The 53,649-nt window shown below is 73.2% G+C and carries 62 protein-coding genes, 1 tRNA gene and 1 pseudogene (1 of these 64 only partly in view); 27 read left to right on the forward strand and 37 right to left on the reverse strand.

Annotated elements, in window-relative coordinates:
* The coding region (locus HCN51_RS15895) for an FAD-dependent oxidoreductase (RefSeq protein WP_168010395.1) at window positions 1-1,582 on the reverse strand (1,582 nt) is incomplete at its 3' end.
* Between the two features lie 395 nt (window positions 1,583-1,977).
* Here HCN51_RS15895 and HCN51_RS15900 point away from each other — a divergent pair.
* Both HCN51_RS15900 and HCN51_RS15905 read left to right on the forward strand, forming a co-directional pair.
* On the forward strand, window positions 1,978-2,535 hold the full coding sequence (locus HCN51_RS15900; RefSeq protein WP_168010396.1) for a TetR family transcriptional regulator: 558 nt from the start codon (window positions 1,978-1,980) through the stop codon (window positions 2,533-2,535).
* Window positions 2,532-3,578: an NADPH:quinone reductase gene (locus HCN51_RS15905; RefSeq protein ID WP_240972894.1), complete on the forward strand. Its 1,047-nt coding sequence runs from the start codon at window positions 2,532-2,534 to the stop codon at window positions 3,576-3,578. The genes HCN51_RS15900 and HCN51_RS15905 overlap by 4 nt, the downstream gene beginning before the upstream one ends.
* A gap of 14 nt (window positions 3,579-3,592) precedes the next feature.
* Here HCN51_RS15905 and HCN51_RS15910 read toward each other — a convergent pair whose 3' ends face one another.
* From HCN51_RS15910 to HCN51_RS15920, 3 genes are all read right to left on the reverse strand, one after another.
* A complete protein-coding gene (locus HCN51_RS15910) occupies window positions 3,593-4,234 on the reverse strand; it encodes an NAD(P)-dependent oxidoreductase (RefSeq protein ID WP_168010397.1) in 642 nt (213 codons plus the stop codon).
* A 173-nt stretch (window positions 4,235-4,407) separates the two neighbouring features.
* Entirely contained in the window at window positions 4,408-4,632 is a 225-nt protein-coding gene (locus HCN51_RS15915; RefSeq protein ID WP_168010398.1) for a P-loop NTPase family protein, read from the reverse strand.
* 28 nt (window positions 4,633-4,660) lie between these two features.
* Window positions 4,661-5,239: a TetR/AcrR family transcriptional regulator gene (locus HCN51_RS15920; RefSeq protein ID WP_168010399.1), complete on the reverse strand. Its 579-nt coding sequence runs from the start codon at window positions 5,237-5,239 to the stop codon at window positions 4,661-4,663.
* Between the two features lie 108 nt (window positions 5,240-5,347).
* Here HCN51_RS15920 and HCN51_RS15925 point away from each other — a divergent pair, with 108 nt between their 5' ends.
* Window positions 5,348-6,127: an SDR family oxidoreductase gene (locus tag HCN51_RS15925; protein WP_168010400.1), complete on the forward strand. Its 780-nt coding sequence runs from the start codon at window positions 5,348-5,350 to the stop codon at window positions 6,125-6,127.
* A gap of 15 nt (window positions 6,128-6,142) precedes the next feature.
* Here the strand turns inward: HCN51_RS15925 and HCN51_RS15930 are convergent, their stop codons facing one another.
* The 10 genes from HCN51_RS15930 to thrC all read right to left on the reverse strand — a co-directional run bounded on the left by HCN51_RS15930 (window position 6,143) and on the right by thrC (window position 13,946).
* Window positions 6,143-6,535 (reverse strand): VOC family protein, encoded by a 393-nt coding sequence (locus HCN51_RS15930; protein WP_080038802.1) that lies wholly within the window; start codon window positions 6,533-6,535, stop codon window positions 6,143-6,145.
* Window positions 6,535-7,152, reverse strand: coding sequence for an SRPBCC family protein (locus HCN51_RS15935; RefSeq protein WP_240972895.1), 618 nt, complete (start codon window positions 7,150-7,152; stop codon window positions 6,535-6,537). Before HCN51_RS15935 ends, HCN51_RS15930 begins: the two co-directional genes overlap by 1 nt.
* Window positions 7,149-7,502 carry an ArsR/SmtB family transcription factor gene (locus HCN51_RS15940; RefSeq protein ID WP_080038799.1) on the reverse strand — a complete coding sequence of 118 codons (354 nt, stop codon included), beginning with the start codon at window positions 7,500-7,502 and terminating at the stop codon, window positions 7,149-7,151. The genes HCN51_RS15935 and HCN51_RS15940 overlap by 4 nt, the downstream gene beginning before the upstream one ends.
* Before the next feature lie 48 nt (window positions 7,503-7,550).
* Window positions 7,551-8,159 (reverse strand): CbiQ family ECF transporter T component, encoded by a 609-nt coding sequence (locus HCN51_RS15945; protein WP_168010401.1) that lies wholly within the window; start codon window positions 8,157-8,159, stop codon window positions 7,551-7,553.
* On the reverse strand, window positions 8,156-8,833 hold the full coding sequence (locus HCN51_RS15950; RefSeq protein WP_168010402.1) for an energy-coupling factor ABC transporter ATP-binding protein: 678 nt from the start codon (window positions 8,831-8,833) through the stop codon (window positions 8,156-8,158). Before HCN51_RS15950 ends, HCN51_RS15945 begins: the two co-directional genes overlap by 4 nt.
* Complete coding sequence (locus HCN51_RS15955; RefSeq protein ID WP_168010403.1) at window positions 8,833-9,966, reverse strand: thiolase family protein; 1,134 nt, start codon at window positions 9,964-9,966, stop codon at window positions 8,833-8,835. Before HCN51_RS15955 ends, HCN51_RS15950 begins: the two co-directional genes overlap by 1 nt.
* Window position 9,967: 1 nt before the next feature.
* Window positions 9,968-11,377, reverse strand: a complete 1,410-nt coding sequence (locus HCN51_RS15960) for a class I adenylate-forming enzyme family protein (protein ID WP_168010404.1) — start codon at window positions 11,375-11,377, stop codon at window positions 9,968-9,970.
* Between the two features lie 7 nt (window positions 11,378-11,384).
* Window positions 11,385-11,984: a biotin transporter BioY gene (locus tag HCN51_RS15965; RefSeq protein ID WP_168010405.1), complete on the reverse strand. Its 600-nt coding sequence runs from the start codon at window positions 11,982-11,984 to the stop codon at window positions 11,385-11,387.
* 93 nt (window positions 11,985-12,077) lie between these two features.
* Window positions 12,078-12,725, reverse strand: a complete 648-nt coding sequence (locus HCN51_RS15970) for a DNA/RNA non-specific endonuclease (protein WP_168010406.1) — start codon at window positions 12,723-12,725, stop codon at window positions 12,078-12,080.
* A gap of 156 nt (window positions 12,726-12,881) precedes the next feature.
* The gene (gene thrC, locus HCN51_RS15975; protein WP_168010407.1) at window positions 12,882-13,946 is read right to left on the reverse strand and encodes a threonine synthase; all 1,065 of its coding nucleotides are present in this window, start codon (window positions 13,944-13,946) and stop codon (window positions 12,882-12,884) included.
* 64 nt (window positions 13,947-14,010) lie between these two features.
* Between thrC and HCN51_RS62265 the strand changes: the two genes are divergently transcribed.
* Window positions 14,011-14,826, forward strand: a complete 816-nt coding sequence (locus HCN51_RS62265; RefSeq protein WP_168010408.1) for an SIS domain-containing protein — start codon at window positions 14,011-14,013, stop codon at window positions 14,824-14,826.
* On the opposite strand, the gene HCN51_RS15985 is transcribed toward HCN51_RS62265, so the two are convergent.
* The 10 genes from HCN51_RS15985 to HCN51_RS16030 all read right to left on the reverse strand — a co-directional run bounded on the left by HCN51_RS15985 (window position 14,807) and on the right by HCN51_RS16030 (window position 23,097).
* Entirely contained in the window at window positions 14,807-16,369 is a 1,563-nt protein-coding gene (locus tag HCN51_RS15985) for a carboxylesterase family protein (RefSeq protein ID WP_206067084.1), read from the reverse strand. The genes HCN51_RS62265 and HCN51_RS15985 overlap by 20 nt on opposite strands.
* Before the next feature lie 99 nt (window positions 16,370-16,468).
* The gene (locus HCN51_RS15990; protein WP_168010409.1) at window positions 16,469-16,996 is read right to left on the reverse strand and encodes a GNAT family N-acetyltransferase; all 528 of its coding nucleotides are present in this window, start codon (window positions 16,994-16,996) and stop codon (window positions 16,469-16,471) included.
* 41 nt (window positions 16,997-17,037) lie between these two features.
* On the reverse strand, window positions 17,038-17,604 hold the full coding sequence (locus HCN51_RS15995; RefSeq protein WP_346433663.1) for a helix-turn-helix domain-containing protein: 567 nt from the start codon (window positions 17,602-17,604) through the stop codon (window positions 17,038-17,040).
* Complete coding sequence (locus HCN51_RS16000) at window positions 17,601-18,974, reverse strand: hypothetical protein (RefSeq protein ID WP_346433664.1); 1,374 nt, start codon at window positions 18,972-18,974, stop codon at window positions 17,601-17,603. The genes HCN51_RS15995 and HCN51_RS16000 overlap by 4 nt, the downstream gene beginning before the upstream one ends.
* Before the next feature lie 289 nt (window positions 18,975-19,263).
* Window positions 19,264-20,094 carry a hypothetical protein gene (locus tag HCN51_RS16005; protein ID WP_168010411.1) on the reverse strand — a complete coding sequence of 277 codons (831 nt, stop codon included), beginning with the start codon at window positions 20,092-20,094 and terminating at the stop codon, window positions 19,264-19,266.
* Window positions 20,094-20,648: an RNA polymerase sigma factor gene (locus HCN51_RS16010; RefSeq protein ID WP_080038785.1), complete on the reverse strand. Its 555-nt coding sequence runs from the start codon at window positions 20,646-20,648 to the stop codon at window positions 20,094-20,096. The genes HCN51_RS16005 and HCN51_RS16010 overlap by 1 nt, the downstream gene beginning before the upstream one ends.
* Window positions 20,649-20,709: 61 nt before the next feature.
* Window positions 20,710-21,003: a DUF6204 family protein gene (locus HCN51_RS16015; protein ID WP_168010412.1), complete on the reverse strand. Its 294-nt coding sequence runs from the start codon at window positions 21,001-21,003 to the stop codon at window positions 20,710-20,712.
* 2 nt (window positions 21,004-21,005) lie between these two features.
* A complete protein-coding gene (locus tag HCN51_RS16020; RefSeq protein WP_168010413.1) occupies window positions 21,006-21,644 on the reverse strand; it encodes a TetR/AcrR family transcriptional regulator in 639 nt (212 codons plus the stop codon).
* Window positions 21,645-21,683: 39 nt separating this feature from the next.
* Complete coding sequence (locus HCN51_RS16025; protein ID WP_168010414.1) at window positions 21,684-22,451, reverse strand: MerR family transcriptional regulator; 768 nt, start codon at window positions 22,449-22,451, stop codon at window positions 21,684-21,686.
* A 34-nt stretch (window positions 22,452-22,485) separates the two neighbouring features.
* Window positions 22,486-23,097, reverse strand: coding sequence for a TetR/AcrR family transcriptional regulator (locus tag HCN51_RS16030; protein WP_168010415.1), 612 nt, complete (start codon window positions 23,095-23,097; stop codon window positions 22,486-22,488).
* 126 nt (window positions 23,098-23,223) lie between these two features.
* On the opposite strand from HCN51_RS16030, the gene HCN51_RS16035 reads away from it, so the two are divergent.
* The 5 genes from HCN51_RS16035 to HCN51_RS16055 all read left to right on the forward strand — a co-directional run bounded on the left by HCN51_RS16035 (window position 23,224) and on the right by HCN51_RS16055 (window position 26,625).
* Window positions 23,224-24,039: an SDR family NAD(P)-dependent oxidoreductase gene (locus HCN51_RS16035; protein ID WP_168010416.1), complete on the forward strand. Its 816-nt coding sequence runs from the start codon at window positions 23,224-23,226 to the stop codon at window positions 24,037-24,039.
* A gap of 104 nt (window positions 24,040-24,143) precedes the next feature.
* A tRNA-Leu gene (locus HCN51_RS16040) sits at window positions 24,144-24,216 on the forward strand.
* 304 nt (window positions 24,217-24,520) lie between these two features.
* Entirely contained in the window at window positions 24,521-25,339 is an 819-nt protein-coding gene (locus tag HCN51_RS16045; protein ID WP_168010417.1) for a nitroreductase/quinone reductase family protein, read from the forward strand.
* 44 nt (window positions 25,340-25,383) lie between these two features.
* A complete protein-coding gene (locus tag HCN51_RS16050) occupies window positions 25,384-25,992 on the forward strand; it encodes a TetR/AcrR family transcriptional regulator (RefSeq protein ID WP_168010418.1) in 609 nt (202 codons plus the stop codon).
* 90 nt (window positions 25,993-26,082) lie between these two features.
* Window positions 26,083-26,625 carry a GyrI-like domain-containing protein gene (locus tag HCN51_RS16055; RefSeq protein WP_168010419.1) on the forward strand — a complete coding sequence of 181 codons (543 nt, stop codon included), beginning with the start codon at window positions 26,083-26,085 and terminating at the stop codon, window positions 26,623-26,625.
* A 129-nt stretch (window positions 26,626-26,754) separates the two neighbouring features.
* On the opposite strand, the gene HCN51_RS16060 is transcribed toward HCN51_RS16055, so the two are convergent.
* Window positions 26,755-27,582 (reverse strand): alpha/beta fold hydrolase, encoded by an 828-nt coding sequence (locus HCN51_RS16060; RefSeq protein ID WP_168010420.1) that lies wholly within the window; start codon window positions 27,580-27,582, stop codon window positions 26,755-26,757.
* Window positions 27,583-27,839: 257 nt separating this feature from the next.
* Between HCN51_RS16060 and HCN51_RS16065 the strand changes: the two genes are divergently transcribed.
* Window positions 27,840-28,436, forward strand: coding sequence for a TetR/AcrR family transcriptional regulator (locus tag HCN51_RS16065; protein ID WP_168010421.1), 597 nt, complete (start codon window positions 27,840-27,842; stop codon window positions 28,434-28,436).
* Between the two features lie 15 nt (window positions 28,437-28,451).
* Window positions 28,452-28,826, forward strand: coding sequence for a VOC family protein (locus HCN51_RS16070; RefSeq protein ID WP_168010422.1), 375 nt, complete (start codon window positions 28,452-28,454; stop codon window positions 28,824-28,826).
* A gap of 275 nt (window positions 28,827-29,101) precedes the next feature.
* Here HCN51_RS16070 and HCN51_RS16075 read toward each other — a convergent pair whose 3' ends face one another.
* Window positions 29,102-29,620, reverse strand: coding sequence for a MarR family winged helix-turn-helix transcriptional regulator (locus tag HCN51_RS16075; protein WP_206067086.1), 519 nt, complete (start codon window positions 29,618-29,620; stop codon window positions 29,102-29,104).
* Window positions 29,621-29,763: 143 nt separating this feature from the next.
* On the opposite strand from HCN51_RS16075, the gene HCN51_RS16080 reads away from it, so the two are divergent.
* Both HCN51_RS16080 and HCN51_RS16085 read left to right on the forward strand, forming a co-directional pair.
* On the forward strand, window positions 29,764-30,252 hold the full coding sequence (locus tag HCN51_RS16080) for a GNAT family N-acetyltransferase (protein ID WP_240972916.1): 489 nt from the start codon (window positions 29,764-29,766) through the stop codon (window positions 30,250-30,252).
* Window positions 30,253-30,683: 431 nt separating this feature from the next.
* A complete protein-coding gene (locus tag HCN51_RS16085) occupies window positions 30,684-31,340 on the forward strand; it encodes a DsbA family oxidoreductase (RefSeq protein WP_168010424.1) in 657 nt (218 codons plus the stop codon).
* A gap of 181 nt (window positions 31,341-31,521) precedes the next feature.
* Here HCN51_RS16085 and HCN51_RS16090 read toward each other — a convergent pair whose 3' ends face one another.
* Window positions 31,522-32,112 (reverse strand): TetR/AcrR family transcriptional regulator, encoded by a 591-nt coding sequence (locus tag HCN51_RS16090; RefSeq protein WP_168010425.1) that lies wholly within the window; start codon window positions 32,110-32,112, stop codon window positions 31,522-31,524.
* 67 nt (window positions 32,113-32,179) lie between these two features.
* Here HCN51_RS16090 and HCN51_RS16095 point away from each other — a divergent pair, with 67 nt between their 5' ends.
* Window positions 32,180-32,875 carry an SDR family oxidoreductase gene (locus tag HCN51_RS16095; RefSeq protein ID WP_168010426.1) on the forward strand — a complete coding sequence of 232 codons (696 nt, stop codon included), beginning with the start codon at window positions 32,180-32,182 and terminating at the stop codon, window positions 32,873-32,875.
* A 35-nt stretch (window positions 32,876-32,910) separates the two neighbouring features.
* Window positions 32,911-33,336, forward strand: a complete 426-nt coding sequence (locus HCN51_RS16100) for a tautomerase family protein (RefSeq protein WP_168010427.1) — start codon at window positions 32,911-32,913, stop codon at window positions 33,334-33,336.
* A 64-nt stretch (window positions 33,337-33,400) separates the two neighbouring features.
* Here HCN51_RS16100 and HCN51_RS16105 read toward each other — a convergent pair whose 3' ends face one another.
* Complete coding sequence (locus HCN51_RS16105; RefSeq protein WP_168010428.1) at window positions 33,401-34,045, reverse strand: class I SAM-dependent DNA methyltransferase; 645 nt, start codon at window positions 34,043-34,045, stop codon at window positions 33,401-33,403.
* A gap of 171 nt (window positions 34,046-34,216) precedes the next feature.
* Between HCN51_RS16105 and HCN51_RS16110 the strand changes: the two genes are divergently transcribed.
* Window positions 34,217-35,383, forward strand: coding sequence for a DUF5685 family protein (locus tag HCN51_RS16110; RefSeq protein WP_168010429.1), 1,167 nt, complete (start codon window positions 34,217-34,219; stop codon window positions 35,381-35,383).
* Between the two features lie 289 nt (window positions 35,384-35,672).
* Window positions 35,673-35,807, forward strand: a pseudogene (locus HCN51_RS62965) (IMP dehydrogenase); the annotation flags it as partial.
* Between the two features lie 175 nt (window positions 35,808-35,982).
* Here the strand turns inward: HCN51_RS62965 and HCN51_RS16120 are convergent.
* A complete protein-coding gene (locus tag HCN51_RS16120) occupies window positions 35,983-36,486 on the reverse strand; it encodes a cupin domain-containing protein (RefSeq protein WP_240972896.1) in 504 nt (167 codons plus the stop codon).
* 101 nt (window positions 36,487-36,587) lie between these two features.
* The gene (locus HCN51_RS16125; protein ID WP_168010430.1) at window positions 36,588-37,487 is read right to left on the reverse strand and encodes a LysR family transcriptional regulator; all 900 of its coding nucleotides are present in this window, start codon (window positions 37,485-37,487) and stop codon (window positions 36,588-36,590) included.
* Window positions 37,488-37,617: 130 nt separating this feature from the next.
* Between HCN51_RS16125 and HCN51_RS16130 the strand changes: the two genes are divergently transcribed.
* From HCN51_RS16130 to HCN51_RS16140, 3 genes are read left to right on the forward strand one after another with little or no spacing between them, the layout of a single operon-like run.
* The gene (locus HCN51_RS16130) at window positions 37,618-38,298 is read left to right on the forward strand and encodes an SDR family oxidoreductase (RefSeq protein WP_168010431.1); all 681 of its coding nucleotides are present in this window, start codon (window positions 37,618-37,620) and stop codon (window positions 38,296-38,298) included.
* A gap of 33 nt (window positions 38,299-38,331) precedes the next feature.
* Window positions 38,332-39,684: an MBL fold metallo-hydrolase gene (locus HCN51_RS16135; protein WP_168010432.1), complete on the forward strand. Its 1,353-nt coding sequence runs from the start codon at window positions 38,332-38,334 to the stop codon at window positions 39,682-39,684.
* A 1-nt stretch (window position 39,685) separates the two neighbouring features.
* The gene (locus tag HCN51_RS16140) at window positions 39,686-40,783 is read left to right on the forward strand and encodes a Gfo/Idh/MocA family protein (protein ID WP_168010433.1); all 1,098 of its coding nucleotides are present in this window, start codon (window positions 39,686-39,688) and stop codon (window positions 40,781-40,783) included.
* Here the strand turns inward: HCN51_RS16140 and HCN51_RS16145 are convergent.
* On the reverse strand, window positions 40,773-41,987 hold the full coding sequence (locus HCN51_RS16145) for an MFS transporter (protein WP_168010434.1): 1,215 nt from the start codon (window positions 41,985-41,987) through the stop codon (window positions 40,773-40,775). The genes HCN51_RS16140 and HCN51_RS16145 overlap by 11 nt on opposite strands.
* Before the next feature lie 122 nt (window positions 41,988-42,109).
* On the opposite strand from HCN51_RS16145, the gene HCN51_RS16150 reads away from it, so the two are divergent.
* Entirely contained in the window at window positions 42,110-42,610 is a 501-nt protein-coding gene (locus HCN51_RS16150) for a MarR family winged helix-turn-helix transcriptional regulator (RefSeq protein ID WP_168010435.1), read from the forward strand.
* Window positions 42,611-42,636: 26 nt separating this feature from the next.
* Here the strand turns inward: HCN51_RS16150 and HCN51_RS16155 are convergent, their stop codons facing one another.
* Together HCN51_RS16155 and HCN51_RS61350 are read right to left on the reverse strand one after the other, a co-directional pair.
* Entirely contained in the window at window positions 42,637-43,533 is an 897-nt protein-coding gene (locus HCN51_RS16155; protein WP_168010436.1) for an aldo/keto reductase, read from the reverse strand.
* Window positions 43,534-43,904: 371 nt separating this feature from the next.
* Entirely contained in the window at window positions 43,905-44,030 is a 126-nt protein-coding gene (locus HCN51_RS61350; RefSeq protein ID WP_277349997.1) for a hypothetical protein, read from the reverse strand.
* A 24-nt stretch (window positions 44,031-44,054) separates the two neighbouring features.
* Between HCN51_RS61350 and HCN51_RS16160 the strand changes: the two genes are divergently transcribed.
* Entirely contained in the window at window positions 44,055-44,294 is a 240-nt protein-coding gene (locus HCN51_RS16160) for a hypothetical protein (protein WP_168010437.1), read from the forward strand.
* A gap of 81 nt (window positions 44,295-44,375) precedes the next feature.
* Here HCN51_RS16160 and HCN51_RS16165 read toward each other — a convergent pair whose 3' ends face one another.
* The 3 genes from HCN51_RS16165 to HCN51_RS16175 all read right to left on the reverse strand — a co-directional run bounded on the left by HCN51_RS16165 (window position 44,376) and on the right by HCN51_RS16175 (window position 49,457).
* Window positions 44,376-47,519: a BTAD domain-containing putative transcriptional regulator gene (locus HCN51_RS16165; RefSeq protein ID WP_168010438.1), complete on the reverse strand. Its 3,144-nt coding sequence runs from the start codon at window positions 47,517-47,519 to the stop codon at window positions 44,376-44,378.
* 93 nt (window positions 47,520-47,612) lie between these two features.
* Window positions 47,613-48,764, reverse strand: a complete 1,152-nt coding sequence (locus tag HCN51_RS16170; RefSeq protein ID WP_168010439.1) for an FAD-dependent oxidoreductase — start codon at window positions 48,762-48,764, stop codon at window positions 47,613-47,615.
* A gap of 78 nt (window positions 48,765-48,842) precedes the next feature.
* Entirely contained in the window at window positions 48,843-49,457 is a 615-nt protein-coding gene (locus HCN51_RS16175) for a TetR/AcrR family transcriptional regulator (protein WP_168010440.1), read from the reverse strand.
* Between the two features lie 74 nt (window positions 49,458-49,531).
* Here HCN51_RS16175 and HCN51_RS16180 point away from each other — a divergent pair, with 74 nt between their 5' ends.
* A complete protein-coding gene (locus HCN51_RS16180; protein WP_168010441.1) occupies window positions 49,532-50,173 on the forward strand; it encodes a maleylpyruvate isomerase family mycothiol-dependent enzyme in 642 nt (213 codons plus the stop codon).
* Here the strand turns inward: HCN51_RS16180 and HCN51_RS16185 are convergent.
* The gene (locus tag HCN51_RS16185; protein WP_168010442.1) at window positions 50,142-50,912 is read right to left on the reverse strand and encodes a MerR family transcriptional regulator; all 771 of its coding nucleotides are present in this window, start codon (window positions 50,910-50,912) and stop codon (window positions 50,142-50,144) included. The genes HCN51_RS16180 and HCN51_RS16185 overlap by 32 nt on opposite strands.
* A gap of 26 nt (window positions 50,913-50,938) precedes the next feature.
* On the opposite strand from HCN51_RS16185, the gene HCN51_RS16190 reads away from it, so the two are divergent.
* The 4 genes from HCN51_RS16190 to HCN51_RS16205 form a co-directional block, all read left to right on the forward strand.
* A complete protein-coding gene (locus tag HCN51_RS16190; protein ID WP_168010443.1) occupies window positions 50,939-51,139 on the forward strand; it encodes a hypothetical protein in 201 nt (66 codons plus the stop codon).
* A 298-nt stretch (window positions 51,140-51,437) separates the two neighbouring features.
* Window positions 51,438-51,848, forward strand: coding sequence for a transposase (locus HCN51_RS16195; RefSeq protein ID WP_168010444.1), 411 nt, complete (start codon window positions 51,438-51,440; stop codon window positions 51,846-51,848).
* Between the two features lie 345 nt (window positions 51,849-52,193).
* Window positions 52,194-53,414, forward strand: coding sequence for an NF041680 family putative transposase (locus HCN51_RS16200; RefSeq protein ID WP_206067089.1), 1,221 nt, complete (start codon window positions 52,194-52,196; stop codon window positions 53,412-53,414).
* Window positions 53,369-53,649 carry the start of a transposase gene (locus tag HCN51_RS16205; RefSeq protein ID WP_206067090.1) on the forward strand. Its footprint extends 655 nt past the window's final position, so the window shows 281 of its 936 coding nt (coding positions 1-281); the start codon lies at window positions 53,369-53,371; its stop codon lies beyond the right edge, outside the window. Before HCN51_RS16200 ends, HCN51_RS16205 begins: the two co-directional genes overlap by 46 nt.

Consider the following 53,649-nt stretch of genomic DNA (forward strand, 5'->3'; position numbering starts at 1 on the left):
TGGCCCGGACACCGCCGCCCGCAAGGAGCTGCCGGGCCACGATGTGGCCCGAGCCGCCTCCGAGGCCGGCGCCGGGATGGGTGAACGCGCCGATGTGCCAGAGCCCGGCGATGCCCGTCCGGTGGCCGGTCCCGGTGCCGGGCCGCCACACGAAGCTCTGGTCGAGCTCGGCGGCGCCGCCGTACGGGTCACCGGCGACCGCGTTCGGGTTCGCGGCGAGCAGGGCGGGCGGCGGCAGGGCGACGGTGCCGCGGATGCTGTCGCGAAGACCGCGGGCGAAGGCCGCGATGCGATCGATCACCCGGTCCGTGTATGCCGCCACGACCTCCTCGCTCCACCCGCCGGCCACGTCGATCTCGCCCGCGGCGTCGCCACGGGGAGCGAACGGCAGCTCCTGGAGCTGGATCCACAACGTGCCGGCGCCCTCCGGCGCGCGGCTGGGGTCGAGCACCGTCTGCTGCCCGACGACGACCGTGGGCGCGGCGGGCAGCAGCCCGGCCTCGGCCTGGGCGCAGGCGATGCCGGTGCTGTCGGCGCCGTTCGAGATGTGCACCAGCGGCACCGGGTCCAGGCCGGCATCGCTCCAGCGCAGCCGGTCGCCGAGGGCGAGGTGGATCTGCATGGCGGCCCGGCCCGGCCGGTGCAACCGCGCCGCACGCCGCCCCTTGTCGGTCACGGCGTCACGGTCCAGCAGCCGCTCGTACAGATCGCCGGTCGAGGTCGAGGCCAGCACCGCCCTGCGGGCCGCGACCCGCCGGCCGCCGGCATGGACGGCGACCGCGCGCCCGCCGGCGACCTCGATCCGCTCGGCGCGGACACCCAGACGCACCTCGACGCCACGGTCGGCGAGCAGGCGCTCGAAGGCCGCGACGAACCGCCGCGCGCCGCCCTTCACCACCGGAAGGCCGATGCCGTGCAGGGTGGCCGCCATCACCGGCAGCATCAGGCCGCCGCCGGCGTGGTCAGGGCCCAGCCCGGCATGCAGCAGCCACGGTGTCCAGAGCTGGTCGGCCTCCCATCCGGTGAAACGCTCGCGGACGAAGCCGCGGCCGCTCTGCGCGGCGACCCGGGCCAGCTCCAACGCGCCGCTGACGCCCACGCCCCGCAGCGCGGTCGCGCCGATCCGCGCGAGGTCCGGGGCGCGCAGCTCCGAGCCGAGCACGCCGAACACGACGCCCGCACGCCGCTCGAACTCGCCGAGCATGGTGCGGTACGCCGCCCGGTCGTCGGCGTGGGCCAGCCGGGCGGCGGTCGCCGCCGGGTCCCGGTCGGCGATGACGACGCCGCGCTCGGAGATCGACGCGGTCACGGCGCCATCGGTGTTGGCGTACTCCAGGCCGCGCTCGTGCAGCGCCGCGCCGAGCTCGGCGTACGCGCCGCCCCCGACGAACAGCGGATGCCACGAGGAGAACGTGTCGTGGACGTGCCCGGGGATGGTCAGCTCCGCAGAGTCCATGAACCCGCCGAGCCGGTCGCGCGTGTCGAGCAGCACCACCGTCCATCCCGCGCCCGCGAGCTCGGCCGCGGCCACCAGGCCGTTGATGCCCGCTCCGATCACCACGGCATCGGCTTCGTCGTTCACCGTTCACCCCCGAGTCGTCATCGTCCGGCGCGGGTCCAGGTCTTCGACCTCCGGCCCCTGCTCCATCTGGACCCGCCGCACCGGCGCGCGGCATGCTCCAGCCGCTCCAGCGTGATCAACGGGACGGCACCGCCCTGGGACAGGCGGGAGCGGGAGGTGGTCCCTGCTCGCACCACTCTGGCACCCCAGTCAATCGCGCTGAATGCAGATCCAGTCCCATGATGGCGGCACCTTTGGCCCTTCTTCGCGCAATGTCCTGATGTCGTCCGTCACGTGAGGGTTTCGGGTTCGCCCCCTTCGCACCCGGGCGTGGCTCCTGGGCCCCATCAGCGTGCCGATCGCGTTCTGCTAGATTGCCCACAAACAGAAGGGCCATTCTTTTTGTGGGAGGTGTGGTGCCGCGACTCACCGACGCGCGCAAGGAGCTCCGGCGGGCCCAGATCGCCGACGCCGCCGTGCGCTGCTTCGGCCGCAACGGCCTGGCGCAGACCTCGATCGCCGACATCACCGCCGAGTCCGGCCTGTCGGCCGGCTCGATCTACGCGCACTACCGCAACAAGGCCGAGCTGGTCCGGGCCGCCGCCCGCGAGGTGCTCGCCAAGCGCGCCGGCGTCCTGGGCGAGTACGCGGCCGCCGACACCCCGCCCGGCCCCGACGACCTGCTCGCGCTCCTGGTCGCCGCGATCGACCCGGCCGAGGCCCGGGTCGGCGTGCAGACCTGGGGCGAGGCCACCACGAACCCTGACATCCGCGACATCGTCGTCGACATGACCGGACGGATGCGCGCGATGCTGCACGACTGCGTCACGGCCTGGCTCGTCAAGGTCGAGCACCACGACCCGGACGCGGCCCGGGAGCGCGCCGCCCCCATCGCCCACCGGCTCATGGCCCTCTACCAGGCCGAGCTGCTGTACGTCGCTATGAGAACACCGGACCAGGAGGAAGAGGCATGACCGTCGCCACGAGGCAGGCGCGCATGAAGGCCGTCGTCTATGAGGACACCGGCGGCCCCGAGGTGCTGCGGTTCGTCGAGCGTGACCTGCCCGAGCCGGGCCCCGGCGAGGTACGCGTCCGCGTCGCCGTGTCCGGGGTCAACCCGACCGACTGGCAGGCGCGTTCGGGCTCCGGCCACGCCAAGCAGTTCGCCGAGATCACGCCGCACCTCGACGGCGCCGGCACGATCGACGCGGTCGGCGAGGGGGTCGACGGGAGCCGGGCCGGCCAGCGGGTCTGGGTGTTCATGGCCGCCGCGGGGCGGCCCACCGGCACCGCCGCCGAGTTCGCCGTCGTGCCCGCCGACCGGGCCGTGCCCCTGCCCGAGCAGGCCGGCTTCGATGTCGGCGCCGCGCTCGGCGTCCCCGCGCTCACCGCGCACCGCGCGCTCACCGTCGCCGAGGACGGGCCGCGGCGGCTGCGGCCGGGGGCGCTCGACGGCGCCGTGGTGCTCGCCGCGGGCGGGGCCGGCGCGGTCGGGCACGCGGTGATCCAGCTCGCCCGCTGGGCGGGCGCCACCGTGATCAGCACGGTCAGCGGCCCGGAGAAGGCGCGGCTGGCCACCGCCGCCGGGGCGCACCACGTGGTCAACTACCGTGAGGGCGACCCGGCCGCCGAGATCCGCGCGATCGCCCCGCACGGCGTGGACCTGGTCGCCGAGGTGGCGCTGGGCGCGAACCTCGCGCTGGACCTCGCCGTCCTGCGTGCGCGCGGCACGATCGCGACCTACGCCAACGACGGCGGCCGGCCGGTCGAGCTGGACGTGCTGCGCAACATGGTGCTGAACACGCGCCTGCAGTTCCTGGTGCTCTACACGGCCGGCCCGCAGGTGATCGCCGCGGCCGTCGAGGACGTCTCCGCCGCCCTGGCCGACGGCGCGCTCCCGGTCGGCGAGGAGCACGGCCTGCCGCTGACCCGCTTCCCCCTCGACCGCACCGCCGACGCCCACCGCGCGGTGGAGGCCGGCGCTGTCGGCAAGGTCCTGGTCGACATCGCCCCCTGAACGCCCGCGCCGCTTCAGGAGGCGACCGAGACGACGTGGCCGACCGACGTACGATCGCCGATCAGCTCCAGCATGCAGTCGGCCACGTCGGCGCGGGTGGTGGACAGCCCGCCCCGGACGCTCAGGTCTCTGGCCGTGCGGTAGGCGCCGGTACGGCCGGCGTCGGTCAGGCGGGCGGGCCGCACGATCGTCCAGTCCACCCCGGTGCTGCCGCGCAGCAGCTGTTCGGCCCTGGCCAGGTCGGCGTAGGAGTGACGGAACAACCGCTGGACGATCAGCGGCTTGAGCACGTACCGCGTGAACGGCCCGTCGCCGGCGTCGGCCTCCAGCCCGGCGGCGCTGACCATCAGCAGCCGCCGCGCGCCCTCCCGCCGCATCGCGGCGAGGATGGAGGTGATGCTGCCGGTCTGGACGGTGGTGGGGCCGCGTTCACGCGAGCCCATCGCGCTCAGCACGGCGTCCCGGCCCGCGACGGCGGGGGCGATGGCGTCGGGGTTCATGATGTCGGCCTCGAGCACGTCGAGGCGGTCACGCAGACCGGCGGGCAGGCGGCCGGCGTCGCGGACGACGGCGGTGACGTCGTGGGCCCGCTCCAGCCCCTGGCGCAGCAGCTCCAGCCCGGTGCCGCCGGTGGCTCCGAAGACGGTGATCTTCATGCGCGTCGCCTCTCAGACAGGTTGGTAAGTGCTCACTCACCACCTTAACGCCCTCCTCTGTCGGCTGGCCCACGGATACACCTGGCATGAGAGCGTCGAACAATGGCAGGTGTCGCGTTCGCGTAGTTACGGAGATCTGTGTGGCATCGCCCGGGCCTTGGATGCCGGCCGCCTCAAGGCCCTCGCCGGCTCCTGCCGGGCGCCACGACTCCGAGCTCCAGCTCCAGCAGCCCCCGGATGGCCGTCAGGGTCGTGGTCTTGGCGGCGTCGTTCGGGCCGGCGATGCCGCAGGACGTGCCCGGCGGGACGCTGAGGCTCAGCCGGTCGACAGCGGGCACGGGTCCGGATCGCTGGGTGAGGTCGGCGACCTCGATGGCGGGGGCGAGGAGGTCGTGCACGTCCTTCTTTCCTGAGGTTCTCGCGAGGTCAGGCGGGCGCCTGCTCGGCCAGCGCACGGGCCAGCCCCACCACGATCTCGCGCCGCCGGGCCACGGCCCGCTCGGGGTCGGGCTCGTCGAGGATGAGGCGGCGCAGCTGCGGCACCGCGAAGTTCCACGCCACCAGGCCGAGGATGGTGAACAGCCAGTCCTGGGCCGTGGCCCGGTCGGGCAGGCCGGCGGTCAGGAGGCCGTCGACGTGACCGCGGTAGGAGTCCTTGCGCTCCTGCTCGCCCTCGACCGGGCCGCCGCCGGCCTCCAGCGCCTCCCACAGCAGCAGGCGGATCAGCTCGGGGTGCTCGTGGTACCAGTCGTAGAGCTGCCCGACCGCCTCGGGCAGGGTGCGGGGGTCGAGGCTGACCGCGTGGCAGATCTCGTCCAGCTTGGCGCGGACGACGGCGCCGAACAGCTTCTCCTTGCCGCCGTAGTACAGGTAGATGGCCTGCTTGTTGGCGCAGGCGGCGGCGGCGATGCGGTCGACCCTGCCGCCGGCCAGGCCGTGCTCGGCGAACTCGGCCGTGGCGGCCTCGAAGATCCGCTGCCGGGTGGCCTCCGCGTCGTAGGTCATGCCGCCAATTAAACCATCCAGTTGACTTATTGACCGCCTCTGCGCCATGGTGGTGCCCATCGGCTAAACCAACTAGATGGTTTATTTCGCTTCAGAAGGAGAACCGCCATGTCCACGACCCTTGCTCCCATTCCCGTCACCACCCCCATGCCCGCCGCCCTGGAGGGCCGCACGGTGGTCGTGGTCGGGGGCAGCTCCGGTATCGGGCTGGCCGCCGGCGCCCTGCTGACCTCCGTGGGCGCCCGCGTCGTGCTCATGGCCCGCGACGCCGGCCGCCTGGCGTCCGCCGTGGACCGGCTGCGCACGGCGGACGGCGCCTCCGTGACCGGCGTCGCGGGCGACGGGACGGATGAGAGCGTCCTGGAGCAGGCGCTCGACCAGGCGGGCAGCGTGGACCACGTCCTGGTGACGGCGGGCGGCTTCGCGGGCGGGGCGCTGCTGGACACGCCGCGCGAGCAGGTGCGCGAGACGGTGGAGGGGCGCATCTGGGGCGCGTACGACGTCGCCAGGGCCGCCGCCCGCCGCCTGCCCGCCGGTGGCTCCCTCACCTTCAGCTCCGGCCTCTACCTGACCCGCCCGATCCCCGGCGCGTCGGCGGCCATCGCGAGCATCGGCGCCGTCGAGGGCCTGACCCGCGCCCTGGCGGTGGAGCTGGCGCCGCGGCGGCTGCGCGTCAACGCGATCAGGTACGGGGTCGTGGACACGCCGCTGTCGCGCGGCGCGCTGGGCCTGGCCGACGACGCGGCTGTGGCGGCGGCCGGGCAGAGCGCGCCCCTGGGACGGTTCGCGACGGCGGAGGAGGCCGCCTCGGCGGCGTTGTTCCTCATGGCGAACAACTTCGTGACCGGCACGGTGGTCACGGTGGACGGCGGCCAGAGCCTCATCTGACCGGAAACGGCCCGGTCAGGGCAGGTTGAGCTGCCAGGAGACGCCGAAACGGTCGTTGACCCAGCCGAACTTCCTGCTGAACCCGTACGAGCCGAGCGGCATCAGCGCCTGCCGGTCCTCCAGCAGCGCGTCGTAGAGGCGCTGGAGCTGCTCCTCGCTGTCGCAGTCGACGAACAGCGACATCGACGGCGTGAAGGTGAAGCCGTGGACCGGGGGGCTGTCGATGCACATGTACTCCCGGCCCGCCAGCGAGAACGTGGCGTGCTGGATCGTGCCCTCGGGCCCGTCCTCGCCGGGGCCGTAGCGCTTGACGGAGACCACCTTGCCGTCGTCGAACAGCGACACGTAGAAGTTCATCGCCTCCTCGGCGTCGCGGTTCTGGAACATCAGGAACGTGGTGATCCTCATCAGGACTCCTCCTTCTCCGGGGCGTAGAACGCGTTGATCCTGGCGACGGTCTCGTCCACCACGTCGTCGGGGGCGCCGGCGGCGCGGTGGGCCTCGCCCCAGGAGCGGGCGCTGCCCAGGATGTAGGCGCGGCCGTCCTCGGTGAGGTGGAAGGTGGCCTCGTCGACCTTCTCGCCGCCCTCCAGGTGCAGGGCCAGGCCGAGCAGGGCCAGGTCCCAGCCGACACCGGTCGCGCCGGGGCCGTACTGCGACCAGAACTCCTCGGGCGGCTCGGCGGTGTGGACGAGCTCGAAGCGCGTGCCGCCGTCCTCGGCGGCCAGGCGCACCTCGACCTCGGAGAAGCCGGGGTCGGGGCCGAACAGCCAGGAGACCTTGAGCAGGCTCGGCGGCTCGCAGCGCAGGATCTCGCCGCCGGCGTTGCCTTCGAGCTGGTACGTGCCGCCCAGCCGCAGGTCTCCACTGATGGGCATGAACCAGCGGCTGAGCCGGTCGGGGTCGGTGATGGCCTGCCAGACGTCGGAGACCTCGGCGTCGTAGTGGCGGCGCAGCACGACGCTCTTGCGCTTGCCGTCGATCAGCTCACGATGTGCCCGCGTGAGATGGTCGATCATGTTCATGGTTCGTCCTTCGTCTCGTTGGTGATGCGGCGTTCGCGCTTGCCCCGGGCCAGCTCCGTGGCCAGGGCGTCCAGGCGCTGCTCCCAGAAACCCCGGAAGCGGTCCAGCCAGAGGTCGACCTCCCGCAGCGGCCCCGGCTCGACGGCGTACAGCCGCCGGGTGCCCTCGGCCCGCACGCTGGCGAACCCGTTGTCGCGCAGCACCCGCAGGTGCTGGGAGACGGCCGGCTGGGAGATGCCGAACTCCTGCTGGATGACGGCGGTGACCTCGCCGGAGCTGCGCTCGCCGCCGGCGAGCAGCTCCAGGATCCGGCGGCGGACCGGATCACCGAGGACGTCGAATGCGTGCACGACCAGCAGTGTTTCAACCACTGCTTATATAAGTCAAGCCTGGGATAACTATAAGTCGTCGAAGCCGCGCGCGCTCAACGCCTCGCCGAGCGCGTCCGCGTGCCGCAGCGCGCCGACCACCAGCGGCACCGCGAACGCCCGCACGCTGCGCTCCACTCCCCTGGCCCGCTGCGCCTCCCTGACGCGGGCCGCCAGCGCGGCCACCACCGGCACACTGCGTACGGTCAGCGACAGCAGCAACGACAGCCGGAACGGGTCCAGCCCCACGAACCTGGCCGGCGACAGGCACCGCTCCAGCGCCCGCATCATCGCCGCGGTGCGGGTGGTGAGCGTCACCAGCCCCGCCAGCGCCACGGCCAGCACCACCCGCAGCGTCGTGGAGACCGCTCCGTCCAGGCCGGCGAAGACGAGTTGCATCACGAACAGCGCCGCCGCGAACCAGCGCACCGGCCGCACCTGCGCCCACGCCGCCGCCACGCCCACCCGCGACAGCGCGTACAGGACCACGACCACCACTCCCGCCCCGGCCAGGGCCAGGGGGGAGCCCAGCAGCACCAGCACGGTGCACGCCACGGCCAGGCCGGCCAGCTTGGCGCCGGCGGGCAGGCGGTGCAGCGGGGAGGAGCCGGGCACGTACGCGCCGGTCAGGGCGTTCACGCCATGAGCTTCCTGTAGTGGCCGATGGCCTCCTCCGGGGAGCCGTCGGCGACGACGCGGCCCTCGTCGAGCACCAGCACCCGATCGAAGCCGGCCAGCAGCGGCAGGTCGTGGGTGACCACCAGCACCTGCTGCGGCATCTCGCCGAGCAGGCCGGCGACCTGGCGCGAGTGGCGCAGGTCCAGCAGTGTGGTGGGCTCGTCCATGACCAGGATCTCGGGCTCCAGCACCATGACCGAGCACAATGCCAGGAGCTGCTTCTGCCCGCCCGACAGGTGATGGGCGGGATGGTCGGCGTGATCGGCCAGCCCGTAGCGGGCCAGGACGTCGGCCACGCGCCGCTCGACCTCCTCGCGTGCCAGGCCCTTGCGGCGCAGGGAGAAGGCGACGTCCTCGGCCACGGTGGGCATGACGATCTGCGCGTCGGGGTCGGTGAACAGGAAGCCGACGCCGCGCCTGATCTTCGCGGCGTGGCGTCGGGTGTCCAGGCCGAGCACGGTGACGCTGCCGGAGGTGGGCAGCGCCAGGCCGTTGACCAGGCGGGCCAGGGTGCTCTTGCCCGAGCCGTTGGCGCCGACCACGCCGACGCGCCGCTCGGTCAGGGAGGCGGTGACGCCGCGCAGCACGTCGCGCTGCCCGAGGCGGACGTGCACCTCGTCGAACTCGATCGCCATCACACCACCTCGAACAGCGCCGCCACGCCCATCCCGCCCCCGACGGCCGCCGCCGCCAACCCCAGGGTGCCCGGCGGGGCGCCGGCCCGGACCAGCCGGCTGAACAGCCGGGTCACCACGACGGCCCCGCTCGCGCCCCACGGATGGCCCAGCGCCAGCGCGCCGCCGCCGGCGCACACGCGCTCGTCGTCGGCGCCCAGCGGGTCGAGCCCGAGCGCGTCGGTGACGGCCAGCACCTGCGCCGCGAACGCCTCGACGATCTCCACCGCCGCGACCCGCCCCATGTCCACCCCCGTCCGCGCCAGCACCCGGCGGATCGCCGGCACCGGCCCCCACCCGGGCAGCTCCGGATCGCACCCGGCCACGGCCCCGGCCACCAGCCGCATCCCCGGCAGGCCCGCGCGCAGCCGCTCCGGCACGAGGGCCACGGCCGCGGCGCCGTCGCTGACCGGGGAGGAATTACCGGCCGTCACTGTACCTTCCCGGACGAACGCCGCAGGCAGGCGGGCCAGCGAGGCGGCGCGCAGCGGGCGCGGGCGCTGGTCGTCGCGCCGCTCCCCGATCGGGACGATCTCCTGCTCGAACAGCCCGGCCTGCCTGGCGGCCAGGGCGCGGGCGTGGCTGTGGCAGGCGTAGGCGTCCTGGCGGTCGCGGCCGATCCCGTACGCCGCCGCGAGCGCTTCGGCGGCCGGCCCCATGTCGGGGTCGGGATGGCCGGACGGGGTGAACGGCGCCCGCGCGTACGGCTCCGCGTCCCCTCTGAACGTGCGCAGCGGGGCGGTCGAGGCGCTCTCGGCCCCGCCCGCGATCACCAGGTCCGACGCGCCCGCCCGCACGGCCTGCCCGGCCAGCAGGATCGCGGCCAGCCCGCTGCCGCACTGCCGGTCCACCGTCAGCCCCGGCACCTCGTGCCCCAGCCCGGCGGCCAGCGCCGACACGCGGGCCACGTTCCCGCCCGGCCCCATGCAGTTGCCCAGCATCACGTCGTCGATCCGCCTGCCCGGCACGTCGGCGGCGAGGGCGGCGATCACGGGCGCGGCCAGCCGGTCAACGGTCAGCTCCTTGTACGCGTGCCCGGCCGTGCCGATCGGCGTGCGCCGGGCCGCCACCACCACCGGGATGTCGCCGCCCATGTCAGGCCAGCCGCCTGATCTCGGGGTCGCCGCCCGCCAGCCGGGCCGCCACCAGGGCGCGGGCCGGTTTGCCCGTCGGGTTGCGCGGCAGGCTCGGCACCACGAACCAGCGGCGGGGCCGCTGCGCCGCGTCCAGCCCGCCCCTGGCGGTGGCCTCCAGCAGCGCCCTGCGGGGCGCCGAGGTCTCCTGCGCCTCGACGACGGCCGTCACCACGGCGCCCAGGGACGGGTGCGGCAGCCCGACCACCACGATGTCGGCCACGCCCGGCACCTTCCTCAGCACCTCCTCGACGTCCTCGGGCACGACGGTGGCGCCGCCGGTCTGGATCGCGCCGTCGCCGCGCCCGCGCAGCCGCAGCACCTGCCCCGGCCGGTACGGCTCGGCGAGGTCGCCGACGGTCACCCAGCCGTCGCCGTCACGGCGCAGCGGCCCGGCGGCACCCGCCAGGTAGCCTTCGGCGAGCCAGGGCGAGCGGGCCCACACCTCGCCGAGCGGCGCCTGCGCGCCGGTGCGGGCCTCGCCGGAGCCCGTGCGGGCCCCGTCGGTGCGGGGGCGGACCTCGATCTCCACCTCGGGGAACGGCCGCAGCCCGCCGCCGTCGGCGTCCACGGCGACGAACGACATCTCGGTGGCCCCGTAGTAGGACACGACGCGCACCCCGGCCGCGTCGGCCGCCGCCCGCGCGCCCGGCTCGAGCGCCGCGCCGCCGACCAGGGCCACGCGGACCGAGCCCGGCTCCTGCAGCACGTCGGGCAGGCGGTGCGGCACCACGTGCACGACGCTCGCCCCGGCAAGGTGACCGGCCAGGGAGCGGCCGGCGGGCCAGCGGCCGGGCAGGATCGCGGTCGCGCCGGTGGCCAGGGCGTGCAGGGCGGCGAAGGCGTACAGGGAGGAGACCAGCGGGCCCGGCACCAGCACGACGTCGTCGGGGCCGATCCCGGCCAGGCGGTCGAGGTGCGTGTAGGAGCCGGTCCAGGAGGCGCGGGTGCGCACGATGGCGCGGGGGCGTCCGGTGCTGCCGGAGCTGAAGCACGCCCAGGCTAGGTCGCCGGGACGGGCCTCAGGGTGGGTGTCGTGCCCTGGTACGTGCGGGAGCGGTGCGTCGATGTGGGCCGCCAGGTGCTCGCCGGTGACCTGCCCCCACCGCTCGCGATCCCACGCGGGATCGCCGACCAGCGGCGTGGCGCCGGCCAGGTCGGCCGCCAGCACGGCGACCAGCAGCTCCACGGGATCGGCGGGCGCGACGGCGACCAGCGCGCCCGGGCCGAGGCCGAGGCGGCGCAGGTGCCGGCCGGCGCCCTCGATCCGGCGGGCGAGCGCGTCGTAGGTGAGCTCGGACGAAGGGCCGCGCACCGCGAGCCGGGACGGGCGCTCGGCGGCGTGCGACAGGACGTGTCGGGCTACGGGCATGGACGGGTCAACGCCCCCCGCCCGAGCGCAGGCGCTCCTGGTGCACGGCGGGCACCGCGTCGGGGTAGGCGCGCTGGGTGCCCCTGGCCACGAGGGAGGCGAGCACGGCCTTGATCACGTCGCCGGGCAGGAAGACGAGGCTGAGCCAGGCCGCCCGGCGGAGGGAGATCCCGGTGACGAGCGCCTGCACCGGAATGCCGAACAGGTAGATCACGCCCACGCCGCCCACCAGGCACGCCACGATGAGGCGGACGAGGCCGGGGTCGCGCCCGCCGCGCTCCACGAGCCACCCCGTCACCGCCGCGCCCGCCACCCAGCCGACCAGGTAGCCGGCCGACGGCCCGGTGAACACGCCGAGGCCGCCCCGCCCGCCGGCCAGCAGCGGCAGGCCGGCGGCCACCAGCACGAGCAGCACCACGACGGCCAGCGCCGCCCGCCAGGAGCCGAGGACGGCGCCGGCGAGCATCACCCCCATGGTCTGCAACGTGATCGGGACGGCGTTGCCGAAGACGTTCAGCGATCCGGGCAGGCCGAGTACGGCGATCAGCGCCGCGAACACGGCCACTCTCGCCAGGGTCCGCATCGCGAACCCGCGCTGTTTCCTCATGGGGTAGATCCCACACCACGATGGTCACGAGCGGGCATGGAGGTATCCCACAACATTGCGCCGAATCATCTGCGAGCGCACGATACCGGCCCTTCAGGTGGGATCGGAGCAGCGGGCGTCCCGGAACGCCTTGTCGATCCTGTCCTGCTCGGAGTCGAAGTCCTTGGCGGGCAGGGCGTGGTTGGGCAGGGTGAAGTCCAGCTTCCGGGAGGCCGACAGGGTGATGCGGATCTGGTCGGGGGCGAGGGTGGTGCGGTCGGGGTAGCGCAGGCGGACGCGGTAGTCGGTGACGGGGACGTCGCCGCGCAGGCAGGAGCGGGCGCCGTCCTCGACGGCCTTCATCAGGCCCTGGTTGATCTGCCTGCCCTGCATGGGGACGAGGTTGTAGCGCATCCCGACGCCGTCGAAGGAGGCGGCGATGAGGTGGCCGCCGTTCCAGTCGCCCTTGCCGCCCCAGTTGCCCACGGTGCTCTGGCAGTCGGTACGCTCGGCGGCCTTGTCCACGAGCTTCCTGGCCAGGGCCTCGACGGGGCGTCCTTGCTGGTCGGTGGTGAAGGTCTGCTGGTGGGCCTGGTAGGTGTGGGCGGGCCGCAGGTGGCGTTCGCAGGGAGCGGTGTCGGTCGCAGTGACGGGCGCGGTGACGGGCGCCGCCGCCGCGGCGGTGAGCAGCAGGGCGGCGGCGCTCGCCCGCCGCAGTGTGGGCAGCAGGGCGGGCAGCAGGGCAGGGGGAGGTGCGGGCACGGTGGCGTTCCTCTCGAAAGGGGAGATCGCCGGCGCAGGCGCGATAGGCCGATGGAGGGGCGTATGGCCTTATCGGCCGCCTCGTCGGCTTTGTCGCGACATTCGTGCCCGTGACCGAAGTCACGTAACGTTACCGAACGGTTACTTCTCGTTGTTTCAGGCGGCCAGGCGGAGCGCGCGGGCCACGTCCGCGGTCGCGGCCGAGGTCTCGACGGCGGTGTAACCGTCGCGCAGGGACGCGTCGAGGTCCTTCAGCCCGTTGCCGCTCAGCGTGATCACGATGCGCAGGCCCGCCTCCAGCCCGCCCCGGGCGTGCAGGTCGAGCAGGCCCGCCACCCCGGCCGCCGAGGCGGGCTCGGCGAAGACGCCGTCGCGGCGGGCCACCAGCCGGTACGCCGCGAAGATCTGCTCGTCGGTCACCGCGGCGATGAACCCGCCGGACTCGTCGCGGGCGGCCAGGGCGGCGTCCCAGGTGGCGGGGCTGCCGATGTTGATCGCGGTGGCCGCCGTGCGCGGCCGCGCGACGGGCTCGCCGCGCACGAACGGGGCCGCGCCGGCCGCCTGGAAGCCCCACAGGCGCGGCAGCCGGGAGGACAGCCCCGCTTCGCGGTAGTTGCGGTAGCCGCCCCAGGTGGCGGTGATGTTGCCGCCGTTGCCCACCGGCAGGCAGTGCACGTCGGGCGCGTCGCCGAGGGCGTCGACCACCTCGTAGGCCACGGTGCGCTGCCCGGCCAGGCGCAGCTCGTTGCCGACCGAGTTGACCAGCGCGATCGGGTGGTGCGCGGCCAGCTCGCGGGCCACCCGCAGGCAGTCGTCGAACGTGCCGTCGATCTCGACGATCTCGGCCCCGTACCGGACGGCCTGGCTCAGCTTGCCCAGCGCGACGCCGCTCCTGGGCACCAGGACGGCGGCGCTCAGCCCGGCGCGGGCGGCGTAGGCGGCGGCCGAGGCGCTGGTGTTGCCGGTGGAGGCGCAGATGACGGCCCGCGCGCCGGCCTCGGCGGCCCGGCTGATCGCCACCGTCATGCCGCGGTCCTTGAACGAGCCCGTCGGGTTCGCGCCCTCGACCTTGAGCCAGACCTCGCAGCCGGTCAGCTCCGACAGGTGCCGCGAGCGCAGCAGCGGGGTGTTGCCCTCGTTCAGCGAGACGGAGGGGGTGTCGTCGGTGACCGGCAGCCAGCGCCGGTAGGGGCTGTCGATCAGGCCATGCCAGGTAGTCATGGCGGCACCGTAACATCCGTTTCGTATATTTCGTCAAACCGGGGGTGATGTAACATTTGTCATCGTGGAGAACGATGCGATCGCGGCCCGCCTCGGCGCCGTCTACCCCGAGCTGCCCCCTGGGGAGCGCGCCGTCGTCCGGGTGCTGCTCGACGACTACCCCTTCGCGGCGCTCGGCTCGCTGCGCGCCCTGGCCGAGCGGGCGGGGGTGAGCCCGCCGACGGCCTCGCGGCTGTTCGACCGGCTCGGCTACGACGGATTCGCCGCCTTCCAGGCCGCCGTACGGGACGGGGCGCGCGATCGTTCGCAGCTCCTGGAGCACGTCTCCGGCCCCTCCGGGCTCGGCCAGGCCGCCGAGGAGCTGCGCGCCGGGCTCGACGGCACCCTGGCCGCCGTGCCCGAGCCGCTGTGCCACAAGGTCGCCGTGCTGCTGGCCGGGGCGGGCACCGTGTGGGCGCTCGGCGGCCCGCTGAGCGAGCTGGCGGCCGACTACCTGATCCGCCAGCTCGCCAGCCTGCGCCCCGGCGCGCACCGCGTCCCCGACGGGGCGCCCGCCCGAGCCAGGACGGTGCTGGACCTGGGGCCCACCGACGTGGTCGTGGCCTACGACTTCCGCCGCTACTCCCCCGCCACCGCCCGGTTCGTGCACGCCGCCCGCGAGCGGGGCGCCCGGCTGGTGCTCGTCACCGACGCGTGGGGCTCACCGCTGGCCGCCGAGGCCGAGGTGCTGGTCAGCCTGCCGCGCGAGGCGAGCGGGCCGATCGCGCCGCTCGCCCACGAGATCGCGGTCACCGAGCTGCTGCTCGTCGCCACGGCCGCCCGGCTCGCGCCGGCCCGGCGCCTGGCCGACCTCGACCGGCTCACCCGCGCCCTGAGCTGACCGCCGCCCGGCCCGGCTCGGGGGTGGTGCCCAGTGCGGCCCAGAACGCGCAGTTGCTCGCCTTGGCCGTGTTCACCGTGCGGATGGCGCCCGGCGCCAGGCTCAGCACGTCGCCCGGGGAGCGGAAGCGCGGCCAGGCCGCTTGAGGGCGGCCGGTGGCGGCGAACGACGTCCAGAAGCCGACCATGGCGTCCGACAGCCGCCGCTGCTCGGCGTTCAGCCCGCCGCCCGGCAGCAGGCCGGGGAACAGGTACTCCAACTCCGAGGCGTGGTAGGCGCCCTCCTCGAAGCCGGGCACGTCGACCAGCGGCGGCGCGCCCCTGTCGGCGAACTGGTAGCCGTAGACCGGCACGCCGGAGCGGGCGAACAGGCCGAGCGCGTCCAGGTGCCCGCACGTGGCCAGCGGGGTGCCGAAGTCGGTCAGCAGGGTCGCGATGGCGATCCGCAGGTCGGGGAAGTCCGCCGCCGGGTAGCGGGCCAGGACGGCCGCCGCGTCGGCCCCGTACGTCTCGCGCACGAAGCCCTCGTACTGCTGCTCGGTGATCGGCTGCGGGTACTGCAGCGAGATGAACAGCCGCATCTCGTCGAGCGTGTTGCCGTGGACGACCGGCATGCGGTTGTAGCGCCCCGAGGCGATGGCGTCGCGCGGCTGGGCCGGCAGCACCGCATCGGCGCCGGCCACCGCGTACGGGTTCGGCTCCTGGTAGGACTCCAGCAGCGTCTTGACCGGCAGCGCGCGCAGGCAGGCGGCGTCGGAGCAGCCCACGGCCGCGGCGAAGGCGGCCCCGGCCGTCTCGGCCTCCGTCTCGGTCCTGGTGGGCCAGGCGCAGCTGTAGCTCTGCGCGATCGCGCGGTGGAACAGCCCGGCCGCGGCGGGCGAGGCCAGGTGGGCGCAGGTGTCGGCGGCGCCGGCCGACTCGCCGAACAGGGTCACGTTGCCCGGGTCGCCGCCGAAGGCCGCGATGTTGCGGCGCACCCAGCGCAGGGCGGCCTGCTGGTCGAGCAGGCCGTAGTTGCCGCTCTGGTAATGCTCTCCCGCCTCCAGGGCAGGGTGGGCCAGCCAGCCGAGCACGCCCAGCCGGTAGTTGACGGTGACGACCACGACGCCGCCGTCCACCGCCAGTTTGGCGCCGTCGTACGGGGCGGAGTTGCCGTTGAGGTTGCCGCCGCCGTGCAGCCAGACCATGACGGGCAGCCTGCCGGCGCGGCGCGGGGTGGTGACGTTGAGGTAGAGGCAGTCCTCGGCGTAGGTGGCCTGCGGGTTGCCGAAGGGGGACGCGGGTTGCGCGCACTGGCTCGCGAACGCGGTCGCGTCCCGCACGCCCCGCCACGACCTGGCCGGGCGCGGCGCCTTCCAGCGCAATGCGCCGACCGGCGGCTCGGCGTACGGGATGCCCTTGAACTCCCTGCGGTCCTTCAGCACCACGCCCTGGACGACGCCCTGGTCGGTGCGCACCTGGCCCGGCGGGCCCGGGTCGGCGGCGGCCGGGGTGGCGAGCAGGGTGGTGAGGAGCACAATCGCTGCTGCGGGAATGAGTCGCACGGAGATCTCCTTCCGGCGGAGCGCCCTGACCGTACACGTGTGGGCGCCCTGACCGTACACGCGGGTACGGCGCTCGCCTAGGGTGCCTCCCGGGGCGGGTCAGGCGGGTGGTGCCAGCCGTTTGTAGAAGAAGCTGCAGTCGCGCAGGGTGCCGTCGGGGGAGGCGGCATAGCCGGGGACGACGCCGTAGCGGGTCCAGCCGCCGGACAGGTAGACGTGCTCGGCGGTGCTGCCGGTCTCGGTGTCCAGGAGCAGCAGACGGGCTCCGGCGTCGAAGGCGGCCTGCTCGGCCGTGGCCAGCAGGGCGCGGGCCAGGCCCTGGCCGCGGGCGTCGCGGTGGACCATCAGCTTGACGATCTCGGCGCGGTGGCGGGCGTTGGCCTTGGCGGCCGGGATCAGGCTGACGGTGCCGGCCAGGACGCCGTCGAGCCGGCCCACCCACACGAGCTGGCTGCCGGCGGCCACCGCCGGGGCCTGGGCGCGCCACCACGCGGCGGCGCTCTCCTGGCCGAACGGCGTCACGAACCCCAGCGAGGCCCCGTCGTCCACGGCGTCGGCCAGCAGGGCGGCCAGCTCCTCGACGCACTGCTCGAACTCCTCGGCCGACAGGCGGGCGATGGTGCGCATGTGATCCCTTCTCACGGCAGGACGATTCACGTCAGGACGATTCACGGCAGGACTATGAAGATCGCGTAGCGGGCGGAGGCGGGGCCGGGGCAGCGGAAGCGGGAGGGCCCCCACAGGCGGAAGCGCAGGCAGTCGCCGGCCTCCAGCAGGTGCGTGCGGCCGCCGGTGGTGATCTCCACCACGCCCTCCAGCGCCCAGATGTGCTGCTCCATCCCCGGTACGGGCGGCGCGTCGTAGGCGATGTCGGCCCCGGGCCGCAGCGTCGCCTCGACCACCTCGCCGCGCAGCCCGGGATGCGGCGGGGAGAGCGAGCGGCGCACGAACCCCGACGCCTCGTCCCGCCACACCGGCTGCGCCCCGGCCGTGACGACCTGCGGCGGCTCCTCCTCGACCTCGGCCAGCAGCCGGGACATCGTCCGCCCGTACACCTCGCACAGCTTGCCGAGCAGGGCGGCCGTCGGGCTGATCTCGGCGCGCTCCAGCCGCGACAGCGTGGAGCGGCTGATGCCGGAGCGGCGGGCCAGCTCCTCCAGCGGCCAGCCCCGCTCGATGCGCAGCTCGGCCAGGCGGTCGGCGAGCCGGGCGTCCACATCGTCCAGATTTCTCACATCTGGGAGCGTATCCCACATCTGGGATGAGCGAGCGCGGCGGCCAGGCAGGCGACCGGGATCACGGGCAGCACGTACCGGTGGTCGAAGTCGAGAACCGCGACCGGGCCGACCAGCAGGCCCATCGCCACCGCCCACGGCAGCAGCGCCACCCGGGGCCGCCGGATGGCCGCGAAGGCGCCGAGCAGGAGGATCAGGCCCAGCACGGGGCCGCGCAGGTAGGCGGCGTACTGGTAGGCGATGAGGACGTCCGCGTACGGCGACACCGACGACAGGCCGCGGATGTCCGGGTCGTACTCCCGTTTGACCTTGTCGATGAGCGGCTGGGCGGGCAGCTCCCAGTGCCCGCCGCGGAAGCCGAAGGCCGGGGTGACGCGTTGCGGGTGCGGGATCGGGGTCCAGGAGAAGGCGATCGCGGTGTCGCGGACGACGTCGGCCAGGTAGTCCAGCGGCTGGGCGAGGATGGCCGCGATCGCGAACGCGCGGGCCTCGTCGTTGTGGGTGAAGCGGTCGCCGGGCAGCCGGTTGAGCGAGGCGCCGGGGGCCCACACGTACTCCGAGGCCGCGTCCACCGTCGTCCCGTTGGGGCACAGCGGCGCCAGGCCGGGCGGCGGCTGGATGCGGGCGCAGTCGGCGAACGTCATCGTGCGCGCCCACAGCGCGACCCCGTCGGCGCCGCTGATCGCGAAGCGGCCGTGGTGGGCGGCGTACCAGCCGGCGTAGCCGAGCAGGGGCAGCGTACCGGCCAGGGCCAGCGCCGCCAGGCGCCGCCAGCCGACCCGCTGCACGGCCAGCACGAGCACCACGAGCAGCAGCAGCGGCAGCGCGATCGTCCGGGTCAGCGCGGCCGCCGCGAACAGCAGGCCCGCCCCGGCGGCGGCGCGCGTGGAGGGCTTCGGCGACCACATCAGCACCGCCAGGCCGGCCACGACGAGGAAGATGAACTGCGTGTCCGACAGCACGCCGTGCTCCAGGCGCAGGAACGAGGCGTCGAACAGCAGCGGCACCGGCGCCAACGCGGCCACCCAGCCGGGCGCCGACCGGCGGCGCAGCACCGCGTACAGCAGCGTCCCCGTGGCCAGGCCGATGGTGTGCTGCACGGCCGCGATCAGCTCCACGCTGTGGAACGGCAGCAGCGCCCGCAGCAGCAGCGGGTAGCCGATGGGGTGGAAGGTCGCCGACGGGGCCGGATGCACGGCGGTGTCGAGGTAGGTGAAGGAGTCGTACCAGTAGAGCGTGGCCGGGCGGTAGCCGAGCATCGTCAGCACCCGCAGCGCGGCGGCCAGGACCAGCAGCACGGCGAAGACGCGGTGGCCGGCGGCGCGGCGGCGCAGCGGGGCGGGCAGGGGCACGCGGGTGGCGGTGAGCACGCGAGATCCGATCGTCGGGGCAGGACAGGACAGGGCAGGAAAGGGCAGGGCCGGGCTCCGGGCATGCCGGGAAGAGCTCACGGCTGTGGAGCCCGGCACCTGTCGCAGGCGGTGCAGGGGTGAAGCGCGCATGCCGGCGGAGGGCATGGCGGGGTGACGGGGGCGCGCGCCGTCAGTCGCGCGCGCCCCGGAGAAGGCTCAGGACGGAGCCGGGCTCAGTGACCCGGCTTGAAAGCAGCCAGGCTTGAAAGCGGCCAGGCCCGGCCACCAGGCTTGGAAGCGGCCGGGCTCAGCAGCCGGGCTGGGCCTCAGGGCCGCGCCGGGCGGCGGGCTCGGCGCCGACCAGCAGGAGCGCCTGGCCGTCGGCGCTCATGACGCCGTCCTGCACGTACCAGTCGCCGGGCGCGGAGGGACTGGAGGGCTTGCCGTAGGAGATGTACGACGGCGTGACGCCGCGCTCCCGCAGCAGGGCCGAGACCTCGGTGACGCTCTTGTTGACGAAGGCCACGCAGTGCAGGGGCTCGCCGGGCAGCGCGATGCCGGGCGGCATCTTGTACCGTTCGCCGGGCTGGGCCCGCCGGCCGAGCGTGATCTCCGCCTTCTTGTCGAAGCCGACCGGCACCTTCACCCCGATGGGGCAGCCGGCGAACTGCTCGCAGGGCCCCGGGGAGTCGATGGTGGTGATGGGGCCTTCGGCGGGCACCATCTGTCCCGCTCTGAGCCGGTCCATGTCGTTGATCACGATCAGCCGGCCCACCATGCTCGCGGACGTCGGCACCAGGTCGAGCGTGATGTCCAGCCCTCTGGCCCGCAGCTCGCGCTGGTACACCTCGGGCTCGGCCATCAGGTCCTTGACCGTGATCACGTAGTGGCCGTCCACCACCTCGATGTCCAGCGCGGCGGAGGCGGGCGCCTGGGCGACGCCGAAGGACAGCAGGGCCGCCAGCGTGCCCAGCACCGGCACGGCCGCCCACCTGCGCCGGCGGCGGGGCGCGGCGGGGGTGGCGACGGCGGGTACGGGGACGGCGGTGACCTCCTCGAACAGCTCCCTGGCGAGCGGCGTCGTGCCGGGGCCGGGGTCGGGCGCGATGCCGGCCACCAGGCGGTCGATCTCGTGCATCACATGGCCCCCTTCGTCATGGCGACGGCGCGCAGGCCGATGCGCGCCAGGTCCACGCCGGCCGCGTCGAGCTGCCGGGCCAGCCGTTTGCGTGCCCGGTGCAGCCGTAACCGGGCGTTGGCGCGCGAGCAGCCCAGGACGGTGGCGATCTCGTCGGAGCCCAGCCCCTCCCAGCCGGCCAGCGCGAGGATCTCCCGGTCGTCGCCGCTCAGCCGGCCGAACGCCTCCTGGACGCCGGCCATGCTCTCGCCCGCCTCGATGTGCTCGGCCCAGACGGCGAGCTGGCGGCCGAGGCGTTCCACCAGCTCGCTGCGGCGTGACTCGGCGCGGCGGCCGTTGGCCAGCACGCGGCGGGCCACGCCGAACAGCCACAGGCGCGCGTCCTGCCCCCGTGGGAGGTCGTCGAGGCGGCGCCAGGCGGTGGCGAACGTCTCGGCGAGGGCGTCGGCGGCGTCGTCGTGGGAGTCGGTCCGCCGCCGGATGTAGGCGAGGATGTCGGCGTAGTTGGCAACGTAGATCACCTCGAAGCGCTGCTTGCGGTCATGGTGTGTCACGCTGCCTGCTCTCATCCGATCGGTCCGACACCTCGTACGTGTCCGGACCCGGCGGATTGTTTCACCCTGATCTGCGGCGAATTTTGATGTCTCGCATGTCGGTCACCGCGACCTTCAGGATCTCGTGCGGCAGCCCGTACGCCTCCAGGGCCGCCATCGCCATCAGCGCCGCGTCGTCCTCGTCGTCCTCCGGCTTCCCGGCGGGCACCTGGCAGCGGAACGTGAACACCGACACGGTCGCGTCGTGTGTGAACGTGCCGGCCTCGGTGTAACCGGCGCCCGCCGCCGCCCGGACGGCGGCCTTGCCCGCCTCGTCGAGCCCCTTGAACTTGCCCCTGATCGTCACCCTGAACACGGTCACTCCCCTCGTACGGCATAGGCCAGGACCCGCTCGCCCAGCACGCTCTCGGCCGCGTCCAGCAGCTCCAGCACGGCGGCCGCGATCGTGCCGGGCCGCTCGCCCGCCGCCGTGCGCCGGCCGATCTCCGACAGCACCAGCGCGTGCAGGCAGCCGAGGTGCCAGGCGATGACGCGCGGCAGCGGATCGTCCTTCGCCGCGCCGGTCTCCTCGGCCAGCAGCTCGGCCAGCGCGTCGGTCATCTGCGCGCCCAGCGCCTCCAGCCGGGCGGTGAGCGTGGGCGCGGCCCGCATCATCTCCAGCACCCGCCCGAACCCGGCCGTCAGCCCCACCTGGCGCTCGCGTCCGCGCACCTCCCGGCGCAGGCGGGCCAGCACCGCGCCCGCCGCCGACTCGCCGGGGGCGCGCTCGCGCACGATGTCGGCCAGCCGGTGCGGGGACGCCTCCTCGGGCGGCAGCACCAGGTCCTCCTTGGCCGGGAAGTAGTTGTAGACGGTGTTCACCGACACCTCGGCGGCGGCGGCGACCTCGGCGATCGTGACGTTGTCGAAGCCGCGCTCCACGAACAGGCCGATGGCCACCTCGGAGATGCGCTGCCTGGTCTGGCGTTTCTTGCGCTCGCGCAGTCCTTCGGTCATGAAGGTGAAGCGTACTGCAAACTTGGAGTCGATTCCAGTTTATTGTTCGTGCCCGGCCTGCATGATGAGGCGGGTCGCCTGCCGGACGACCTCCGCCTGCGCCGGTGACAGCCCTTCGAGGAAGGGCTCCATCTGCTCCGGGTTCCAGCCGGGGCCGGGCCGCAGGTCGTGCAGCACGTGCCGGACGCTGTAGTCGGCCATGGCCGCGGCCAGCTCCGGCACCCGGGGGTCGTCGGGCTCGGCGTCGGCCAGCTCGTCCAGCCTGCGGTAGAACTCCTGACCAAGCGCCGCCGCCTGCGGGTCGGCGGCCAGCGTGTCGAGCATCGCAAGCGTGCGCTGCCGGTCGTCCGCCGTGGACACGCTGTCCACCAGCACGAGCAGGTCGCGGTCCCAGGCCGCGCTCTTGGACGCGGGCACGTCCACCACCCGCAGGAAGTCGACCAGGTCGGGCGAGGCGGTGTCGTCGGGGCCGAGCGTGCCGTCCTCGGCGCGGGCCAGCATCTCGGCCAGGCGGGCGCGGCGGCGCCGGATGTCGGCCTCCTGCGCGGCGAGGTCGGCGTCGATCTCGGCCAGGATCTCGGGCAGCTCCCTGGAGCGGTCCTCCGCGATCACGTCGCGGGCCTCCTCCAGGCTCAACCCCAGCTCGACCAGGCGGCGGACGCGGGCCAGCGCGACCGCGTCGCGCATGCCGTACTCGCGGTAGCCGTTGGCCCGGCGCGGCGGCTCCGGCAGCACGCCCTGATGGTGGTAGTGCCGCACCGTCCGGGTGGACACCCCGAGCAGCGCCGCCAGCTCTCCGATCCGCATGCCTCCCAGTTAAGAGGGTGACGTGGCGGGAACGTCAACTCGGGCGCAGCGCCTTCAGGAAGAGATCCACCAGGGCGTCGGCGTAGGCGGGGGTCAGCGGGCCCGATCGTTGCAGCCACCGCTGGTAGAGGGGCGCGTACAGCAGCTCCAGCGCCAGGTCGAGGTCCACGTCGGCGGCGAGCTGGCCGGCCCGCTGCGCGCTGCGCAGCCGGGCCTTCTTGGCCTCGTCCACCGGCCCGGCCAGCCGCTCGCGGTACTGGGCGGCGAGCTCGGGGTCGCTGACGATCTCCATGTTGAGCGCCCGGATCGGCGCCTCGAACGCCGGATCGGCGAACTCCGCCACCGTCGCCCGCATCACCGTCTTCAGGTCGGCCTCGATGTCGCCGGTGTCGGGCAGCGTCACGCCGCCGCCCTCCCCCGCCCCGCCCTCTCCCGCCTCGCTCAGGGCGAGGAACGCGTCGAAGACCACCGCCCCCTTGCCGCGCCACCAGCGGTAGATGGTCTGCTTGCCCACGCCGGCGCGGGCGGCGATGGCCTCGATGGAGACCTTGGCGTAACCCACCTCGGAGACCAGCTCGCGGGCGGCCTCCAGGATGGCCTGGCGGGAGCGCTCGCTGCGGCGGGCGGGATCGGGATCCTTCGGCATGCCGGCAGCATACCGCTTAACGAGACGAGACGGTCCGTCTTGACACGCCTTCGCGCCTGCCCCATAGTGGGGGACGTTCGACGAGACGGGCCGTCTCGTCTCGGTTCGTCTGGCAAGGAGAAGATCTTGACCCGAGTATGGTTCATCACCGGCGCGTCGCGGGGCCTCGGACGGGCGTTCACCCAGGCGGCGCTGGCCGCCGGGGACCGGGTCGTGGCGGCGGCACGCAACGTGGAGCCGCTGGCCGGGCTGGCCGAGGAGCATCCCGACCGGCTCGTACGGCTGTCGCTCGACGTCTCCGACCGCGCGGCCGTCTTCGACGGCGTGGAGCGGGCCGTGGCCGCGTTCGGCCGGCTCGACATCGTGGTCAACAACGCCGGCACCCTGCTGTACGGCATGGTCGAGGAGGCCACGGAGGAGCAGTTGCGGGCCCACTTCGACGTCAACTTCTTCGGCGCCGTGTGGGTCGCGCAGGCCGTCGTCCCGCACCTGCGCGCCCAGGGCTCCGGACACCTCCTCCAGGTCACCTCGATGGGCGCCGGCGGCGGCTTCGCCTCGACCGGCATGTACGCGGCCGGCAAGTCGGCGCTCGACTCCGTCAGCCAGGCCCTGGCCATGGAGCTGGAGCCGTTCGGCGTCAAGGTCACCATCCTGCAGATGGGCGGCTACGACACCGGCCTGTTCACCGTGGGCACCACCGCGACCGAGCCGAACCCCGTCTACGAGCCGCTGCGCGCCAAGCTGGCCGAGATGTGGGGCGACGACGCCGGCCCCGCCCCGAGCACGGCCGCGCCCGTCATCATGGAGCTGGTGAACCTGCCGGAGCCGCCGGTGCGGCTGATCGTCGGCAGCGCCTCTTATGACATGGTGCTGCAGATGGAGCAGGCCCGCACCGAGCAATACCGCGCCTGGGAACGGCTCAGCCGCCTGGCACCGGGATGACGCTTCCCTTTTTTATCGAGTGGCCGGGCCGCCGACCACGCCATTAATGTCAGCAACGAAGCGAGGAAAGGACTCGGGACTGCTTCCGGGGCCCTTTCCTCAACGCGTCCGTAGCCCAATGGGAGAGGCAACGGCCTAAGGAGCCGTACGGTGCGGGTTCGAATCCCGCCGGACGTACCCACCGAGCGTCATCAGGGCGCGGCCGGCCGTCAGCTTGACAGCTTCGCGGGGATGTGTGCGTAATAACCGTCGCGTCGCGTGTCGCCGGCCGGGAGGACGGTCGCGGCATGGAGGCGCCGAATCAAGGGGGATGACGCCGTGACCACTCACACTGTCGGTCGTGCCTGAGCGCACTGCGCCCGCGCGTCTCCCCATGCCCTCGGCGGTGTCGTAAACCCGCTGCGCCTTGGCATGCCCGCGCGGGTTTCCGGTCTTTTCGACAAGCCTTACTTCCCGCGTACCGCCAGGAGCAGAAACCAGCATGCCCATGGATTTCAACCAGCAGATCATCGACGAGTTCCGCGCCAACAAGGGTCAGGTCGGCGGCCCCTTCGAAGGAGCCAGGCTGATCCTGCTGACCACCACCGGCGCCCGGTCCGGCGCCCCGCACACCGTCCCGCTCGGCTACCTGCCCGACGGTGACCGCATCCTCGTCATCGCCTCCGCCGGCGGCTCGCCCCGGCACCCCGCCTGGTACCACAACCTGCGGGCCGACCCGCGGGCCACCGTGGAGACCGGCATCTTCACCTACCAGGCCAAGGCGGTCGCGCTCGAAGGTGAGGAGCGTGAGCGCGTCTTCGCCAGGGCCGTCGAGCTGGACGCCGGCTGGGCCGCGTACGAGAAGAAGTCGGGACGCACCCTGCCCGTCGTGGCCCTGACCGCGACCGACTTCGCGCCGCCCGCCGGCGGCCTCGGCGACGCGCTGATCGCGATGCACGACAACTTCCGCCGCGAGCTGGACCTCATCCGCCGGGAGGTGCGCGCCTCGGGCCCGCGCCTGGCCGCGCAGCTGCGCGTCAACTGCCTGACCATGTGCCAGGGCCTGCACGTGCACCACTCGCGCGAGGACGGGCACATGTTCCCCGCGATCGCCGACCGCTACCCGGAGGCGGCGCCGGTGCTGGCGCGGCTGCGCGACGAGCACGAGGTCATCGCCCGGCTCCTCGACGAGCTGCAGACGCTGCTGCGCGCCGACGACGTCGCACCGCCGGACCTGCTGGCGGAGGTGGAGCGGCTCACCCGCGAGCTGGAGGCCCACCTGGACTACGAGGAGCAGCAGCTCGTCCCGCTGCTGAACTGAGATCGCCACCCGGGACCGAACGTTCTCCTCGATAGGATGGCGTCATGCCCACTCCCCCAGAAGGCCGTCCGTCCGAAGCGCGGTCCCGGCTGCTCGCCACGGCCACCCGGCTCTTCTACACGGAGGGCATCCACGCCGTCGGCATCGACCGCATCGTCGCCGAGGCCAAGGTGACCCGGGCCACCCTCTACCGGCACTTCCCCGGCAAGGAAGACCTCGTCCTCGCCTACCTGGGCGAGGTCGACCGGGCGATGCGCGGCCAGGCGGACCAGGCCGTCGCCGCCCGGCCCGCACCGGCCGACAGCCTTCGGGCCCTCGGCGAGTCCATCGCCGAGGGCATCCGGTCGCCCGGCTTCCGGGGATGCGCCTTCCTCAACGCCGCCGCCGAGTACCCCGACCCCGCCTCCCCCGTGCACCAGGCGGTGCTCGCCCACCGTCAATGGTTCCTCGACACCGTCACGGAGCTGCTGGCCAAGATCCAGGAGACCGGCGCCGAGCCGGCCGCCCGCCACTTCGTGATGATGCGCGACGGGGCCATGGCGGCCGGCTGCCTGTTCGACCCGGAACTGATCTGCGAGACGTTCCTGCACGGCGTCGACCGGCTCCTGCGCGTGTACGCCGCCACCGACTACAGCCAGGACGCGGTGGGGTGATCGCGCGGCTGGACTCTCCCCCACAGGGAGACCTCATGCTGAGGGACGCGGGCGAGAAGCCCGCCTGACGACCCCTCTGGAGGACGAACCATGACCCCGCACGTGGTCCACCGCGGCCCTGTCACCTGCCTGAACGTCACCGGCATGGGCGAGCCCGGCGGCGCCGAGCACCTGTCGGCCATCGGCGCCCTGTACGCCGTGGCCTCCGCCATGGGCGGCCCCGCCGGCCCGCTGGAGGGGCGCTGGTGGGTGGAGGACCACTCCCGGCCGCCGCTGGAGGTGCCGCGCGAGCAGTGGCGGTGGCATCTGCTGCTGCCGCTGGCCGGCGTACCCGCGCCGGGGGCGGTCGAGGCGGCGTGCGAGCAGGTGCGCGCGTCCTGCGCGGCCGCCGACCGCGTGCAGGTCGTCACCTTCACCGAGGGCGAGTGCGTGGAACTGCTGCACGAGGGTCCGTACAGCGAGGAGAAGAGGTCGCTCGACGTGATGGACGCCTTCATGGCCCAGCACGGCCTGGTCCGCAACGGCCTGCACCACGAGATCTACCTGACCGAGTTCACCGATCCCGAGCCGAGGACGCTGCTCCGGCAGCCGGTGCGCCCCGCGTCCGTCACCGCAGCGTCCGCGTCCCGATGACGGACAGCACCCGCAGCCTCTCGTAACTCTCGCTGCCCGGCACGGCGGCGCGGACGAGCGGCGCGTGCGACCTGCCGGGGCCGCCGATCGGCCCCGGCAGCGGCCCGAGTGGCTGACCAGGACGGCCGGTCAGCCGCGCAGGAACTCCAGCAGGTCGTTGTTGAACTTCTCCTTGTCTCCCGGCACCAGCGCGATGCCGTGCGAGCCGCCCTCGTACACCTTGTACACGCAGTCCGGGATGATCTTGGCGGACTTCTCGGCGGACGCCGCGATCGGCACCACCTGGTCGTCGTCGCCGTGGACGATCAGGGTGGGAATGTCGAACTTCTTCAGGTCCTCGGTGAAGTCCGTGGCGGAGAAGGCGTCCACGCAGGCCACCCCGGCCTGGATGTTCTCGGCCATGGCCATCAGCCAGAACGCGTCCTTGTTGCCCTGCGTCACCTTGTTGCCCGGCCGGTTGGCGCCGAAGAAGCCGTCGGCGCTGTCGCGCCAGAACTGCGAGCGCTCGGCGAGGATCCCCGCCTTGATCTTGTCGAACACCTCCTGCGGGGTGCCCTCGGGGTTGTCGGGCGTCTTGAGCATGAGCGGCGGCACCGCCGACAGCAGCACGGCCTTGCTCAGGCGGGAGGTGCCGTGCCGGCCGATGTAGCGGGCCAGCTCCCCGCCGCCCATCGAGTGCGCCACCAGCGTGACCTCGCGCAGGTCCAGGGCGTTGATGAGGTCGGCCAGGTCGTCGGCGAAGGTGTCGAAGTCGTACTCGCCCCATGGCTGGCTGGAGCGGCCGTGGCCGCGCCGGTCGTGCGCGATCGCCCGGAAGCCGTTGTCGACGACCGCCTTCATCTGGTCGTGCCAGGCGTCGGCGTTCAGCGGCCAGCCGTGGATGAAGATGACCGGCGGGCCGCTGCCCCAGTCGTAGAAGAAGATCTGCTCGTCGTCGCGGGTGGTGACGTAAGGCATGGTGAGCTCTCCCCGGGTGGTCGGTGATCGTGACGGACGCCCGCCGTGCCGGACCGGGACGGTCGGGACGGCGTACGGGCCATCGCAGGAATTACCGCAGTTCACCGCCCGATTAAGGTCAAGGCCGGGCCTGGGGCTCTTTGCCCGTTCGATCAGGGGCTCTCGACAGCGGCTCCATGGCGGAGGATCAGCGGCTCCATGGCGGAGGATCAGCGGCTCCATGGCGGAGTGAGCGCTCACTCCGTACCATGGGTCGCATGACCGACACCACTCCCCGCCGGCGAGCGCCGGCGATGAGCGTCGACCAGCGCAGGGCGATGATCGTGGCCGCCGCGCTCCCCCTGGTCGCCGAGCACGGCGCCAACGTCACCACCAGCCAGATCGCGCGCGCCGCCGGCGTCGGCGAGGGCACCATCTTCCGGGCCTTCGCCGACAAGGACGAGGTGCTGCGGGCGTGCATGACCGAAGCCATGAACCCCGACCACGCGCTGCGCGAACTGGCCTCGATCCCCCTCGACGAACCGCTGGCCGCCCGCCTGGTGCAGGCCGCCGAGGCGCTGCGCGCCCATCTGGAACGCATGGGCACCGTGGCCGCCGCCCTCTACGCCTCAGGCCACTACGACCGCGCCGCCGCCCGCCGCCCCGCACCGGGCGGCCGGGAAGCCTCGGCACGAGCCACCCTGGAGGCGGTGACCGAGCTGATCGAACCCGACCGCGCGGCACTACGCCTGGAGCCCCGGCAGGTCGCCGCCGCCTTCCTCGGCCTGCTGTTCGCCCGGCCGCTGCCCGCCGGCGCGGAGCTGACCCCTGCCGACCTCGTCGACATCCTGCTGCACGGCACCCGCCACCCCTGACCTGGAGGTCACCGGATGACCATCACGCTCAACCACACCATCGTGCCCGCCGTCGACAACCGCCAGGCCGCGCACTTCTTCGCCACGATCATGGGCCTGCCGGAGCTGCCCCCGGCCGGCCGCGACGGGCACTTCGCCCCCGTACGGGTCAACGAACAGCTCACCCTCGACTTCATGACGGTCGCCGACCCCACCGGGATGCACCTGGCCTTCGACGTCGACCCGGCCACCTTCGACGCGATCCTGGCCCGGCTGCGCGAGCACGGCGTCGCCTTCGGCAACCACCCGGCCCACCCCGACAACGGCCGCATCGACCACCCGCTGTGCCCGCGCGGGCTGTTCTTCGTCGACGCCGCCCGCAACCTGTACGAGGTGATGTCCCCGGCCTGACCGCCCTCGGCGGGATGTCCACGGCGGCGAAGTGCCGGCCCACGCCATACCCTCGCCCTCCGCGGGCTGGACAACGCACCCGTCCCAATTCGCATGATTCGCGCGGCGGCCCAACCCAGACCGGCACGGCCCGGCCTGCGCCCGGCCCGACCCTGCACCCAACCCTGCACCCAACCCTGCACCCAACCCTGCACCCAACCCTGCACTCGACCCGGCGGCCCGGCTCGGACTGGCCTGCCCGACGCACGGGATCGGTATCGTGCGTGCCGCCGCCGTCATCCCTCGTCTTCATCCCCTGTCGGCCCCTGATGCCGCCGCCCAGACGATTCACGCAAGGGCGGCGGCGCGCCGGCGGCCTCGGCCCTTAGGCGCTCGGCGTGATCCTGCTGGTTGCGCAGCGCCGTGGCCAGGAACCTCTCGATCACGGCCAGCTCCTCCGAGCTGAACTTCCCCAGCTCGACCTGTGCATCCGCCAGCACAGGGCCCCAGATCTCGGCGCTCATCCGCTCCGCCCGTTCGGTCAGGTGGACCAGGACGCGGCGGCGGTCGGCGGTGTCGCGGCGCCGCTCGGCCAGTCCGGCCCGCTCGAGCCGGTCGATCACGGTCGTCATGGCACCTCCGGTGAGCCCGGCGGCGGTCGCGAGCTCGCTGGCGGTCAGCGGGCCGCGCGTGCTCAACCGGCTCAGGCAGCGCAGGTCGGTGCGGTTGATGGCCAGGCGGCGCGCGGCCCGCTCGTCGAGGACGTCGGTGGCGTCCTGCAGATCGTGCACGGCCTTGGTGACGGCATCGATCAAGCTTTGCTTTGACAATCTAATCCTTAGAAAACTAAAGTTTCTCCCGCCAGGATCCTACTCCTCTGAAGGTGATCATGTCGCGCGGCCAGCACATCACCTTGCGTCCTGCCACCACGCAAGACGTCCCCGCTCTGCTCGCCCTCATGGACTCGATCCTGACCTGGCTCGTAGCGCAGGGCCGCCCTCAGCAATGGGGCACGGTCCCGTTCTCCCGCATTCCAGGCTTTCCCCACCTTTTCGCCAGCTGGGTCTCGCAAGGCGCCATCACAACGGCCCAGCGAGACGACTCCTGCGTGGGTCTCCTGGCCCTGGCTCAGGCACCCCCGCCCCACATCCCTCCGGAGCTGATCCCCGCCGACGCCCTGTTCATCCACACCGTCATGTCCGCTAGGGGCGCCTCGGGGCGAGGCGTGGGCCAGGCCCTCCTGCACGAGGCCGACCGCCAGGCCAGAGCGCGGGGCGCCCCCGCCCTCGGCCTGGACCACTGGGCGGGAAGCACGGAGCTCGACCGCATCTACGACAAGCACGGTTTCACGAAGACAGGCGAATACCAGAACACCGAAGACGGCCGCACCACACGCAACACCGTACGAGTCCGCCGTCTCTTAACGGAGCCCAGCGAGCGTCTCTGATCTCCAGCCCCACGATCCAGCGGGCGCAGAAGCCCGCCGTTTCTACGCCTGCTGGGCCAGGTCGCCGCACGAGACCGTCCCCTCCGCCACCCCACCGGACGAATTCTCCCCCGGAAAGCCGAAGCCCGGCGAAGCGGCGCAGCGGCGTCTGTTCCTTGTCGCGCGGTCAGGCGGTGAGCTGCACGTGGCGGAGCGGGATATCCGGGGTGGTCCTCCGGAAGCCGATTCCGGATTCTGTCCCCGGAATGCGGCGCGATTCCGGAAGCAGAGCAGGATCGGCTACGCCTTCACCCGGGCGTTGACCTCAAGTGTGGTTGAGATTGCACGATGGCCTCTCCGGGGCCTGCCGGCGAGCGGCTGTGCCCGCCGGCAGCATGCCACCGGGTGAGCCGGCCTCGCTCCATCAACCACGACCACTGTGCGGGACATTCATGAAGCTTGAGATATACGCCGATGTGCTGTGCCCCTGGTGCTACATCGGCAAGAGACGCCTGGCGGCCGCCTTGGCCCAGCAGCCCGCCCGCGACGGCGTCCAGATCGTCTGGCGCGCCTACGAGCTCGCGCCGGACGAAGGCCGGACGCCCGGGCCGACCGCCGCGCAGGCCATGGCCGGCTGGTGGGGCGAGCAGGCGCCCGCCCGCATCGCCCGCATCCGGTCACTGGGCGCGGCGGAGGGCCTGGAGCTGAACCTGCACCTGGCTCGGCCGGTGAACACCTTCGACGCGCACCGGCTGGTCAAGCTGGCCGCCGATCGCGGCCGGGCCGATCAGATGATGGAGCTGCTGCACGCGTACCACACCGAGGGGCACAATGTGGCCGACCCGCAGGTCCTGCGGCGCCTGGGCGGCGAGGCCGGGCTGGACATCGGGGAGGTGCGCTCCGTCCTGGACGGCGACGACTACGCCGACGAGGTACGCACCGACCGGCGCCGCGCGGCAGAGCACGGCATCACCGGCGTGCCCAGTCTCGTGATCGACGGCCGCCCGCCGGTCTCCGGAGTCCAGCCCGTCGCCGCCCTGCAACGGCTCCTGCGGAGCGAACCGGCCGGCTCGCACGGCGTTCCGATCAAGGTCGACCGGCCAGGCTGACGGACGCTCCGATCGTGCTCGCCGCACCGTCCCGCCGTCTCTCGCCTGGAGGGAATCTCACCAGCCGGCCTGGCCGCACCGGGCGCGCTGGTCGGCCCGGCAGGCCAGGGCGCACTGGTCGGCCTGGCAGGGTCGGATGCGCTGGTCGGACTGGTCGAGGGAGGGTGAGCTGGGCGGGGTGTCAGGCGGGATCGGCCTCCTCGGCCAGGAGGTGGCGGCGGACCGTGGTGAGGATCTCGTCCGACAGGGGGTCGCCGGCGCAGGCGCGTGACAACATCAGCGCCCCCACCATGGTGGACAGCTCGACGATCACCGTTTCCTCGTCCGCGCCGTCCGAGTCGAGCCCGCGCATCGACGCGATCAGCTCCCGCAGGCCGTCGGTGAACGCCTGGCGGAGCGGGGTGCCGGGCTCGGTGCGGGCGGCGTCCACGGCCAGGGCCGCGCCGGGGCAGCCGAGGGCGGCGTTGTCGCGGTGCAGCGTGGACAGGTAGCCGTTGAGGAAGGTGGCCCGGGGTGAGGCTTCGGGGGTGTCGGTCTCGGTGAGGTCGTCCAGGGCCTTGACCCGTTCGGCGAACGCGGCCGAGCACGCTTGTGCGATCAGGTCGTCCTTGGAGGCGAAGTGGCGGTAGAAGCCGCCGTGGGTCAGCCCTGCCGCGGCCATCGCCTGCGGGACGCTCACGTTGCCGGCGCCGTGTGCGCGCACCAGCTTCGCCGCGGCCTCGATGACCTGCTCGCGATGCCGCTCGGCGTCGGCCCGGGATGCTCTCGGCATGTTGTCGGCACTTCCTTCGTGGGGTATAGATGATGCTCGTCATTTATTTTAGCCGAAGGAGACCATCATGGTCACGATCAAGCATGCCGTGGCGCTCGTGACGGGCGGCCAGCGCGGCCTCGGCAAGGCGATCGCCGGAGCGCTCCTGGAGCGCGGAGCGGCGAAGGTGTACGTGACGGCCCGCAAGCCCGTGCCCGCCGACGACCCGCGCGTCCTGCCCGTCGGCCTCGACGTCACCGACCCGGAGGCGATCGAGGCCCTCGCCGGCCAGGCCCGGGACGTCAACATCGTGGTGAACAACGCGGGCGTCCTGTTCCCGTCGCCGCTGCTGAAGGCGGACCCGGCCGACGTGCTCGCGACGTTCGACACCAACGTGTTCGGCCCCCTGCGCGTGGCCCGCGCCTTCGCCCCGATCCTGGCGGCGAACGGCGGCGGCGCGCTGATCGACATGCACTCCGTGCTGTCCTGGGCCGCGGGCACCGGAGCCTACGGCGCCTCGAAGGCCGCCCTGTGGTCGATCACCAACTCCCTGCGCGTCGAGCTCGCGGCGCAGGGCACCCAGGTCGTCGGCGTGCACCTCGGCCTCGCCGACACCGACATGACGGCCGACATCCCGGCCCAGAAGATCTCGCCCGCCGAGGTCGCCGCGGCGGTGCTGGACGGCGTCGAGAACGGGGCCGCCGAGGTTCTGGTCGACGAGGTCAGCAGGCGGATGAAGGCGGCGCTGTCGGGCCCGGTCGAGCGTCTCACCGTGTCCATCTGACCGTCCGCCCGGCACTTCACCGAAGGAGCGAGCACATGCCGCTGTGGCACGTCCACCATCCCGCCGGAGTCTTCACCGAGGAGCAGAAGCAGTCGTTCGCGCAGGACGTCACCGAGTTCTACACCCGGTTCGGGCTGCCGGGCTTCTACGTCGTCGTGCTCTTCCACGAGGTCGCGCCGGCGTCGTTCCTGGTCGGCGGCCGGCCGTCCAGTGACACGGTGCGGGTCGTGATCGAGCACATCGCCCGCCACGCCGACGACCCCGGCCTGCGCGAGCGCATGAACCAGGCGCTCGGCCGCCTGCTGGCCCGGCACACGCAGGAGCGCGGGCTGCACTGCGAGTTCCACGTGGACGAGACGCCTCGGGACCTGTGGATGATCGACGGGCTGGCGCCGCCGCCCACGGGCAGCGAGGCGGAGCGGCTCTGGGCCCGCGAGAACCGGCCCGTCCCTTACGACTGAGAACGGCGGGCCAGCACCTTCCTCGGCCATGCGCACGTTCCGCGCCCGCGGCACCGAAGTAGGCTCAGGGGCGGCGGTGGGCCATGAGGACCGCGCCGAGCCTGCTCTCGGCCGAGGTGAGGGTGAGCTGGGCCTCGACGGTGAAGCCGGCCTCGTCGAGGCGGGCGGCCAGGTGTTCGGGGCGGCGGAAGTGGACATGGATCTTCATGGGGTGGCCGCCGTACCCCTGGGTGATCAGCCGGGTGCCGTCGCCGGCGTGGAAGGCGAGCAGCAGCGGGCCGCCCGGCCGCAGGGTGCGGTGGAAGTGGGTGAGGACGGCGGGAAGGTCGCTGTCGGGGACGTGGATCAGCGAGTACCACGCGACCAGGCCGGCGAGGGAGGCGTCGGCGAGGCGGAGGTCGGTCATGGTGCCGGTCTCGAAGCGCAGGCCGGGGTGCTCGCGGCGGGCCACCTTGATCATGGCGGGTGACAGGTCGATGCCGAACGCGTCGGCGCCCAGGCCGCTCAGGTGGGCGGTGATCCGGCCGGTCCCGCAGCCGACGTCGGCGACGGGGCCGCCGCCGGCGGCGTGCGCCTTGCCGGCGAACAGCGTGAGGAAGGCGCGTTCGTAGGGGGTGCGGGTGAGCAGGTCGCGGGTGTGGTCGGCGTAGCTCGCGGCGACGGTGTCGTACGAGGTGCGGGTGTCCGCCAGCCATCCATCGGTGATCATCGTGCCCAGGGTAGCGCGTAGGGCCGCGCATCGCGGTCGTCGTCATCGATTCCCCTGGTCCCGGCCGGGCCCCGAAGGTGGCTGAGCGGCCACTCAGCCATGACGGCACTGGCCGCCGGCGGGGCGGAAGTCCGTATGATCGGCGGACGAAACGCGCGAAGAAGAGGTCATATGTTCGGAATCATCCGCCCCTGTGCTCACCATGGTTGCGCGGCGGTGCGGGAGGCCTGGGTGGCGCATCTGTGCGGGCTCTGCCTGACGCTGCGCGACGGTCAAGGGCATGGGGCGCGGCTGGCGACCAACTACGACACGTTGCTCGTCTCCGTACTGACCGAGGCGCAACTGCCCTCGTCGGCGCCGCGCAGGAAGGCGGGGCCGTGCGCGTTGCGGGGGTTCCGGACGGCCGAGGTGCTGGACGCGCGCGGGCGTGGGGCGCGGCTGGCGGCCGCCGTCTCGCTGGTGCTGGCCGCCGGACGGCTGCGCGACGACCTGGCCGACGGCGACGCCCCGTGGGGAGGCGCCCGGCTGGGCGGCGAGCGGGCGAAAGGCGCGTTGGCCAGGCGCTGGGAGGCGGCGGGGGTGCGCATGGCGGAGGCGGTCGGGTTCGACCCCGCGCCGCTCACGGCGGCCGTGGGACGGCAACTCGTGCTGGAGCGCCAGGTAGGGGCGGGAGGAGTCGTGGAGCGCCGAGCGGAGGCCGAAAGAGCGCTGGAGCGCCAGGCGGATCCTGGGACGGTGCTGGAAGAGGACCAGGCGGGTCCCGGGATGGCGCCGGAGGAGGGGCTGGCGGGGGCCGGGAGGGTACTGGAGTTGTCCGCGCCGACCGAGGACGCCGTCGCCGCGGCCTTCGCCCACACGGCGGTGCTGGCCGGACGGCCCGGCAACGCCGCAGCGCTCGGGGAGGCGGGCCGGTTCTTCGGGCGGCTGGCGTACCTGCTGGACGCCTGCGAGGACCGGGCCGAGGACGAGCGGCGCGGCGCGTTCAACCCGCTGACCGCCACCGGCACCTCCCCCGGCGAGGCGCGGCGGCTGTGCGAGGACGCCGCCCACGGGATCACGCTCGCGCTGGCCGAGGTGGAGTTCGAGGAGCGCCATGTGGTGGACGTGCTGCTCGGCACGGAAGCGCGCCGCGCCGTCGAACGCACCTTCCGCGCCTCGTACGAGAAGCCGGGCTGGGCCCGTAAGACGGCGGGCTGCACCGGCACCTTGCTCACGTGCGGCCTGTGGCGGCCACGGTGGAGCAAGTGGAAGCAGGAGGAGTGGGATCACCGCTGCTTCTGCTGCTGGTGCGCGGAGATCTGCGGCCCCATCGGGCAGATCTGCGGCGCCTGCGGCTGACCGTCCCCCTGCGCCGGGCCCGAGACGGGTGGTAAGGGGCTGAGCTTGTACCCCCGACAAACGCGCTCTGCCTCGCACGCGGCAGGGCGGCTTTCCTGGTATCGGGCGGTGAGCGTGACGTCGGCCCGCTGCACCGTGCCACCATCCCAGACCGCCGACGGGGAGAACCTCCTGATGCGTGCGACCCCGATGTACGGCGCCGGCGACGTCCGCGTCGAGCAGGTGCCCGACCCCGTCATCAAGCTGCCCGCCGACGCGCTGGTCCGCGTGGTCGCGGCCTGCATCGCGGGCGCTCTCCGACGTGTTCGGCACCGGCCACCACGCGGCCGTGGCGGGCGGCGTCAACGAGCGCACCCGCGTCACCGTGGTCGGTGACGGCGCCGTGGGCCTGCTGGCGGTCCTGGCCGCCCGCCGCCTGGGCGCGCGCGGACGACGCTCTGCGGGTCCTCGCCGGTGGCTCCACCCTTGCTCATGGTCTGGGTCATGTCGTTCCCCCCGTTTGACTACTGATCCTGGCCGACGTAACCCTCCGTGTGCTCATGGCCACGTCGGCGCGCAGAAGCGGCAGGGAGCCGGAAAGGAGACGGAAGGGCGCGGATCTAGGCGCCGGCGCGCTTCTCCAGGCGGCTGCCGCGCGGCAGGGTGACGGCCAGGATGTTGCTGGGGATGTCCAGCTCGATGCGGTGCCAGCGCCCGCGCGGGACGATCGCGGCGGTCCCGGCCGTCAGCCTGATCTCCTCCTCCTGCCCGGAATGCTCCGCCCGCAGGTAGAGGCGGATCTTCCCGATGAGGCAGGAGATGACCTCGTCGGCCTCCGGGTGGACCTCCCAGTGGTCGGCGCGCACGTCGGCGTCGGTCCTGGCGTGCAGGGCCGTGAGCTGCCAGCCGTCCTCGCCGCAGTCCGTGGCCCGTTTCTCGGGATGGATCCCGCCGCCTTGGCGCAGGTGGAGGGGGTGGGCGAAGAGGTCGATCGGCGTGACGGTCATGTCGGGAACGTCCTTCCTGCCGCGGTCATGCATGCCGGTCATCCTCCCGGCCCCCGCCCGGCCGGTCATCCGCCACGCGTCGCCGATCCCGCCGCCGCGGCGCGCCGATCGTCGCATGGCCGCACGCCCCTTTCACGCACCGACCGTCACGCCGGGCACGCCCCCGCCGCGTGCCGATCGTCACGCCGCACACCAGAGCACCGGCAACCGGGCGACGGTCAGGACGGAAGACGCCGCGGCTCCGAGGACACCGCCTCGACCAGGTCGCGGATGGTGCTGCGGTGGTCGCCGCGCCGCCACGCGACGGCGAGCACGGTCGGGGACAGCCCCTTCACCGGAATGGCCATGATCCCCGGCCGCCGGTAGATCTCGGCGTTCCCGGCCGCGAGCAGGACGACGTTGTCGCCGCTCTCCAGCGCCGCGAACGTCTCCTCCGCGTTCGAGACGGTCGTGCAGGCCAGCGGGGCCCGCCCGCCGCGCTCGTCGGTGGCGAGCCAGTGGTCGCGCAGCTCGCCGGCGCTCTCGGGCAGCGCGAGGAACTTCTCGTCCAGCAGCTCGGCGAAGTCGACCTCGTCGCGCGAGGCCAGCCAGTGATCGTCGCGGAAGGCGACCCAGCGCGGCTCTCGGGCCACGACCCGGACGTGGAAGTCCTCCTGGCCGGGGAACGGCAGCCACACGAACGCCACGTCGACCTCGCCCTCGGCCAGGCCCGCCGTGGGGTCGGTCCAGTTGACCTGGCGCAGCCGCAGGTCGCAGGCGGGCCGGCGCTCGGCGAACCGTTCCCGCAGCGTGGCCAGGAGCCCGCGGCCGACGCTGGTGGACATGCCGACGGTCAGCCGGGAGGACGCGGCGGCCGCGGCGTCGCCGACGGCCCGCTGGGCTTCGTCCCACTGCTGGAGCAGCTCGCGGGCGGCGGGCAGCAGCGCCTCGCCCGGCGCGGTGAGCCGGACCGTGCGCCGGTCGCGGTCGAACAGCCGCACCCGCATCAGCTCTTCGAGCTGGCGGATCTGCTTGCTGAGCGTGGGCTGCGCGATGAACAGCCGCTCGGCCGCCCGGGTGAAGCTGAGCTCCTCCGCCACGGTCACGAAATAGCGCAGGTCACGCAGGTGAGCATCCATAGCCGTCGGCTATTACAGCAGATATTGGACGTGCGGGGAAGCGCGACGCCAGGATGGCGGGCATGAGCACCACGCAGGATCGCCCGGCGATCATGAAAGCAGGGCCGGGGCTGCCGGCGACGGGTGACGCATGATCGCTCTTGTGACCGGCGGCAACCGCGGCATCGGCCTGGAGGTCTGCCGGCAGCTGGCGAAGCTCGGCCACACCGTCCTGCTCACCGCCCGCTCGCCGCAGGCGGCCGAGGCCGCGGCGGGAAAGCTCGGAGGTGACGTCGTCCCGCTGCGGCTGGACGTCACCTCCGAGGAGGACGTCGCGGAGGCGGCGGCGACGGTCGCCGAGCGGTACGGGCGGCTGGACATCCTGGTCAACAACGCCGCCATCACCTACGACACCTGGCAGAACGCCGCATCCGCCGACCTGGACGTGGTCCGCGAGGCGGCCGAGACGAACCTGTACGGGCCGTGGCGGCTGGTCCAGGCGCTGCTGCCGTTGCTGCGCGAGAGCGCGCACCCCCGGATCGTCAACGTCTCCAGCGAGGCCGCCTCGCTGACCAACATGGGCGGCGGCACCCCGGCGTACAACACCACGAAGGTGGCGCTCAACGCGCTGACCCGGATGCTGGCGGCGGAGTTGCGCGCCGACGGCGTGCTGGTGAACGCGATCTGCCCGGGCTGGGTCGCGACGGACATGGGCGGCCCGGGCGGCCGTCCCGTCTCCGAGGGCGCGGCGGGCGTCGTCTGGGCGGCCACGCTGCCGGACAACGGCCCGACCGGCGGGTTCTTCCGCGACGGCCGCCCTCTCCCCTGGTGAACGCCCATCCGAACACCTCATGAAAGCTCTCCGATGAACTACATATCGCGGCGTCCGATCGCCGCAAGCCTGGCCGCCGCATGCCTGATCGCAGCGTTGGCGGGCTGCTCGAACGACGGCGAACCCGCGCCGCGGGCGAAACCGGCCGCGTCGCAGGCGGCGCCGGGCCGCTACGCCTCGTCCAACCCGGGCTCGGTCAACACGTACTGGATCCAGGCGCCGGCCGGCCTGGTCCTCGTCGACACGCTGCGCACGCCGGACGACGCCAGGAAGGCGGTGGCGGAGATCAGGAAGACCGGCCGGCCGGTCGCCGCGATCCTGCTCACCCACTCCCACCCCGACCACGTGGGCGGGGCGGGCGCCTTCCACGAGGCGTTCCCCCAGGCCCCCGTCTACGCGTCCAAGGCGACCGACAAGACGATGCGGGAGGACGAGCGCGGGCTCTACGCGCTGGCCCGCTCGGCGAACCCGGCCTTCCCGGCCCGGCTCACCTACGCCGACCGGACGTTCGAGGGCGGCACGCCGTTGCAGGTCGGCGGCCTGCGCCTGGAGACGGCCACGTTCACGCACGGCGAGTCCGACGTCGCGGACGTCTACTACCGCTCCGACACCGGCGAGCTGTTCTCCGGCGACCTGGCCACCGGTAAGGTCACGCCCGCGCTGATCGAGGGCACGAGCTGCGGCTGGCTGCAGGTCCTCGACCAGCTCGGTACGCGCTTCCCGGCGGCCAGGACGATGTACCCGGGGCACGGCGCCGCCGGCCCGGCCCGCGCGCTGATCGACGAGCAGCGCCAGTACCTCAAGGCGTTCCGCGCCCTGGTGCGGCCGGCCGTCGCCCCCGGCTCGCCCGGCGGCAAGGCGGTCGGCGCCGGCGAGCAGAAGTCGATCGCCGCCGCGCTGGAGCGCGCCTACCCCGGCCGGCCGCCGGTCGCGGACCTGCCCACGATCGTCCAGGAGAACATCAAGGCCGTCGGGCGCGAGCTGTCGGCGGAGGATCCCGCGAAGACGCCGGCCGCCTGCGCGGACCAGCCCCAGCAGGAGCCCCGGCAGGAGCCCCAGCAGGGCGGTCTGCTCGCGCCGGTGAACGCCTACGTCACCGCCGTCAACGGCCGGGACCTCGACGCGCTGGCCGGCGCGTTCGCGCAGGACGCGGAGCTGGTGGACGTCGGGCGGCGCTTCCAGGGGCGCGCGGCGATCCGTGAGTGGGCGCGGGCCGAGGTCATCGGCGGCAGCCTGACCGTTGTCAAGGTGGCCGAGAGCCGGCCCGGCCACCAGCGGCTCCTGGTGCGCTTCGCCCCGGGCGGCCAGGGCGGCTTCGAGGCGTACTACGCCTTCACTGTCAACGGCTCCGCCATCACCAGGGCGGAGCTGACCTATGCGAGGTGAGATGACGATCAGGACCGGAGTCGTGGGAGCCAGCGGGTGGGCCAGGAACGCGCACCTGCCCGCCCTGGCGGCCCTGCCCGAGTACGAGATCACCGCGGTCGCGACGACCCGCCAGGAGAGCGCGGACCGGGTGGCGGCCGAGTACGGCGTGCCGCTGGCGTTCGCGGACCCGGGCCTGCTCATCGCGCACGACCAGGTGGACCTGGTCGTGGTGTCGGTGAGGGCGCCCGAGCACGCCAAGCTCATCAGGGCCGCCCTGGAGGCGGGCAGGCACGTGCTGTCGGAGTGGCCGCTGACCGTCGATCACGCGGAGGCGGCCGAGCTGGCCGAGCTGGCCGCGTCGGCGGGGGTGGTGCACGCCGTCTGCTTGCAGGGCTGCCATTCTCCGGACGTACGGTTCGTCGCCGACCTGGTCGCCGGCGGCCGGATCGGCCGGCTGGAGTCGGCGATCATGGTGGCGTCCGGCGCCGTGCTGGGCGGCGCGACCATCCCCGCCGAGCTGGCCTGGAGCACCGACCCGGCGGGCGGCACCAACGTGCTGACGATCATGGCGGGCCATTTCCTGGCGGTGCTGGAGCGGCTGGCGGGCCGGCTGGTGGAGGTCACGGCGCGGCTGCCCCGCCTGTACGACGAGGTCACCGTCGCCGGGACCGGCCGGACGATCCCCAACCGGGTGCCCGGTCAAGTGCTGCTGCACGGGCTCCTCGACGGCGGCGCCACCGCCTCGGTCGCCGTGTACGGCGGCAGCCAGGGCCCCGACGGGTTCTTCGTGAAGCTGGCCGGCTCGGAGGGCACGCTGACCATCACCAACCCGCGTCCGGGCGCCTTCCCGCACTGGACCGACTGGGACATCCGCGCCGGCGACGGCGAGCGCCTGACGGTGCCGGACGCGTACCGGACCGTCCCCTTGGACCCGGCGGCTGGGCCGGCGGCGAACGTGGCGGCGCTCTACCGGCACCTCGCCGGGGCGATCGCCGAGGGCCGGCCCGCCGACCCCGACTTCCACGCCGCCGCGCGCCACCATCGGCTACTGGCGGCGATCGAGCGTTCGGCGGCGAGCGGCGGCCCGGAGCGGACCTCCGTCGCGGCTACCGGCTGACGAGCTCCCCGCCGGGGACGCGGGGCGCGGCGGCGCGCCGGCCGGTGCCGAGCGTGAGCAGCAGGGAGGCCGCCGTCAGCGCCACCCCGAACCAGACGACGCTGGTGACCCCCAGGTGATCGGCGAACAGCCCGCCGATGAGCGCGCCGATCGCGATGGAGGTGTTGTAGGCCATGGTGTTGAGCGACATGGCGGCCTCGAAGGTGTCGGGGGCGGCCGCCTGCGTCATGTTGACCTGGCACAGCTGGACGACGCCGAAGGAGACGCCCCACAGCACGAGGGCGGCGATCGAGCCCGCCTGCGTGTGGCCGACGGCGAGCAGCGCCAGCAGCGACAGCACGAGGCCGGCGCCGCCGGCGACGAAGCTGCCGCGCAGGCTCCTGTTCACGGTGTGGCCGGCGACGAAGTTCCCGATGGCGCCGCCGACGCCGTAGATCATCAGGACCACGGTGATGAACGCGGGCGCGGCGGAGGTGTTCGCCTCGAGGAAGGGCCGGACGAAGGTGTAGGCCCCGAAGTGGCCGAGCACGAACAGCACGACCGTGCACAGCACCAGCCGCAGCGGCACGTTCCTGAGCGGGAGCACGAAGACCTCCCTGACCGGCACCGCGTTCGCCGAGGGCAGCGACGGGACGACGGTGGCCACGGCGAGGAGCACCAGCGCGCTGAGCCCGCTCCAGATGAGGAACGTGGCCCGCCAGTCGGTCAGGCTCTCCAGGACGGTCCCCAGCGGGATGCCCACGACCGCGGCGATCGAGATGCCCGACATCACGACCGCCGCGGCCCTGCTCGCCTGCCGCTCCGGGACCAGCCGCATGGCCATGCTGACGCCGATGGCCCAGAACACGCCGCTGGCGAAGCCCATGACCAGCCGCGTCGTCAGCACCAGCGGGAACGTCGGGGCGAGCGCGGTGACGCAGTTGCCCAGGGTCAGGATGACCAGCAGCGCGGACAGCAGCACGCGCCGGTTGACGCGTCTGGTCCAGGCCACGATGAACGGCACGCCGAGGCCGGCCGAGACGCCGTACAGGGTGACCATCAGCCCGGCGACGCCCACCGAGATGTGCAGGCTGGAGCTGACCGGGGTGAGCAGGCCGACCGGCATGAGCTCGGTGGTGAGAAAGACGAACAAGCTCGCCGTGATGGCGGCGACGCCCGCCCAGCCCCGCAGGGCCGAGTGCGCGTGCGCGGGTTGTGAGGGCACGTTCTTTCCCCTGATTCTCTTCCGCGTTGATAATCTCAACGTTGAGATAACACCACGAGGGAAGCTCGACGTCAAATAAATGAACGTTGAGATAGTGAGTGTTGAGAGGAAGGAAGGCCCCGTTGGGTGATGTGGTGGACCTGATCCTGGAGCAGTGGCGGCGCGAACGTCCCGACGTGGACGCCTGGCCCATGGGGATCGTCGGGCGGGTCAGCAGGCTGGCGCGGGTGCTGGATCGCGAGCTGAAGGAGTTCTTCGCCGCGCACGGGCTGGAGCGGTGGGAGTTCGACGTGCTGGCCACGCTGCGGCGGTCGGGGCCGCCGTACGAGCTGACGGCCGGAATGCTCAACCGGGCCGCCATGGTGACCTCCGGCGCCATCACCAACCGCATCGACCGGCTCGCGGCCAAGGGGCTGGTCGAGCGGCTGCCGGACGAGGAGGACCGGCGCTCGATCCGCGTCCGGCTGACCGCCGACGGGCTGGCCAGGATCGACGAGCTGCTCGCCGCGCACGTGGAGAACGAGGCGCGCCTACTGGCCGCGCTCGGGGTGAGCGAGCGCGACCAGCTCGCAGGGCTGCTGCGCGGCCTGCTCGAAGCGCTCGGCGACACCCCGCACGAGTGACCCGCGGCGGGCACCCGTAACGCGCGTCAGCCGATGGACGCCAGGCGTTCCATCTCGTCCTCCGACAGCGCCAGCGCGCCCGCCGCCACGTTCTCCTCCAGGTGGGCGAGGTTGCCGGTGCCGGGAATGGCCAGCACGTGCGGGCCCTGCCGCAGCGTCCAGGCGAGCCGGACCTGGGCGGGCGTGGCCCCGTGGGCGCGGGCGACGGCCAGGACGGTCTCGTCCTCGGCGGCGACCGCGCCCGCCTCGCGGCCCGTGCCGGCGATCGCGAAGAACGGGACGAAGGCGATGCCCTGCTCGCCGCAGATCCGCAGCAGCTCCCGCTGCCCGGCCGGGGCGCCGATGCCGAACGGGTTCTGCACGCACACCACCGGCGCGACGGTCACGGCCTCGGCGAGCTGGGCGGCCGTGACGTTCGAGACGCCGAGGTGCCGGATGAGGCCGGCGTCGCGCAACGCGGCCAGCGCGCCGAAGTGCTCGGCGATCGAGCCGGTCCGCTCGCTGGGCGGGACGCGCAGGTTCACGACGTCGAGGTGGTCGCGGCCGAGCTGGCGCAGGTTCTCCTCGACCTGGCCGCGCAGCTGCTCGGGGGTGGCCCACCACCAGTCCCCCGACGGGGTCCTGGCGGGCCAGACCTTCGTGGTGATGACGAGGTCGTCCGGGTACGGGGCCAGCGCCCGGTTGATCAGCTCGTTGGCCGACAGGCGCGGGGAGAAGTAGAACGCGGCGGTGTCGATGTGGTTGACGCCCAGCTCGACGGCCCGGCGCAGCACCGCGATCGAGCGTTCGCGGTCACCGGAGACGTCGCCGGAGACATGGTCGGTGAAGGCGGCGCGGCCCGTCAGCCTCATGGCGCCGAACCCGATCCTGTTGACGGTCAGGTCGCCGAGCTTCCAGGTGCCTGCGTTGGCAGATGTGGTCATGGTCGTTCCTCACGGCCGTGCGAAAGGGAGGTTTCCAGCCCGGATGCGGGCATGAAAAAAGCCTCCCCGGGGCGGAAGGGGATCCGGCCGGGAAGGCTCAGCGACGTTCGTAACGATAGCAGGGTCCCGGCACCTCCTTTGACATACTGACCTGAGGTCAACAAGTGACCCCCAGGTCAATAACCCCCGTTCCCGGCAGTGCCGATGTCCACCGTCTCCACGATCGTCCTGCTGCTGGTGGCGGGGGACGAGACGACGGTCAACCCGACCGCCGACGCCGTGCACCTGGCCGCTCTGCGCGCCGATCCCGGCACGGCGGCGGCGGTCGTCGAGGAAATCCTGCGCTACGACGCGCCCGTCCAGCTCACCGCTCACCCGAGGCCAGGCGCGGCGAGCTCGTCGACGCCGCCATCCGGCTCCTGCGCTCCGGCCAGGACGCGAAGAACTGGGTCCAGGCCGTCACGGCCGAGGCCGACGCCGCCAAGGGCACCTTCCACGTCTACTTCTCCTCCTGGGAGGACATGCTCGCCGCCGTCTTCCACTCCGCCACCGACGCCACGGACGAAGGGCAGCTCGACACCATCGCCGCCATCGCCAAGGCGTTGCAGCGGGGCATGGACGGACGGCGCGTTCCGCACGTCGCGGCCACGATCCTGTTCAGGGTGCTGCACGGGGCCGCCGACGCGATCGCGGCGGGCGAGCAGCGTGAGCGCTGGCTGGAGGCGGTACGCGACCTCGCCCGCAAGTGGCTGGCCCCGTGACCCTCCAGGGTTGCAATCAAGAGGCGGAACCAGGCGAGCCGCTGAGGAACCCTCGAACCAGCTGAGCCCCGACGCGCCGCCTCAAGAGGCGAGCGTGGCCTCGGCCAGCTCACGCCAGTCCCCCTGACCACCGGCACGGGTCGCCTCGGCGAACGCGTTCTCGTCGAGGTGCTCGCGCACCCCGCCGGCGATCCGGGCGACGTCCGGCTTGGTGCGGTCGGGGGTGCCGCGCACGCTGTCACTGGCCCCGAGCAGCCGCGCCGCCTGCTCGTAGCGGCCCTGCCGCAGCGCGAGGTCCGCGAGCCCGATCAGCACGTCGGCGACCTGCGGCGGGAACTCGCCCTGGGCGACGGCCCGGAACGCCTCGGCCCGGTAGGCGCGGGCCTGCTCCAGGTCCTCAGTGACGTAACCGTGCAGGTCCATGGCCTTGGCGTGGACGGTGGGGTGCAGCTTGATGTCGCCCAGCGTCGCCTGGACGGTGTCGAGCTGCCGGCGCACCTCGGCGGCCTCGCCGCGCCAGCGGGCCAGCTCCGCCTTGGCCAGGGCCAGCTCGGCGCGCGCGTCGGGCCAGGCGACGGCGTCGGCGCGGCGCTGCGCCTCGGCCAGGGCGGCGGCGCTGGCGCGTTCGTCGCCGAGCAGCCAGTAGAGCTGGGCCTGCCGGGCGCGCAGGCCGACGACGTCCTCGGCCGCGCCGATCTCGGCCAGCGCCGTGCTGGCCTCCTCAAGGTGCTCGCACGCGCGGGCGAACTCGCCGCGCATGGCGAGCCGGTCACCGAGGAACGTCAGCGCGAACGAGCCCCCCCACCGGTCGCCCAGCGTGCGGAACTCGGCCAGGGCGATCTCGGCGTCGCTGTCGACGTCGGTGGTGTCGCCGCCGAGCGTGAGCCGGAAGCGGGCGCGGGTGAGCCGGGCCTGCGCGCGGACCCAGGGGGAGTCGTCGGCGATGAGCCGTTCCAGGGCGGGCAGGAAGTCCTTGGGGCCCTGCAGCATGCTCGCCAGCAGCTCGATGAAGCCGAGCAGCGGGTGGTGGTAGCCGCCGTGCTGGATGAGCCGGTGGGCGTCCTGGATCCAGTCGCGCGCCTGGTACTGGTCGCCGCTGACGCCGGAGGACAGGAACATGGTGACCAGGAAGTAGGCCCTGGCGCGTACCTCGTCGGGCACCTCGCCTTGCAGCGAGGCCGCCGCGACGGCCAGCTCGGCGCCCTCGGCGCGGTAGCCGCTGAGGTACCAGTACCAGCCGGCGGCGGCGACCAGCCGCATCGCCTCCTCGGCCCGTCCTTCGGCGATGGCGCCGCGCACGGCCACGTTGAGGTTGTCGTGGTCGGCGTTGAGGATGGCCAGCCACTCGAGCTGCTCGCCCCGGAACAGGTACGGCTCGGCCGTCTCGGCCAGCTCCACGAAGTAGGCGAGGTGGGCGCGGCGCGTCCGCTCGCTCTCGCCGGCCTCGTCGAGCCGCTGCGCCGCGTACTCCCTGATGGTGTCGAGCATGCGGTAGCGGGGGGCGTCCTCGCCGTCGGCGACCAGCAGCGACTTCTCGATCAGCGCGGTCAGCACGTCGAGGACCGGCTCGCCGTCGGGGGTCTCCTCGCCGCAGACACGTTCGGCCGCTTCGAGGCTCGCGCCGCCGGAGAAGACCGACAGCCGCCGCAGCACGCCGCGCTCGCCTTCGGACAGCAGGTCCCAGCTCCAGTCGACGACGGCGCGCAGCGTCTTGTGCCGGGCCAGGGCGGTGCGGCTGCCGCTGGTCAGCAGCCGGAAGCGGTCGTCGAGGCGGCGGGCGAGCTGGTCGACGGTCATGGTGCGCAGCCGGGCGGCGGCCAGCTCGATGGCCAGCGGGATGCCGTCGAGCGCGCGGCAGATGCGGGCCATGGTGGCCAGGGTGGCGGCGTCGGAGCCGATGTCCTTGCGTACCAGCTCGGCGCGGTCGCGCAGCAGCCGCACGGCGGGTGAGGCGCCGGTCTCGGCGGCGCCGGCGGCGGGGGCGGGCAGCGCGAGCGGCTCGACCTGCCACAGCACCTCCCCGGTGATGCCGAGCGGCTCCCTGCTGGTGGCGAGGATGCGCAGGTTGCGGCACTCCCCCAGCAGCCGGTCGGCGAAGGTCGCGATCGGCTCGATGAGGTGCTCGCAGTTGTCGAGAATGAGCAGGATCGAGCGCTCGCGGATCGCGGTGACGAGCCGTTCGGTCGCGTCGCCGCCGCGCGCGCTGCCGAGCAGGGCCTGGTCGCGCACGCCGATCGCGGTGAGCGCGGCCTGCGCCAGCTCGCCGCCCGCGCGGGCGGAGGCCAGCTCGACCAGCCACGCCCCGTCGGGCAGCTCGGCGAGCATCGTACGGGCGGTCTCGGTGGCCAGCCGGGTCTTGCCGGAGCCGCCGGGCCCGGTCAGCGTGACGAGCCGGTGCTTGATGGCCAGGCCGGCGACGGTGGCGATGTCGTCGTCCTTGCCGACGAAGCTGGTCAGCTCGGCGCGCAGGTTCGTCCTGCGGTTGTCGGCGCGCTCGCCCAGCTCGCCCCGCAGCAGCGCGGTGTGCAGGGCGGACAGCTCGGCGGACGGGTCGGCGCCCAGCTCCTCGGCCAGCCGCTCGCGGGTGCGCTGGTAGAGGGTCAGCGCCTCGTTGGCGCGCCCGGCCTCGGCCAGCGCCCGCATCAGCGCGGCCACGAACCCCTCCCGCAGCGGGTACGTGGCGACGAGATCGGTCAGCTCGGACACCAGCTCGGAGCCGCGGCCGAGGCGCAGGTCGGCGTCCACGCGGTCGCCGAGGGCGGCCACGTGCAGCTCTTCGAGCCGGGTGACGACGGCGTCGAACACGTCGCTGCCCTGGAGGGCGATGTCCGCCAGGGGCGTGCCGCGCCACAGGGCCAGGGCCGAGCGCAGCAGCTCCGCCCGCGCGGCCGGCTCGGCGCCGCGGGCCTGGGCGATCAGCTGCTCGAACCGGGCGGCGTCGACCGCCTCGGGTGGCACGGCCAGCCGGTATCCGCCGGAGTCGGCGCCGATCACGCCGTCCGGCAGCACCCTGCGCAGCCTGGACACCAGCGCCTGAAGGGCGTTGACCTCGTCCGCGGGCGGCTGCTCCCCCCAGATCCAGTCCACGAGCCTGGAACGGGTGATGATCCGGCCGGGTTCGAGGGCGAGGGCGGCGAGCAGCGCACGCAGCCGAACCCCTGGAACCTCGATGACGGCCCCATCTTGATCGCGGACCTCGAACGGTCCCAGCAGTCCGACTTGCACATCCGACATTGTGCCGAACCGGACGACTCCCGACGAACCGCCTACGGGTCGCGGCCCGCGTCCACCGGCGGCCTTCATCGGATCGTTACCGTCTCAGAGCCTGCTGCTCACCCCGCGGATGAGCCTGCGCAGCATCCAGGTGCCCAGGCCGGCGGGCATGGCGACGGCGCCGCGCATCGCCCACTCGCTCTGGGTCAGGGCCGCGCGCGGCCCGCCGGTCGCGACGGCCTGGGTGGCCAGCAGCGAGGCCAGCAGGGCGGGGCGCCGCCGGCTCCGCTCGTAGGCGGCCAGCGCCGTGGCCGGGTCGGGCGACCGGGTGCCGGCCAGGGCGCGCAGCAGCGCGGCGACGTCCTCAAGGCCCTGCCCGGCGCCCTGCGCGAGCATGGGCGGCATGGCGTGCACGGCGTCACCGATCAGGACGGTGCGGCCGCGCCCCCAGCGCAGCGGCGCCCGGTGCCGGCGGTGCGGGAACAGTTCCAGGTCCTTGTCCGACAGCGCGTCCAGCAGCTCGGGGACGGGCGAGCCCCACGAGGCGTAGCGCCGCCGGAGCGCGGCGAGCGCGACGTCCGGGCTCGGGCGGGCCTCGCCGGGGCGCAGGCGGAAGTCGATCAGCCATTGCAGGGTGCCGTCGCCGGAGGGGTTCATGCCGAAGTCCCCGTGGGGGCCGAGGAAGATCAGGGCCCGCCTGCCGGGGTCGAAGGGCGGCCTGACCAGGCCCTGCCAGGTGGCGGTGCCGGTCGGGCGGGCCGGCTGTGCGCCGAACAGGGCCGTGCGGACCTGGGAGTTCACGCCGTCGGCGCCGATGAGCAGGTCGCCCGTGTGCTCCTCGCCGTCCTCGGTCCGCACCCGTACGGTGCGGCCGTCGTCGTGCAGGCCGGTGACGCGGGCGCCGAACCGGTAGATGTGCTCCGGCAGCCCTTCGGCGAGCCGGTCGAGCAGCAGGCGGCGGGGCAGCGACACCACGGGGGCGCCGAACTCGGCGGCCAGCCGTTCGAGGTCCATGACCATCACCCGGCGGCCCCGTGAGCTGCGGACCTCGATGGCCTCCAGGCGCTGCCCGGCCCCGTCCATCCGGACGCCGAGATCGTCGAGCACGGTGGTGCCGTTGTGCCAGATCATGATCGCGCATCCGGTCTCGCGTAAGGCCGGTGACCGCTCCAGCACGGTCACCTCGTGCCCGGCGGCGAGGAACCCCCGGGCCGCCGCCACGCCCGCGAGGCCGGCTCCGGCGATGAGTACACGCATCCGCATCCCCTACGGCTAGTAGTACTACTAACTGTAGAGCTTAGGGGTGATGATCGCCGGGCCCCGATCCGGGTGCGGTCACGCGGGACCGAGCACGCCCGGGGCGATCAGAGCCGTGGCGGCGGCGGCGAAGTACTCCTCGGAGACCGACTCCGCGAGGCCGAACATGACGCCCTGGCTGAGGCCGACCAGCAGCGCCCGCAGCCCCGTCGCCAGGCGGCGCGCCTGCCGCTCGGTGAGCGGCGCCCCGTCGTGCGGCAGCCCGGTGAACAGCGCGGTCAGCCGCTCCTCGTGCGCCCGGACGGAGGCGGCCAGCCTGGGCCGCAGCTCCGGGTCGCGCAGCGCGAGGTCCTGCAAGCTGATCTCGAACGACAGGTGCCGCAGGGCGTCGGGGTCGTCGCACAGGCGGCGGTAGTGGCGCGCGAACGCCTCGGCCGCCCCGCGCGCGTCGCCCCCGGCCGAGACGAGCCGCTCCAGGTCCTCGTAGTGCGGGCCGAGATGGTCGGTGACCAGCGCGACCAGCAGGCCGGTCTTGCTGCCGAACAGCGAGTAGACGGCGCCGGTGGTCAGCCCGGCCTGCTCGGCGATCTCCTCCAGCTTGGCGCGGTGACCGTCTCTGGCGACGACCCGGCGCGCGGCGTCCAGCAGCGCCCGCCGGTTGTGCTCCTTCGCCTCCGCCCTTGTCTTTCTCATAATCTCATTATTACCGTAATCTCGTTACGAGAACGGCCCGGCATGCCGGCCGGCCGACGAAGGAGCACGCATTCATGGACATCACCACCACGATCGCCGCCGAGCGTACGGACCTCGCGGCCCTGCTGGACGGCCTGTCGCCGGCCCAGTGGGACGAGCCGTCCCTGTGCGCCGGCTGGCGGGTGCGGGAGGTGGCGGCGCACGTGTCGCTGGGGTTCCGCTACCGGCTGCCCCGGCTCGCGATCGAGCTCCTGAAGGCCCGCGGCGACGTCAACCGCATGGCCGACCGCCGCGCCCGCCTCGACGCGGCCGCCCTTTCGCCGGCCGAGCTGGCCGCCGCGATCCGCGACAACGCGCACCACCCGTGGCGGCCCCCGGTCGGCGGGGTCACCGCCGCGCTCGCCCACGACGTGATCCACGGCCTGGACATCACGGTCGCCCTCGGCCTGGAGCGCCGGGTCCCGCGGGAGCGGCTGCGGCTGCTGCTGGAGCACCTCACCCCCCGTACGGCGAGGTTCTTCGGAGCCGACCTGGCGGGCGTCGAGCTGCGCGCCGACGACCTCGCCTGGTCCTTCGGCTCGGGGACGCCGCTGGTGGGCGCCGCGCAGGACCTCCTGCTGGTCGCCTACGGCCGCAAGCTTCCGCCGGGACACCTGAGCGGGGCGGCCGCCGACCGGTTCTCGCTCAGCTCCGGGAGCGGTCGGCGTTGGCCATGATGGCGTCATGGACGTAGCGGGACAGGCCGGGCGCCATGTCGTCGTAGTTGCGGCCGACGCGCTGGTTGGCGAGGTAGGCCCGGGCCAGCTCGCGGTGCACGTCGTGGTCGCAGTCGTGGAAGCGCCGATGCAGGTGCAGCCGGTGCTCCTCGGCCAGGTCCATGACGGCGGGGTCGTCGGCGGGCAGCCCGGCGGCCATGGCGTTCAGCAGCCGCCGGTGGATGCCGGCCTGCTCGTCGCGGATCTCGGCCCAGTCGTCCGCCGAGTAGGCCGACGCGCGCCGCTGCCGCTGGCGCCACAGCTCCGAGCCGCCCCACTGCTCCTCCGCGCGAGCGGCGTTGTCCTCCAGGCGGGTGCTGCCGAAGATCTCCAGCCGCTCCTGCGGGGTGAGGCTGAGGCCGAGCTTGCGCGCGTTCAGCTCCTTGTCGATGGCGGCGACCATGGCCCGCTGCCGCTCGGCGCGCGCGGCGAGCAGCGCGCGCTGCTCCCGCAGCCGGTCGGCGTCGGTACGGGCCGGGTCGGCGAGGATCGCGCCGATCGTGTCGAGGTCGAAGCCGAGCTCGCGGTAGAACAGGATGCGCTGCAGCCGGCGCAGGTCGTCGCCGGAGTAGAGGCGGTAACCGGCCGGGCTGCGCTCGCTGGGCTCCAGGAGGCCGATCTCGTCGTAGTGGTGCAGGGTGCGGACCGAGACGCCGGTCAGCTCGGCGATGACGCCGACGGTGTGCTCTTGCGCGGTCATGCTCCCACTGTGTCGCCTGACGCGGCGTGAGGGTCAAGCCGCCCGGCCCGGCCGGGTGGGCGGCGGGGCCGGAGGCCGTGGCTGCCGTGCTCGACGCCAAGCGTCCCGCGCCGCGCGATCGGTGCGGCGACGACCCGGACGACTTCTTCGGGGAGCCGTCCGAGAAGCCGCCCGTGCCCATCGTTGAGGACCTGGACTCCTACGGCCCCGACTCCTACGACCCCTGACCTCCCCGCCGCATCGGTCCGGGCGAGAGCAGTCAGGCACGCGCTCCCTAGGTCGGCCCCCGCTCGGGTCGGTGTCACCAGCCGCAAGGTAACGCTGAGTAACTATGGTCATGTGATGTAGCCATGGGCTCCGTGGTGGGCCTGGCCGCAAAGAAGCAAAGCGTCATGTCTCTGGCGCGTTGCGTCGCCATCACGGGTGCGACATACCAGTCGGTAGCCGGACGGTTACGGCCCATGTTTCTCCTGGCCCTCGCTGGAGGTCCGGGAGAAGGGGGGCGGGACATGCAACTCGGGCCTGATGATGTCGGTGATGGTCGCCCCGGCCGGGCAGCCCGATCTCGACGCCGCCCGTGAACGGCTGGCCCGGCTGCGGATGTTGATCCCACAGCTCAGTCTGGTCTGCGGGGACAGCTCCTACGCCGGAACGCTGGTGGACCGGTCCCGCCGGTTCCTCCGCCTCAACATGAAGATCGTGACCAAGCGTCCGGGCCAGACCGGGTTTAAGGTGCTGGCCCGGCGGTGGATCGTCGAGCGGTCGCTGTCGTGGCTCTTGAACGCCCGCCGCAACGTGATCGACTACGAACGGCTCCCGCAACACTCCGAGGCGCATCTAACCTGGGCAGCCATCACCATGATGACGCGCCGCCTGACCAGCAAGGCCGCCGTCCCGGCCTGGAACCGACGACCGGCCTCGACGCAAGCTGCCTGACGTCCACCCATGGCGGGCCATCTTGATCGCTGAGATCAGCGGAATCACCGCCAGGGCGGGGATCAGCACCAGATCGGGCACCACGCTCCCCTTCTCGGCACGCCCGCGCTATGGCATGGACGGGGGCCCGGAATCGCCAGGGTCGACCTACTTGGAGGCGTCTCTGTCGCCAGGACACAAGATCATCATGCGGGATCTGGAGGGTTGGAAAACACCCTCTCAGCTTGTTCTTTATCCTCCGGATCGTTGTGTTGAGCGGGGTTTGATCGTTTCGCGGACAGCAAGACGGCCTTGAGTGATCATGTGCGGTGTCGAGTCGCTGCTGATCACTACAAGGCCGTGAGGATGAGTCTGCTGAACGATGCCGCCGGTGTCGAGTCCTTGAAGGTGTTGTCCCGGTTCCGCAACGACGTCTACGCCTGCCTCAGGGCGCGGGCCGATGCGTTGTTCGAGCTGGCTGATGCGCTGTTGTGCGAGCCGGGGCCGGTGCGCTCGCCGGTGGATCTGACCTTGTCGCCGGAGTGCTGGCGCGGGCATGGCGCCTTGTACGGCGCGCTCAACCACGGCCGGATCGGCATCGAGCAGCTGCGGCAGGTGCTGGCCGGGCTGCCGTTACCGCGCTGGCCGGACGGGCGGATCGTGCTGGCGGTGGACGTATCACCGTGGCTGCGCTCGGATGCGCCCTGCTCGGCCGAGCGGCTGTTCTGCCACGTCTATGGCCGGGCCAAGAGCGCCTCGCAGTTCATCCCGGGCTGGCCGTACTCGTTCGTGGCGGCTCTGGAGATGGGCCGTACCTCCTGGACGGCGCCGCTGGACGTGGTCCGGCTGGGGCCGACCGATGACGCCACCGCCGTCACCGCCACCCAGCTCCGGGAAGTCATCGAGCGGCTGATCGCGGCCGGTCAATGGTGCGACGGGGACCCGGACCTGCTCATCGTGACCGACGCCGGCTACGACATCACCCGTCTGGCCTACGTGCTGCGCGACCTGCCCGTCGAACTGCTGGGCCGCATCCGCTCCGATCGAGTGCTGCGCCGTCCGGCACCCACGCGGGAGGAGTTCCTGCGCGCCCATCCCGGGGGCGGACGCCCGCCCAAACACGGCGGCGAGTTCGCCCTGGCCGACCCGGCCACCTGGCCCGAACCCGCGGTGAGCACGCTCACCGACACCACTCATTACGGCAAGGCCGAGGCGTCGGCCTGGGACCGGCTGCATCCTCGGCTCACCCACCGCGCCGCCTGGCTCGACCACGAGGGTGTGCTGCCCATCATCGAGGGCACCCTGATCCGGCTGAAGGTCGAGCATCTGCCCGGCGACCGTGACGCCCCAGCGGTCTGGCTCTGGTCCTCCAAGACCGGCGCCACCGGCGCGGACGTGGATCGCTGCTGGCAGGCGTTCCTGCGCAGATTCGACCTGGAGCACACCTACCGCTTCTGGAAGCAGGCCCTCGGCTGGACCCGCCCCAAGCTGCGCGCCAACCAGGCGGCCGACCGCTGGACCTGGAGCCAGGTGCCGATGTCTTGGCGATCACCGCCGTCCAACTCCGCGAGGTTGTCCAGCGGCTGATCGAGGCCGGGCAGTGGCAGGACGGGGACCTGCCGATCCTCCTCGTGGCCGATGCCGGCTACGACCTGCACCGGCTGACGTTCCTGCTGGCCGACCTGCCGGTCGAGGTGCTGGGCGGGCTGCGCTCGGATCGAGTGATGCGCCGCCCGACTCCGCCACGCGTCTACAACCCCGAAGGCGGCAGACCGCCCAGGCATGGCGGTGAGTTCGTCTTCGGCCAGCCCGGCACCTGGGG

Origin of the sequence: Nonomuraea composti (assembly GCF_012034275.1) — a bacterium.
GTDB lineage: Bacteria > Actinomycetota > Actinomycetes > Streptosporangiales > Streptosporangiaceae > Nonomuraea > Nonomuraea composti.

Bases quoted from the DNA above. Each gene is read 5' to 3' on its own strand.
- HCN51_RS15905 (WP_240972894.1), top strand. From the start codon at position 2,532: ATGACCGTCGCCACGAGGCAGGCGCGCATGAAGGCCGTCGTCTATGAG.
- HCN51_RS15910 (WP_168010397.1), bottom strand. From the start codon at position 4,234: ATGAAGATCACCGTCTTCGGAGCCACCGGCGGCACCGGGCTGGAGCTG.
- HCN51_RS15920 (WP_168010399.1), bottom strand. From the start codon at position 5,239: ATGACCTACGACGCGGAGGCCACCCGGCAGCGGATCTTCGAGGCCGCC.
- HCN51_RS15925 (WP_168010400.1), top strand. From the start codon at position 5,348: ATGTCCACGACCCTTGCTCCCATTCCCGTCACCACCCCCATGCCCGCC.
- HCN51_RS15930 (WP_080038802.1), bottom strand. From the start codon at position 6,535: ATGAGGATCACCACGTTCCTGATGTTCCAGAACCGCGACGCCGAGGAG.
- HCN51_RS15935 (WP_240972895.1), bottom strand. From the start codon at position 7,152: ATGAACATGATCGACCATCTCACGCGGGCACATCGTGAGCTGATCGAC.
- HCN51_RS15950 (WP_168010402.1), bottom strand. From the start codon at position 8,833: ATGGCGATCGAGTTCGACGAGGTGCACGTCCGCCTCGGGCAGCGCGAC.
- HCN51_RS15955 (WP_168010403.1), bottom strand. From the start codon at position 9,966: ATGGGCGGCGACATCCCGGTGGTGGTGGCGGCCCGGCGCACGCCGATC.
- HCN51_RS15960 (WP_168010404.1), bottom strand. From the start codon at position 11,377: ATGCCCGTAGCCCGACACGTCCTGTCGCACGCCGCCGAGCGCCCGTCC.
- HCN51_RS15965 (WP_168010405.1), bottom strand. From the start codon at position 11,984: ATGAGGAAACAGCGCGGGTTCGCGATGCGGACCCTGGCGAGAGTGGCC.
- thrC (WP_168010407.1), bottom strand. From the start codon at position 13,946: ATGACTACCTGGCATGGCCTGATCGACAGCCCCTACCGGCGCTGGCTG.
- HCN51_RS15990 (WP_168010409.1), bottom strand. From the start codon at position 16,996: ATGCGCACCATCGCCCGCCTGTCGGCCGAGGAGTTCGAGCAGTGCGTC.
- HCN51_RS16005 (WP_168010411.1), bottom strand. From the start codon at position 20,094: ATGCACGAGATCGACCGCCTGGTGGCCGGCATCGCGCCCGACCCCGGC.
- HCN51_RS16020 (WP_168010413.1), bottom strand. From the start codon at position 21,644: ATGACCGAAGGACTGCGCGAGCGCAAGAAACGCCAGACCAGGCAGCGC.
- HCN51_RS16025 (WP_168010414.1), bottom strand. From the start codon at position 22,451: ATGCGGATCGGAGAGCTGGCGGCGCTGCTCGGGGTGTCCACCCGGACG.
- HCN51_RS16030 (WP_168010415.1), bottom strand. From the start codon at position 23,097: ATGCCGAAGGATCCCGATCCCGCCCGCCGCAGCGAGCGCTCCCGCCAG.
- HCN51_RS16045 (WP_168010417.1), top strand. From the start codon at position 24,521: ATGCCCATGGATTTCAACCAGCAGATCATCGACGAGTTCCGCGCCAAC.
- HCN51_RS16050 (WP_168010418.1), top strand. From the start codon at position 25,384: ATGCCCACTCCCCCAGAAGGCCGTCCGTCCGAAGCGCGGTCCCGGCTG.
- HCN51_RS16055 (WP_168010419.1), top strand. From the start codon at position 26,083: ATGACCCCGCACGTGGTCCACCGCGGCCCTGTCACCTGCCTGAACGTC.
- HCN51_RS16060 (WP_168010420.1), bottom strand. From the start codon at position 27,582: ATGCCTTACGTCACCACCCGCGACGACGAGCAGATCTTCTTCTACGAC.
- HCN51_RS16065 (WP_168010421.1), top strand. From the start codon at position 27,840: ATGACCGACACCACTCCCCGCCGGCGAGCGCCGGCGATGAGCGTCGAC.
- HCN51_RS16070 (WP_168010422.1), top strand. From the start codon at position 28,452: ATGACCATCACGCTCAACCACACCATCGTGCCCGCCGTCGACAACCGC.
- HCN51_RS16080 (WP_240972916.1), top strand. From the start codon at position 29,764: ATGGACTCGATCCTGACCTGGCTCGTAGCGCAGGGCCGCCCTCAGCAA.
- HCN51_RS16085 (WP_168010424.1), top strand. From the start codon at position 30,684: ATGAAGCTTGAGATATACGCCGATGTGCTGTGCCCCTGGTGCTACATC.
- HCN51_RS16090 (WP_168010425.1), bottom strand. From the start codon at position 32,112: ATGCCGAGAGCATCCCGGGCCGACGCCGAGCGGCATCGCGAGCAGGTC.
- HCN51_RS16095 (WP_168010426.1), top strand. From the start codon at position 32,180: ATGGTCACGATCAAGCATGCCGTGGCGCTCGTGACGGGCGGCCAGCGC.
- HCN51_RS16100 (WP_168010427.1), top strand. From the start codon at position 32,911: ATGCCGCTGTGGCACGTCCACCATCCCGCCGGAGTCTTCACCGAGGAG.
- HCN51_RS16105 (WP_168010428.1), bottom strand. From the start codon at position 34,045: ATGATCACCGATGGATGGCTGGCGGACACCCGCACCTCGTACGACACC.
- HCN51_RS16110 (WP_168010429.1), top strand. From the start codon at position 34,217: ATGTTCGGAATCATCCGCCCCTGTGCTCACCATGGTTGCGCGGCGGTG.
- HCN51_RS16120 (WP_240972896.1), bottom strand. From the start codon at position 36,486: ATGCGACGATCGGCGCGCCGCGGCGGCGGGATCGGCGACGCGTGGCGG.
- HCN51_RS16125 (WP_168010430.1), bottom strand. From the start codon at position 37,487: ATGGATGCTCACCTGCGTGACCTGCGCTATTTCGTGACCGTGGCGGAG.
- HCN51_RS16130 (WP_168010431.1), top strand. From the start codon at position 37,618: ATGATCGCTCTTGTGACCGGCGGCAACCGCGGCATCGGCCTGGAGGTC.
- HCN51_RS16135 (WP_168010432.1), top strand. From the start codon at position 38,332: ATGAACTACATATCGCGGCGTCCGATCGCCGCAAGCCTGGCCGCCGCA.
- HCN51_RS16140 (WP_168010433.1), top strand. From the start codon at position 39,686: ATGACGATCAGGACCGGAGTCGTGGGAGCCAGCGGGTGGGCCAGGAAC.
- HCN51_RS16155 (WP_168010436.1), bottom strand. From the start codon at position 43,533: ATGACCACATCTGCCAACGCAGGCACCTGGAAGCTCGGCGACCTGACC.
- HCN51_RS16160 (WP_168010437.1), top strand. From the start codon at position 44,055: ATGCTCGCCGCCGTCTTCCACTCCGCCACCGACGCCACGGACGAAGGG.
- HCN51_RS16170 (WP_168010439.1), bottom strand. From the start codon at position 48,764: ATGCGTGTACTCATCGCCGGAGCCGGCCTCGCGGGCGTGGCGGCGGCC.
- HCN51_RS16175 (WP_168010440.1), bottom strand. From the start codon at position 49,457: ATGAGAAAGACAAGGGCGGAGGCGAAGGAGCACAACCGGCGGGCGCTG.
- HCN51_RS16180 (WP_168010441.1), top strand. From the start codon at position 49,532: ATGGACATCACCACCACGATCGCCGCCGAGCGTACGGACCTCGCGGCC.
- HCN51_RS16185 (WP_168010442.1), bottom strand. From the start codon at position 50,912: ATGACCGCGCAAGAGCACACCGTCGGCGTCATCGCCGAGCTGACCGGC.
- HCN51_RS16195 (WP_168010444.1), top strand. From the start codon at position 51,438: ATGATGTCGGTGATGGTCGCCCCGGCCGGGCAGCCCGATCTCGACGCC.
- HCN51_RS16200 (WP_206067089.1), top strand. From the start codon at position 52,194: ATGAGTCTGCTGAACGATGCCGCCGGTGTCGAGTCCTTGAAGGTGTTG.